48 protein-coding genes and 2 tRNA genes (1 of these 50 cut by a window edge) are annotated in these 56,524 nt (G+C 67.8%); 23 read left to right on the top strand and 27 right to left on the bottom strand.

The genetic code is table 11. The annotated features are described in order from the left end of the window. The 5 genes from ST3T6A_RS0103035 to putA all read right to left on the bottom strand — a co-directional run. A protein-coding gene (locus ST3T6A_RS0103035; RefSeq protein ID WP_026359380.1) for a LacI family DNA-binding transcriptional regulator crosses the window boundary here: on the bottom strand, window positions 1–920 show its 5' portion. It extends 148 nt beyond the left edge of the window; 920 of the gene's 1,068 nt are visible here — the first part of the coding sequence; the start codon lies at window positions 918–920; its stop codon lies beyond the left edge, outside the window. A gap of 91 nt (window positions 921–1,011) precedes the next feature. Next, window positions 1,012–1,548, bottom strand: coding sequence for a cytochrome b (locus ST3T6A_RS0103030; protein WP_019831414.1), 537 nt, complete (start codon window positions 1,546–1,548; stop codon window positions 1,012–1,014). Beyond that, window positions 1,545–2,624, bottom strand: coding sequence for a catalase family peroxidase (locus tag ST3T6A_RS0103025; protein ID WP_019831413.1), 1,080 nt, complete (start codon window positions 2,622–2,624; stop codon window positions 1,545–1,547). The genes ST3T6A_RS0103030 and ST3T6A_RS0103025 overlap by 4 nt, the downstream gene beginning before the upstream one ends. A 112-nt stretch (window positions 2,625–2,736) precedes the next feature. After that, window positions 2,737–3,210 (bottom strand): Cys-tRNA(Pro) deacylase, encoded by a 474-nt coding sequence (gene ybaK, locus ST3T6A_RS0103020; RefSeq protein WP_019831412.1) that lies wholly within the window; start codon window positions 3,208–3,210, stop codon window positions 2,737–2,739. A gap of 57 nt (window positions 3,211–3,267) precedes the next feature. Next, on the bottom strand, window positions 3,268–6,912 hold the full coding sequence (gene putA / locus ST3T6A_RS0103015) for a trifunctional transcriptional regulator/proline dehydrogenase/L-glutamate gamma-semialdehyde dehydrogenase (protein ID WP_019831411.1): 3,645 nt from the start codon (window positions 6,910–6,912) through the stop codon (window positions 3,268–3,270). Window positions 6,913–7,034: 122 nt separating this feature from the next. On the opposite strand from putA, the gene ST3T6A_RS0103010 reads away from it, so the two are divergent. Then, window positions 7,035–7,502 carry an Lrp/AsnC family transcriptional regulator gene (locus tag ST3T6A_RS0103010; RefSeq protein WP_019831410.1) on the top strand — a complete coding sequence of 156 codons (468 nt, stop codon included), beginning with the start codon at window positions 7,035–7,037 and terminating at the stop codon, window positions 7,500–7,502. Between the two features lie 9 nt (window positions 7,503–7,511). Here the strand turns inward: ST3T6A_RS0103010 and ST3T6A_RS0103005 are convergent. Continuing rightward, window positions 7,512–7,586 (bottom strand) — tRNA-Thr (locus ST3T6A_RS0103005). Window positions 7,587–7,700: 114 nt separating this feature from the next. Here ST3T6A_RS0103005 and ST3T6A_RS22120 point away from each other — a divergent pair. Next, entirely contained in the window at window positions 7,701–7,835 is a 135-nt protein-coding gene (locus ST3T6A_RS22120; protein WP_019831409.1) for a hypothetical protein, read from the top strand. Window positions 7,836–7,876: 41 nt separating this feature from the next. On the opposite strand, the gene ST3T6A_RS0102995 is transcribed toward ST3T6A_RS22120, so the two are convergent. Next, window positions 7,877–9,673 carry an aminopeptidase P family protein gene (locus tag ST3T6A_RS0102995; protein ID WP_019831408.1) on the bottom strand — a complete coding sequence of 599 codons (1,797 nt, stop codon included), beginning with the start codon at window positions 9,671–9,673 and terminating at the stop codon, window positions 7,877–7,879. 142 nt (window positions 9,674–9,815) lie between these two features. Here ST3T6A_RS0102995 and ST3T6A_RS0102990 point away from each other — a divergent pair, with 142 nt between their 5' ends. The 8 genes from ST3T6A_RS0102990 to ST3T6A_RS0102955 all read left to right on the top strand — a co-directional run bounded on the left by ST3T6A_RS0102990 (window position 9,816) and on the right by ST3T6A_RS0102955 (window position 21,294). After that, a complete protein-coding gene (locus tag ST3T6A_RS0102990; protein ID WP_157602374.1) occupies window positions 9,816–10,325 on the top strand; it encodes a hypothetical protein in 510 nt (169 codons plus the stop codon). Between the two features lie 43 nt (window positions 10,326–10,368). Next, window positions 10,369–12,432, top strand: coding sequence for a S9 family peptidase (locus ST3T6A_RS0102985; protein ID WP_019831406.1), 2,064 nt, complete (start codon window positions 10,369–10,371; stop codon window positions 12,430–12,432). Beyond that, window positions 12,429–12,830, top strand: coding sequence for an acyl-CoA thioesterase (locus ST3T6A_RS0102980; RefSeq protein WP_019831405.1), 402 nt, complete (start codon window positions 12,429–12,431; stop codon window positions 12,828–12,830). The genes ST3T6A_RS0102985 and ST3T6A_RS0102980 overlap by 4 nt, the downstream gene beginning before the upstream one ends. Window positions 12,831–12,936: 106 nt before the next feature. After that, window positions 12,937–14,613, top strand: coding sequence for a S10 family peptidase (locus ST3T6A_RS0102975; RefSeq protein ID WP_019831404.1), 1,677 nt, complete (start codon window positions 12,937–12,939; stop codon window positions 14,611–14,613). Window positions 14,614–14,743: 130 nt separating this feature from the next. Further along, on the top strand, window positions 14,744–16,888 hold the full coding sequence (locus ST3T6A_RS0102970) for a M3 family metallopeptidase (protein WP_019831403.1): 2,145 nt from the start codon (window positions 14,744–14,746) through the stop codon (window positions 16,886–16,888). 71 nt (window positions 16,889–16,959) lie between these two features. Beyond that, window positions 16,960–17,382: a GFA family protein gene (locus tag ST3T6A_RS0102965; RefSeq protein ID WP_019831402.1), complete on the top strand. Its 423-nt coding sequence runs from the start codon at window positions 16,960–16,962 to the stop codon at window positions 17,380–17,382. A gap of 346 nt (window positions 17,383–17,728) precedes the next feature. Beyond that, window positions 17,729–19,156 carry a porin gene (locus ST3T6A_RS0102960; protein WP_019831401.1) on the top strand — a complete coding sequence of 476 codons (1,428 nt, stop codon included), beginning with the start codon at window positions 17,729–17,731 and terminating at the stop codon, window positions 19,154–19,156. Window positions 19,157–19,365: 209 nt separating this feature from the next. Beyond that, on the top strand, window positions 19,366–21,294 hold the full coding sequence (locus ST3T6A_RS0102955; RefSeq protein WP_019831400.1) for a potassium transporter Kup: 1,929 nt from the start codon (window positions 19,366–19,368) through the stop codon (window positions 21,292–21,294). 4 nt (window positions 21,295–21,298) lie between these two features. Here ST3T6A_RS0102955 and ST3T6A_RS0102950 read toward each other — a convergent pair whose 3' ends face one another. The 3 genes from ST3T6A_RS0102950 to ST3T6A_RS0102940 are packed head-to-tail and all read right to left on the bottom strand — an operon-like array spanning window position 21,299 to window position 24,244. Beyond that, window positions 21,299–22,474, bottom strand: a complete 1,176-nt coding sequence (locus ST3T6A_RS0102950; RefSeq protein WP_019831399.1) for a glycosyltransferase — start codon at window positions 22,472–22,474, stop codon at window positions 21,299–21,301. 1 nt (window position 22,475) lies between these two features. Next, on the bottom strand, window positions 22,476–23,453 hold the full coding sequence (locus ST3T6A_RS0102945; RefSeq protein WP_235785715.1) for a hypothetical protein: 978 nt from the start codon (window positions 23,451–23,453) through the stop codon (window positions 22,476–22,478). A gap of 2 nt (window positions 23,454–23,455) precedes the next feature. Further along, on the bottom strand, window positions 23,456–24,244 hold the full coding sequence (locus ST3T6A_RS0102940) for a DUF2334 domain-containing protein (RefSeq protein ID WP_051103389.1): 789 nt from the start codon (window positions 24,242–24,244) through the stop codon (window positions 23,456–23,458). A gap of 230 nt (window positions 24,245–24,474) precedes the next feature. Here ST3T6A_RS0102940 and ST3T6A_RS0102935 point away from each other — a divergent pair, with 230 nt between their 5' ends. Then, entirely contained in the window at window positions 24,475–25,905 is a 1,431-nt protein-coding gene (locus ST3T6A_RS0102935; protein ID WP_019831396.1) for an efflux transporter outer membrane subunit, read from the top strand. Here ST3T6A_RS0102935 and ST3T6A_RS0102930 read toward each other — a convergent pair. Further along, window positions 25,898–26,548 (bottom strand): glutathione S-transferase N-terminal domain-containing protein, encoded by a 651-nt coding sequence (locus ST3T6A_RS0102930; RefSeq protein WP_026359376.1) that lies wholly within the window; start codon window positions 26,546–26,548, stop codon window positions 25,898–25,900. The genes ST3T6A_RS0102935 and ST3T6A_RS0102930 overlap by 8 nt on opposite strands. Window positions 26,549–26,607: 59 nt before the next feature. Then, entirely contained in the window at window positions 26,608–28,011 is a 1,404-nt protein-coding gene (locus ST3T6A_RS0102925; protein WP_019831394.1) for a sugar porter family MFS transporter, read from the bottom strand. A gap of 178 nt (window positions 28,012–28,189) precedes the next feature. On the opposite strand from ST3T6A_RS0102925, the gene ST3T6A_RS0102920 reads away from it, so the two are divergent. The 3 genes from ST3T6A_RS0102920 to ST3T6A_RS0102910 are packed head-to-tail and all read left to right on the top strand — an operon-like array spanning window position 28,190 to window position 31,627. After that, window positions 28,190–29,413 carry an alpha-galactosidase gene (locus ST3T6A_RS0102920; RefSeq protein ID WP_019831393.1) on the top strand — a complete coding sequence of 408 codons (1,224 nt, stop codon included), beginning with the start codon at window positions 28,190–28,192 and terminating at the stop codon, window positions 29,411–29,413. 49 nt (window positions 29,414–29,462) lie between these two features. Beyond that, the gene (locus ST3T6A_RS0102915) at window positions 29,463–31,181 is read left to right on the top strand and encodes a DEAD/DEAH box helicase (RefSeq protein WP_026359375.1); all 1,719 of its coding nucleotides are present in this window, start codon (window positions 29,463–29,465) and stop codon (window positions 31,179–31,181) included. After that, window positions 31,178–31,627, top strand: coding sequence for a YaiI/YqxD family protein (locus ST3T6A_RS0102910; protein WP_019831391.1), 450 nt, complete (start codon window positions 31,178–31,180; stop codon window positions 31,625–31,627). Before ST3T6A_RS0102915 ends, ST3T6A_RS0102910 begins: the two co-directional genes overlap by 4 nt. On the opposite strand, the gene ST3T6A_RS0102905 is transcribed toward ST3T6A_RS0102910, so the two are convergent. Further along, entirely contained in the window at window positions 31,624–33,000 is a 1,377-nt protein-coding gene (locus ST3T6A_RS0102905) for an MATE family efflux transporter (protein WP_019831390.1), read from the bottom strand. The two genes, ST3T6A_RS0102910 and ST3T6A_RS0102905, sit on opposite strands and share 4 nt — an antisense overlap. 38 nt (window positions 33,001–33,038) lie before the next feature. Next, window positions 33,039–33,995 (bottom strand): alpha/beta hydrolase, encoded by a 957-nt coding sequence (locus ST3T6A_RS0102900; protein ID WP_019831389.1) that lies wholly within the window; start codon window positions 33,993–33,995, stop codon window positions 33,039–33,041. Between the two features lie 240 nt (window positions 33,996–34,235). On the opposite strand from ST3T6A_RS0102900, the gene ST3T6A_RS0102895 reads away from it, so the two are divergent. Beyond that, window positions 34,236–36,374 carry a TonB-dependent receptor gene (locus ST3T6A_RS0102895; RefSeq protein ID WP_019831388.1) on the top strand — a complete coding sequence of 713 codons (2,139 nt, stop codon included), beginning with the start codon at window positions 34,236–34,238 and terminating at the stop codon, window positions 36,372–36,374. A gap of 2 nt (window positions 36,375–36,376) precedes the next feature. Here the strand turns inward: ST3T6A_RS0102895 and ST3T6A_RS0102890 are convergent, their stop codons facing one another. Further along, window positions 36,377–37,366 (bottom strand): glucokinase, encoded by a 990-nt coding sequence (locus tag ST3T6A_RS0102890; protein WP_019831387.1) that lies wholly within the window; start codon window positions 37,364–37,366, stop codon window positions 36,377–36,379. A 197-nt stretch (window positions 37,367–37,563) separates the two neighbouring features. Further along, a complete protein-coding gene (gene acnA, locus ST3T6A_RS0102885; protein WP_019831386.1) occupies window positions 37,564–40,242 on the bottom strand; it encodes an aconitate hydratase AcnA in 2,679 nt (892 codons plus the stop codon). 255 nt (window positions 40,243–40,497) lie between these two features. Between acnA and ST3T6A_RS0102880 the strand changes: the two genes are divergently transcribed. Next, the gene (locus tag ST3T6A_RS0102880) at window positions 40,498–40,773 is read left to right on the top strand and encodes a DUF3297 family protein (RefSeq protein WP_019831385.1); all 276 of its coding nucleotides are present in this window, start codon (window positions 40,498–40,500) and stop codon (window positions 40,771–40,773) included. 110 nt (window positions 40,774–40,883) lie between these two features. Here ST3T6A_RS0102880 and ST3T6A_RS21745 read toward each other — a convergent pair whose 3' ends face one another. From ST3T6A_RS21745 to ST3T6A_RS0102855, 5 genes are all read right to left on the bottom strand, one after another. Next, the gene (locus ST3T6A_RS21745; protein ID WP_193378610.1) at window positions 40,884–41,888 is read right to left on the bottom strand and encodes a hypothetical protein; all 1,005 of its coding nucleotides are present in this window, start codon (window positions 41,886–41,888) and stop codon (window positions 40,884–40,886) included. A gap of 86 nt (window positions 41,889–41,974) precedes the next feature. After that, the gene (locus tag ST3T6A_RS0102870) at window positions 41,975–42,403 is read right to left on the bottom strand and encodes an ExbD/TolR family protein (protein WP_026359372.1); all 429 of its coding nucleotides are present in this window, start codon (window positions 42,401–42,403) and stop codon (window positions 41,975–41,977) included. A 32-nt stretch (window positions 42,404–42,435) separates the two neighbouring features. Beyond that, window positions 42,436–42,921 (bottom strand): ExbD/TolR family protein, encoded by a 486-nt coding sequence (locus ST3T6A_RS0102865; RefSeq protein ID WP_026359371.1) that lies wholly within the window; start codon window positions 42,919–42,921, stop codon window positions 42,436–42,438. A 123-nt stretch (window positions 42,922–43,044) separates the two neighbouring features. After that, on the bottom strand, window positions 43,045–43,806 hold the full coding sequence (locus tag ST3T6A_RS0102860; RefSeq protein ID WP_019831381.1) for a MotA/TolQ/ExbB proton channel family protein: 762 nt from the start codon (window positions 43,804–43,806) through the stop codon (window positions 43,045–43,047). An 83-nt stretch (window positions 43,807–43,889) separates the two neighbouring features. After that, window positions 43,890–44,555, bottom strand: coding sequence for an energy transducer TonB (locus tag ST3T6A_RS0102855; protein WP_019831380.1), 666 nt, complete (start codon window positions 44,553–44,555; stop codon window positions 43,890–43,892). A gap of 428 nt (window positions 44,556–44,983) precedes the next feature. Between ST3T6A_RS0102855 and ST3T6A_RS0102850 the strand changes: the two genes are divergently transcribed. Further along, a complete protein-coding gene (locus ST3T6A_RS0102850; protein WP_235785714.1) occupies window positions 44,984–45,697 on the top strand; it encodes a hypothetical protein in 714 nt (237 codons plus the stop codon). Here the strand turns inward: ST3T6A_RS0102850 and ST3T6A_RS19155 are convergent. After that, a complete protein-coding gene (locus ST3T6A_RS19155) occupies window positions 45,694–46,485 on the bottom strand; it encodes an SDR family oxidoreductase (RefSeq protein ID WP_019831378.1) in 792 nt (263 codons plus the stop codon). The genes ST3T6A_RS0102850 and ST3T6A_RS19155 overlap by 4 nt on opposite strands. Continuing rightward, window positions 46,482–46,859: a dihydroneopterin aldolase gene (locus ST3T6A_RS0102840; protein WP_019831377.1), complete on the bottom strand. Its 378-nt coding sequence runs from the start codon at window positions 46,857–46,859 to the stop codon at window positions 46,482–46,484. The genes ST3T6A_RS19155 and ST3T6A_RS0102840 overlap by 4 nt, the downstream gene beginning before the upstream one ends. Before the next feature lie 136 nt (window positions 46,860–46,995). Between ST3T6A_RS0102840 and ST3T6A_RS0102835 the strand changes: the two genes are divergently transcribed. The 4 genes from ST3T6A_RS0102835 to ST3T6A_RS0102820 are packed head-to-tail and all read left to right on the top strand — an operon-like array spanning window position 46,996 to window position 49,957. Continuing rightward, window positions 46,996–47,544 carry a GNAT family N-acetyltransferase gene (locus tag ST3T6A_RS0102835; RefSeq protein WP_019831376.1) on the top strand — a complete coding sequence of 183 codons (549 nt, stop codon included), beginning with the start codon at window positions 46,996–46,998 and terminating at the stop codon, window positions 47,542–47,544. Window positions 47,545–47,583: 39 nt separating this feature from the next. Continuing rightward, window positions 47,584–48,168 (top strand): DUF1285 domain-containing protein, encoded by a 585-nt coding sequence (locus ST3T6A_RS0102830; RefSeq protein WP_019831375.1) that lies wholly within the window; start codon window positions 47,584–47,586, stop codon window positions 48,166–48,168. Further along, complete coding sequence (locus tag ST3T6A_RS0102825; protein WP_019831374.1) at window positions 48,165–48,752, top strand: CoA pyrophosphatase; 588 nt, start codon at window positions 48,165–48,167, stop codon at window positions 48,750–48,752. Before ST3T6A_RS0102830 ends, ST3T6A_RS0102825 begins: the two co-directional genes overlap by 4 nt. Further along, a complete protein-coding gene (locus tag ST3T6A_RS0102820; protein WP_019831373.1) occupies window positions 48,749–49,957 on the top strand; it encodes a CCA tRNA nucleotidyltransferase in 1,209 nt (402 codons plus the stop codon). The genes ST3T6A_RS0102825 and ST3T6A_RS0102820 overlap by 4 nt, the downstream gene beginning before the upstream one ends. A gap of 1 nt (window position 49,958) precedes the next feature. On the opposite strand, the gene ST3T6A_RS0102815 is transcribed toward ST3T6A_RS0102820, so the two are convergent. From ST3T6A_RS0102815 to ST3T6A_RS0102805, 3 genes are all read right to left on the bottom strand, one after another. Beyond that, window positions 49,959–51,605, bottom strand: a complete 1,647-nt coding sequence (locus ST3T6A_RS0102815; protein ID WP_235785713.1) for a putative bifunctional diguanylate cyclase/phosphodiesterase — start codon at window positions 51,603–51,605, stop codon at window positions 49,959–49,961. A gap of 160 nt (window positions 51,606–51,765) precedes the next feature. Next, complete coding sequence (parC, locus tag ST3T6A_RS0102810; protein WP_019831371.1) at window positions 51,766–54,084, bottom strand: DNA topoisomerase IV subunit A; 2,319 nt, start codon at window positions 54,082–54,084, stop codon at window positions 51,766–51,768. A 62-nt stretch (window positions 54,085–54,146) separates the two neighbouring features. After that, complete coding sequence (locus tag ST3T6A_RS0102805) at window positions 54,147–54,890, bottom strand: queuosine precursor transporter (RefSeq protein ID WP_019831370.1); 744 nt, start codon at window positions 54,888–54,890, stop codon at window positions 54,147–54,149. Window positions 54,891–54,986: 96 nt separating this feature from the next. Here ST3T6A_RS0102805 and ST3T6A_RS0102800 point away from each other — a divergent pair. Next, window positions 54,987–55,063 (top strand) — tRNA-Arg (locus ST3T6A_RS0102800). 223 nt (window positions 55,064–55,286) lie between these two features. Next, entirely contained in the window at window positions 55,287–55,583 is a 297-nt protein-coding gene (locus tag ST3T6A_RS21040) for an ArsR/SmtB family transcription factor (RefSeq protein WP_083937307.1), read from the top strand. 504 nt (window positions 55,584–56,087) lie between these two features. Here the strand turns inward: ST3T6A_RS21040 and ST3T6A_RS19150 are convergent. Then, a partial coding sequence (locus tag ST3T6A_RS19150) for a DUF2384 domain-containing protein (protein WP_019831368.1) occupies window positions 56,088–56,524 on the bottom strand: 437 nt, incomplete at its 5' end.

The raw sequence follows: 56,524 nt of genomic DNA, 5'->3' as shown, positions 1-56,524 counted from the left end.
GACATCTCGGCGATCGGCTGGCGGATCGTGGTCAGCTCCGGCCAGATGGTGGTGGCGAGCGCCGTGTCGTCGAAGCCGCAGACGGTGAGGTCGCCCGGCACGTCCAGCCCGCGCCGGTGCGCCACCGCGACGGTGGCCGCCGCCATGTCGTCATTGCTGGCGAAGATGGCGGTCGGCACGTCGGCGAGGTCGAGCAGGCGCTCCGCCGCGTCGAGGCCCGAGCGATAGGTGAACATGCCCTGCTGGACGAGCGCTTCGTCCGGCTCCAGCCCGGCGGCGTCGAGCGCGGCGCGATAGCCTTCGAGACGGCGCAGGCTGGCTGACTGGTTGGGATTGCCGATGATGAAGCCGATCCGGCGATGGCCGAGCCGCGCGACGTGGCGCGCCATGTCGAAGGCGGCCTGATAGTCGTCGATGCTGACGGCATTGACCGGATCGGCGGGCTGGCTGCTCGCCACCGCGACGACCGGCGTGTTGGTCTCGGCCAGCGCGGCGATCACGTCGGCCGCGTCGCAGAGCGGCGGCGGCAGGATCACGCCATCGACGCCCGAGGCGACGAGGCGGCGCGCCACCTCCACCTCATGCGGGCCGACATCGCATTTCTCGATGACGAGCTGCACATCGGCCCGGCTCGCCTGCTCCAGCCCGCCGACGAGGAACTCGCTCAGATAGGCGGCGCTGGGGTTGCTGTAGAGCAGGCCGATGCGGATCTGCTCCGCGCCGGCGAGGCTGCGCGCCGCCGGGTTGGGCGCATAGTTGAGCTGCTGGATCGCCGCGTTCACCGCCTCGCGCGTGGTATCGCGAACATTGGTCTCGCCGTTGATGACGCGCGACACGGTCATGGGGGAGACGCCCGCCAGCCGGGCGACGTCGGCGATGGTGGGTGCCGAGCTTTGCCTGCGCGTCGGTTTCCGGGTCAATCAGCGCTCCGTATTCATAGGCCGTGCGGGAGGCCGCACGTTGCTGTTCCTAATGAACCCAGAGCGCTCTGCAAACAATTCCCCGCAATAACTAGCGTCCACCCGCCATGCTTTCGAACACGCCGTCCCGCCGGATCAGGGCATGGACCAGCGCGGCGGCAAGATGGCCGAGGATCAGCGCGAAGAAACAATAGGCGACGACCGTGTGCGCGGTGCGCAGAAATCCATAGAGCAGGATGTCGCGCGGCACGATCGGCGGCAGCACCAGCCATGTCGTCAGCCGCACCGGATAGCCGCCCGCCGACTGCATCGACCAGCCGATCAGTGGCATCGCTATCATGGTGGCATAGAGCAGCCAGTGCGAGCCATGCGCCGCGAGCTTCTGCACCGCCGGCAGATCGGCCGGCAACGGCGGCGCCGGATGGCGGAGGCGCCAGGCCAGCCGGACGAGCGCCAGCACGAGGATCAGCGCGCCGATCGGACGGTGCCACGCAAGCAGGACCGGATAGAGCGGCTCGGCGGTCGACACCATGCCGACGCCGATGAACAACATGGCGAGGATCAGCGCCGCCATCGTCCAGTGGAGCGTGCGCGCGACGAGGCTGAAACGGTCGGGACGGGTGCTCATTTCTGGCCTCCCTTGGCGGCAAGGCTGATCGCGTCGGGGCGTGGCCCCTCCACCGCACGGCGGTGGAAGGAGGCGGCATAGGTGGCCGAGCGCGCCGCAAGCAGCGGATCGTCGGAGGCAGCGATGCCGTTCGGCAGCACCAGCGGATCATAGGTGATGTCGCGGCACCCCCCGGTCTCCTCGGGCGTGGCGCGATCGAGCACCAGCGTGCCGACGTCGACATGCCGGCGATTGGCCGGCCAGGCGATGGTGGCGTTGTCGGTGCGGTCGCCGGGGTCCGCCAGCACAATGACGAGATGCCAGCGCAGCGGGCCCTGCTTCACCCGGGCGATCAGTTCGTCGAACAGGAAATCGACGGGCTGCTGGTCCAGCGTCTTCTTGTCGAGATCGCCGCCCTTGGCCTCCGGCTCGAACTGCCAGCGCACGGCGCGCAACTGGCCATTGCCGTCGATGAAGCGGAAGGCGTTGATGCTGTAATAAGGCCCCGTGGCGAAGCTCGCCGGCAGGGGCGCCGCCGCCATATAATCGAGGAAGGCCTGCGTCTCGGGATGCTTGGCGAGATAGGCCTTCATCTTCGCCGAATCGGGCTTGTGGGTCACCGGATCGGGCTTGCTCGCGATCTGGAGCGCCACGAAGTCCGCCGCATTGGCCACGGGGAAGATCGGCGTGTGGTCCATCGCCGTCCGCCACTCCTCGCCGCGCGGCAGGCGGAAGGCGAGCGCCAGCGAGTGGAAGGTCGGCCTCCCGTCCGGGCCGAAGGGATCGCTCCCACCCGTCGAGAAGCGGCCGAGCACCGGCACCGAGCCCGCCCGGAACACGCTGGCCTTGGACAATGCGACGCCGGCGCCGTTGGAATCGAAATGGCCGGTGACGCACAGCCCCTTGGTGTGCGCGCGCCGCCAGCCGGGATGCTTGCCGGCGTTGTATTCGAGCGAATCCGCCATCTTGCCGCCACCGATGCGCGACGGCTGGAGCCAGCCCGCCACCCACAGGAAAGCCAGCACCAGAAGGCCCACCGCCACGCCGATCAGCGCGAAAGCGGGCCAGGGACTACGCGAAGGTGGAGAAGGCGGCATCGGCGGCTCCATGGCTCGAACCCGAAACGCTGAAGGTGCGCAGCGTTTCACTGTTCGAGCTGTTTCGCAACCGTCTCCATCAGGGTTACAAAAAGGAGGAGGCGAATACGCCCTAGGATGCGAGGGCCACCGCCTTCGCGCCCAGCAACGCGACGATGCGCTGCGGATCGAGCCGGATCTGGAGCCCGCGCTGGCCGCCGTTGACGTAGACCTGCGCCTCCGCCAGCGCCGCCTCCTCCAGAAAGGCCGGCACGCTGCGCATCTGGCCGAAGGGGCTGATCCCGCCGACCTTGTAGCCGGTCATCCGCTCGGCATCGGCGGGCTTCATCATCTGCGCGGACTTGCCGCCCGCCGCCGCCGCGAGGCGCTTCATCGCCACCTCCCGGTCGGACGGCAGGATCACGCAGACCGGCTTGCCGTCGACCAGCGCCATCAGCGTCTTGAGCACGCGCGACGGCGGCTCGCCCAGTGCCTCGGCCGCCTGCATCCCGATGCGGTCGGCCGCCGGGTCATAGTCGTAACGGTGGAGCGAGAAGGCGATGCCCGCCTTCTCCAGCGCCTGCGTGGCGCGCGTGGCCTTCGACATGGGCGTGGCTATCGCGGATCGCAGCGGCCCGCGTCAACCACGCCCTCTTCGCGCGGATCAGCCGATCGCCATCAGGCTGGCGTTGCCGCCGGCCGCCGTGGTGTTGATCGAGGTGGACACTTCCTCCACCAGCCAGTTGAGCGGCATTGCGCCCTCGCCCGTCACCTGCACCGGCACGACCGGCCCCGGCAGCGCGGCGATGTCGCCGAGCGCCTTGCGGACGACAGCGGCATCGCCCTCCACCAGCGCGCCCGCGAACGGACCGGCCGCCTTCCAGTCGGCCGCCCAGCTCAGCCGCTCGGCCACCGGCGACGGCACATGGGCAAGCAGCCGCTGCCACTCGGGCGTCGCCGGGATCACCGCGTCGTTGCCCGTCGCGAGCAGCGCGGCAAGCTGGTTGCACAGCCCCGCCTCGCTCGACGGCAACAGCAGCACGCGGCCGCGCGGATGGAGCGCATAGAGGTTGCGCTCGCCGACCGGCCCTTCCAGCTCGCGCTCCAGCCCGAGCGGGGAGAGACCGGCATAATCGCGCGCCCGGCGCGCCGCATCCTCCTTGCCTTGCGCCGCGAGCCAGCGAGCGAACGCGTGGACGGCGGGCTCGGCCGCCCCGCCCGTGGGCAGCGCCGGCGCCGTCTCGACCAGCCGGCCGAGATAGAGCGGCCCGCCCGCCTTCGGCCCGGTGCCCGACAGCCCGCGCCCGCCGAAGGGCTGCACGCCGACGATCGCGCCGATGATGTTGCGGTTGATGTAGAGATTGCCCGCCTGCACCCGGCCGGTGACATGCGCGATCGTCTCGTCGAGGCGGGTGTGCAGGCCGAAGGTGAGGCCGAAGCCGCTGGCATTGATCTCGTCGATCAGCGTGTCGAGCCGGTCGCGCTGGAAGCGCAGGACGTGCAGCACGGGGCCGAACACCTCGCGCTCGACATCGGCAAGGCGATCGATCTCGATGATCGTCGGCGGCACGAAGGTGCCCTGCCGGGCGCCGGGCGCGAGGCCGATCTGCTCGATCCGGTGGCCGCGCTGGCCCATCATCGTGATGTGGCGCTCGATATTCTCCTTGGCCTCCTGCGTGATGACGGGGCCGACATCGACGCTGAGGCGATCGGTGCTCCCGAGCGTCAGTTCCCGGAGAGCGCCCTTCAGCATCTTCAGCACATGATCGGCGACATCCTCCTGAAGGCAGAGGATGCGCAGCGCCGAGCAACGCTGGCCCGCGCTGTCGAAGGCGGACGCGATCACGTCACCCACCACCTGCTCGGCGAGCGCGGAGGAATCGACGATCATGGCGTTCTGCCCGCCCGTCTCGGCGATCAGTGGGATCGGCTGGCCGTGCGCGGAGAGGCGGCCGGAGAGCGTCTTCTGGATGAGGCGCGCCACGTCGGTGGAGCCCGTGAACATCACCGCCGCCGTCTGCGGCGCATCGACCAGCGCCGCGCCCACCTCGCCCGCGCCGGGCACGAGCTGGAGCACGTCGGCGGGGATGCCCGCCTCATGGAGGATGCGCACCGCCTCGGCGGCGATCAGCGGTGTCTCCTCGGCGGGCTTGGCGAGGACGCTGTTGCCTGCGACCAGCGCCGCCGCGATCTGCCCGGTGAAGATCGCCAGCGGGAAGTTCCACGGGCTGATGCAGGTGACCGCGCCGAGCGGGCGGTTGCCGTCGAGCGTGGCGCGCGCCTGCCCGGCATAATAACGCAGGAAGTCGATCGCCTCGCGCACCTCGGCGATGGCGTTGGCCACCGACTTGCCCGCCTCGCGGACGAGGATGCCGATCAGCGTCGCGATGTCGGCCTGCATCGCATCGGCGGCGCGTTCGAGACGGGCGGCGCGCTCGGCGACGGGGACGGCGGCCCAGCCGGCCGTCGCCAGCGCGGCGCGCGCGACGGCGAAGCGCGCCTCGTCCGGCGTCGCCTCGCGCACCCAGCCCACGATGTCGCGATGATCCGCCGGGTTGAGCACGTCGCGCCGCCCCGCTTCGTCATCGGCCGCGTCGGCGAGCGTCGCGGTCCAGGGACGCGACGCGCTCCGCTGGAGCGTATCGGTCAGCGCGGCCAGCTCATTCTCGTTGGCGAGGTCGAGCCCGGCCGAGTTGCGCCGGTCGCTGTAGAGGCCGGCGGGCAGCGCGATCCCGTCATGCTTCGCCCCCGGCTCCGGCATCGCGCGCACCACCTCGACCGGATCGATCACCAGTTCGTCGATCGACACCGCCGGATCGGCGATGCGATTCACGAAGGAGGAGTTGGCGCCATTCTCCAGCAGGCGGCGGACGAGATAGGCGAGCAGCGTCTCATGTGTGCCGACCGGCGCATAGATGCGGCACGGACGGCCGAGGCCTTGCGTGCCCACCACCTCGTCATAGAGCCCTTCGCCCATGCCGTGCAGGCACTGGAACTCATAATCGCCGATCGCGAAATCCGGCCCGGCAAGATGATAGATGGTCGCGAGCGTCTGGGCGTTGTGGGTGGCGAACTGCGGGAAGATCACGTCGCGCGCATCGAGCAGCTTGCGGGCACAGGCGACGTAGGAAATGTCGGTGTGGACCTTGCGGGTGAAGACCGGGAAGTCGCTGAGGCCGTCCACCTGCGCGCGCTTGATCTCAGCGTCCCAATAGGCACCCTTGACGAGGCGCACCATGATCCGGCGCCCCGCGCGACGGGCAAGGTCGATGATGAAGTCCAGCACGAAGGGGCAGCGCTTGCCATAGGCCTGCACCACGAAGCCGAGGCCGTTCCATCCGGCCAGCGCCGGATCGAGCGCCAGCGCCTCCAGCAGATCGAGCGAGAGTTCGAGGCGATCCGCCTCCTCCGCGTCGATGTTGAAGCCGATGCCGTAGGACGCCGCGAGCTTGGCCAGCGCCTGTACGCTCGGCAGCAACTCGGCCATCACGCGGTCGCTCTGCGCGCGCGCATAGCGCGGGTGGAGCGCGGAGAGCTTGATCGAGATGCCCGGCCCGCCATAGACGCCGCGCCCCGCCGACGCCTTGCCGATCGCGTGGATCGCGGCCTCATAGTCGGCATAATAGCGCCGGGCGTCGGCGCCGGTCATCGCCGCCTCGCCAAGCATGTCGTAGGAATAGCCGAAGCCCTTGGCCTCCAGCGGACGGGCCCGGCGGAGCGCCTCGTCGATCGTCTGGCCGGTGACGAACTGCTCGCCCATCATCCGCATCGCCATGTCGACGCCGCGCCGCACGACCGGCTCGCCGCAACGCGCCACGAGACGGGTCAGCGCCGCGCCGAGGCCCTGCTCGTTGACGCTGTTGACCAGCTTGCCGGTGACGACCAGCCCCCAGGTCGCCGCGTTGACGAAGATCGAGCGGCCATTGCCGAGATGCGCCTTCCAGTCGCCGCCGCCGATCTTGTCGCGGATCAGCCGGTCGCGGGTGGCGTTGTCGGGGATGCGCAGCAGCGCCTCGGCAAGGCACATCAGCGCCACGCCTTCCTGGCTCGACAGCGCATATTCCTGCACGAGGCCCTCGACGCCATCGCCCTTGTGCTTGGCGCGCAGAGCCGAGACCAGCGTCCGCGCGGTGTCGGCGACGGCGGCGCGGGTGGCTTGCGGAAGCGTCGCGCGTTCGAGCAGCGGCGCCATCGCCTCGATCTCGGGCCGGCGATACGCCGCCGTGATTGCCTGACGCAGCGGCGACTGCGGGCGGATCGGCGGCGCGAAATGCGCGAAGGGAAGTGCAAGCTGGCCGGAAGACGACATGATGGGAGCCCCAATCGGATGGATCGGCGCATCCTACTCCATTGCCGTCTGGCGATCAGACCACATATCGGCGACAATCAGTCCGAACGGACTATATTTCAGGCCATAGAAAGTCTGCTGGAATGAAAAACCGGGATTCTCAGGTCGAACTGGATAGCTTCGATCATCAGATCATCGACGCCCTCACCCGCGACGGCCGCATGACCGTCACCGAACTGGCGCGACAGGTCGGTCTGTCCAAGACGCCCTGCCAGGTGCGGCTCCGGCGGCTGATCGACGAGGGCGTGATCCGGGGCTTCCGCGCGCAGGTCGATGCGGGCAAGCTCGGCATGGACCATATCGCCTTCGCCACGGTGAAGCTCTCCGACACGCGCGAGAAGGCGCTCACCGAGTTCAATCAGGCGGTGCGGAAGATCCGCGAGGTGGAGGAGTGCCACATGATCGCGAGCAACTTCGATTATCTGCTGAAGGTGCGCACCACCGACATCCGCAAATACCGCATCGTGCTGGGCGAGAAGATCTCCAGCCTGCCGCACGTCGCGAGCACCTCCACCTTCGTGGCGATGGAGACGGTGCAGGAGGTGGGATGAAGGGGCCGGTGGTGCTGCCGGGGAGGATTGAACTCCCGACCTCAGCCTTACCAAGGATGCGCTCTACCACTGAGCTACGGCAGCACGGCCCGATTTCCGCCGCCGCTGGGCGGTGGCGAGGCCGGCCCTATGGAGAAAGCCGCGCGGCCCGTCAAGCAGGCTTGCACAACTTTCTGCAATCGGCCTAACCGCGAACCCATGGACGCCAAGACCGATCGGCAAAAGCGGCTCGCCGAAGCGCTGCGCACCAACCTCCGCCGCCGCAAGGAACAGGCGCGGGAGAAGGAAAACGACACCCCGCAGCCCGAATCGTCACAGGAAAAGGATCGCTAGGGCGGCGGCACCCCGTCAGGGCCACCGCCACCCCGGACGGATCAGACGAGCGGCGCGGTCGCCTGCTCCAGCCAGCCGCGCACGTCGGCCGGGACCAGCGGGCCGATCTCGCGCAACACGCGGGCGTGATAGGCATCGAGCCACTCCCGCTCTTCCGGCGAGAGCATCGACAGCTCGACCAGACGGCGGTCGATCGGCGCCAGCGTCAGCGACTGGAAGCCGAGCATCGCCTTCTCCGCGCCCTCGATCGCCTGCTCCTCGACCAGCACCAGATTCTCGATGCGGATGCCGTAGCCGCCGGTCTTGTAATAACCCGGCTCGTTCGAGAGGATCATGCCGGCGCGCAGCGGCTCGTCGCCACCCGCCTGCCCGCTGCCCGGCGTCGCGATGCGCTGCGGGCCTTCGTGCACCGACAGATAGCTGCCGACGCCATGGCCGGTGCCATGGGCGTAATCGAGGCCCGCCTGCCACAGATATTGCCGCGCCAGCGTATCGAGCTGGGTGCCACGCGTGCCCTTGGGGAAGATGGCGCGGGCGAGCGCAATATGGCCCTTGAGCACGCGGGTGAAGCGATCCTTCATCTCGGCGGTCGGCGTGCCGATGGGGACGGTGCGGGTGATGTCGGTGGTGCCATCCTCATATTGGCCGCCCGAATCGATGAGATAGAGCGTGCCCTGCTCGATCGGGCGCACCGTCTTCTCCGACACGCGGTAGTGGACCACCGCGCCGTTGGGGCCGGAGCCCGAGATGGTGTCGAACGACAGATCCTTGAGCGCGCCCGTCTCGTCGCGGAAGGCTTCGAGCTTGGCGGCGGCGGTCAGCTCGTCCTCGCCGCCGTTCGCGGCCACGGTGTCGACCCAGTGCAGGAAGCGCGTCACCGCCGCGCCGTCGCGAACATGCGCCGCCTTGGTGCCCGCGATCTCGACCGCGTTCTTGATCGCCTTGGGCAGCACGACCGGATCGCGCTTCTCGCTGATCTTGGCGCCCGCCTCGGCGAGGCTGTCGAAGATGGCGGCGACGGCGCGCTCGGGATCGACCATCACGCGCTGCCCGGCGAGGCTCGCCAGAGCGCCAGCGAAGGCGTCACGCGGGCGGACATGGACGGCGTTGCCGAGATGCGTCGCGACCGCATCGTCCACCTTGTCGGGATCGACGAACAGCTCGGCGGTCGCATCCGCCTTGAGCAGCGCATAGGCCAGCGCCACCGGCGTGCGGCTGACATCGGTGCCGCGCACGTTGAACGCCCAGGCGATCGAATCGAGCGCGGAGAGGACGACGGCGTCGGCGCCCTCCTTCGTGAGCCAGTCGGCCACATCCTGCCGCTTGGCCGCCGCGGACTGGCCGCTCAGCGCATCGGGCTGGACGACAAGGCGGGCGTCGGACGGAGCCGGGCGATCGGCCCACACTGCGTCGATCGGGTTGGTCTCGACCGCGACCAGCTCCGCGCCACGGCTCGCGAGCGCCTTCTTGGCGGCCTCGACCCAGCCCTTGGTGTGCAGCCACGGGTCGTAGCCGATGCGGCCGCCCTGCGGCGCATGCTCCTTGAGCCACGACGACACCGAGGTTTCCGGCACCGACTGGTAGCTCCACTGGTCAGCCGAGACCTGCTCGCGGACCTGAAGCGTGTAGCGGCCGTCGACGAAGATCGCGGCCTCCTCCGACAGCACGACGGCGCTGCCAGCCGAACCCTCGAACCCGGTCAGCCAGGCGAGGCGCTGGGCATAGGCGCCGACATATTCGGACATGTGCTCGTCGGTGAGCGGCACGACGAAGCCGTCGAGACGGCGGCGGGCAAGCTCGTCGCGCAGCGCGGCGAGGCGATCAGCATAAGTGGACATGGCGCCTAGATAGTCCTCTTCGCCGGCCGGAGAAAGATCGCGGGAGGCGGGATTTTCCGGGCCTGGGGATCGGCCCGGCTCATCGGCCGTTCATCCTTCGCGAGTCATGGTTAATGCGGAATAACGACCGGGAATGGGGTTCATGGTCGGGCTTGGAATGCAGGATCGGGTTTTGCGGGGGCGCTCCAGCGTCCCGCCGATGGGGCAAGGCCTCGCCGTGGTGGCGTCGATCGCGGTGCTGGGCCTGCTGATCCTTGCGGGCATCGGCATCTATCTTTTCTCGCTGCACGTCGCCTCCGTGCGCAACCAGGGAACGGCGCTCGATGCGCAGCTCCTCGCCAAGCGGCAGGAGGTGCAGAAGCTGCGCAACGAGCTGGACGTGCGCAGCCGCTTCGTCGAGCTGGAGCGCTGGGGGCCGGCGCTCGGCCTCGGCACCGCCACCGGGCATCAATATGCCTCCGGCCTGCACCAGCTCGATAGCGCGGCGGATGCACGGCGCATCGAACTCCAGAAAGTCGCGCTCGCCCAGACGAGCTGCGCGGGCGGCCCCGCACCGCAATCGCAGTGCCGGGCCGGCCCCGCCGCAGGCCGTGCGGGCTATTCGCCCCAGCCCCGCCAGCAGATGGACCATCTGATCGACGGCATCCTCTAGGGCCAGCTTGCGCGAGACGCACGCCGCCCCCACAAAGCGGGCCATGATCGATCCCGCCAAGCTCCCTGCCCCGCCGGTCGCCGCCCGCCATGCCCACAGCTATGAGCGCCACGGCCGCACCGTCTCCGACGATTATGCGTGGCTGAAGGACGCCGGCTATCCCGACATCTCGGACGAGACGATCCTCGCCTATCTGCGCGAGGAGAACGCCTATTTCGAGGCCGCCATGGCCCCGGTGCGGCCACTGGTCGACATGCTCTTCGCCGAGATGAAGGGGCGGATGAAGGAGGATGACGCCTCCGTCCCCCGCAAGGATGGCGACTGGGACTATTGGTGGGCGTTCGAGACGGGCGCGCAATATCGCCGCTGGCTCCGCCGCCCGACAGGCTCGGCCGAGGAAGCCCACATCATCCTCGACGAGGTGAAGGAAGCCGAGGGCCACGATTATTTCCGCCTCGGCGCGCTTGCAATCAGCCCGGACGGCAGCCTCGCCGCCTATGCGGTCGACACCAGCGGGGCCGAGCGCTTCACGCTCAAGATCCGCGACCTCGCGACCGGCGAGGACATCGAGACGATCAGCACCGTGGTCAACGGCGCAGTGGTGTGGTCGGCGGGTTCGGACGCGGTGGCCTACACCGAGGTCAACGACAATTGGCGGACTTTCCGCGCGCGGTTGCACAAGCTCGGCTCCGATCCCGAGGGCGACCCGACGCTCTACGAGGAGACGCAGGACATCGGCTTCAACGTCCACCTCGGCCGCACGCAGGATCGGCAATGGATCGTCGTCGGCACCAACGATCATGAGACGAGCGAAATCCGCCTCGTCCCCGCCGCCGATCCCTTGGCCGAGCCGCTGCTGATCTCGCCGCGCCGGGAGAAGCGCCAGTACAGCGTCGACTCCGCGCACGGCCGCCTCTGGATTCTGACGAACGACGACCACATCAACTTCCGCCTCGCCTCCGCCTCGCCGCAAACGCCGGAGCAGTGGGAGACAGTGATCGCCGGCTCGGACCATGTCTATCTGCGCGGCATCTCCAGCTTCGCCCGCCACATCGTGATCGAAGAGCGCGTCGACGGCCTCGACCAGATTCGCCTGCGCACCTACGCAGGCGACGAGCACCGCGTTCCCTTCCCCGAGGCGAGCTACACCGCCGGCCTCGGCACCAACCCCGAGTTCGACACGCCCGACTATCGCATCGGCTACGCCTCGATGGTCACGCCGGACACCATCTACGACTATGACGCCGACACTCGCCAGCTCACCGTCCGCAAGGTGCGCGAGGTGCCATCGGGCTACGACGCCGGCCTCTACGCCACCGAGCGCCTGATGGTGCCGGCCCGCGACGGGAAGAGCATCCCGGTGTCGGTCGTCTACCGCAAGGGCTTCGAGAAGAACGGCCGCGGGCCGGTCTTCCTCTATGCCTATGGCGCTTATGGCTTCGCCTATCCGCCGGGCTTCTCGGCCGATCGCCTGTCGCTCCTCGATCGCGGCTGGGCGTGTGCGATCGCGCATATCCGGGGTGGCGACGATCTCGGCTATGGCTGGTATCTCGACGGCAAGGCCGAGAAGCGCTGGAACACCTTCCACGACTTCTCCGACGCCGCGAAGGGCCTGATCGCCGCCAGCTTCGCCTCCCCCGGCCGGATCGCCATCCAGGGCGGTTCGGCGGGCGGCGAGCTGATGGGCGTCGTCGCCAACACCGATCCCGATCTGTGGGGTGCGGTGGTGGCCGACGTGCCCTTCGTCGACGTGCTCAACACGATGCAGGACGAGAGCCTGCCCCTCACCCCCGGCGAGTGGCCCGAATGGGGCAATCCGATCACCGACCCGGCAGCGTTCGATCTGATCCGCAGCTATTCGCCCTACGACAATGTCTCGGCGCAGGCCTATCCGCCGATGCTCATCACCGGCGGCTTGAACGACCCGCGCGTGACCTATTGGGAGCCCGCCAAATGGGCCGCCCGCCTGCGCGCAACCAAGATCGACGCCAACCCGCTGCTCCTCAAGATCAACATGGGTGCGGGGCATGGCGGCAAGTCCGGCCGCTATGAGGCGATCACCGAGAAGGCCGAGGCCTATGCCTTCATGATCGAGGCGCTGGGATGAGCGCCGCCCGCCCCGTCTTCGAGATGGCGTTCGAGGCGACCGACGCCGAGATCGACGAGCTGGGACATGTCAACAACGCCGCCTGGGTGCGCTGGGTGCAGGATGTCGCCACCGCGCACTGGCGCGCGGGCGCGACGCCGGAGCAGGTGGCGGCCTATGTCTGGGTCGTGGTGCGGCACGAGATCGACTATCTCCGCGCGCTCGGCCCCGGCGGCCGGGTGACGGCGCGGACATGGGTGGGCGACGCCCCCACCGGCGCCCGCTTCGATCGCTTCGTCGAGTTCGTCGGCGAAGGCGGCAAGCCGCATGTCCGCTCGCGCACCACCTGGGCGATGATCGACATCGCGAGCGGCCGCCCCGCCCGCATTCCGCAGGCGATCACCGAGCGCTTCCTCTAAAGGGGTTGCGCATCGGCCCCCAAGCGGCTGTTATACGGACGTGCGGTCCGGAGCCGGGGGGCTAGTCCGCGCACCAACGATAACGAAATCAGGGATACCCCCCAAGATGCGCACCCGTTTCCATCTGCCTCTCCTCGCGCTCGCCGCGGCCTTCAGCCTGCCCGCGCTCGCCGCCCAGCCGGCCGCCAAGGGCGACGCCAAGCCCGTCAAGTCCGGCAAGACAGACCTCGCCGCGATGCACCAGCAGGACAAGGAGGCGGACGCCGCCGCCGGCTGGGTGCAGGCGCCGGTCGAGGAGCAGACGGTCGTCACCCACCATGTCGCGACCACGCAGTCGGGCCCGATCAAGTACACCGCCACCGCCGGCACGCTCACCATCCGCGATGACGAGGCCAAGCCGATCGCCTCGGTCTTCTACGTCGCCTACACGGCCGACGGCGTGAAGGATTACAGCCGTCGCCCGGTGACCTTCTTCTACAACGGCGGCCCCGGCTCCTCGACGCTGTGGCTGCACATGGGCAGCTTCGCGCCCGAGCGCGTGCAGACCGCCAACCCCGAATATATCCGCCCCGCCCCCTATGGCTTCGGGCCGAACCGCGACACGCTGCTCGACAAGTCGGACCTGATCTTCGTCGACGCGATCGGCACCGGCTATTCGCGCCCGCTCGGCGACAAGAAGGGCAGCGATTTCTGGGGTGTCGATCAGGACGCGGACGGCTTCGCCCGCGCGATCATGCGCTACGTCACCAAGAATGCCCGCTGGCAGTCGCCGAAGTTCATCTTCGGCGAAAGCTACGGCACGACGCGGTCGGGCGCGCTCTCCTATCTGCTTCAGGATCGCGGCATGGCGCTCAATGGCGTCATCATCCTCTCGTCGATCCTGAACTACGGCATCCGCCAGCCGGGCTTCGACCAGATCTACATCAACTATCTGCCGAGCTTCGCCGCCACCGCCTGGTATCACCACAAGGTGCCGAACCCGCCGGCCGACGTCGCCACCTTCGTCGAGCAGGCGCGCGAGTTCGCGTCCGGTCCCTATGCCGCGGCGCTGGCGCAGGGCTCGGCCCTCGATCCGGCCAAGCGCAACGAGATCGCGCAGCAGCTCTCGGCGTTCACCGGCCTGTCGCCGGCCTTCATCCTCAACGCCAACCTGCGCGTCGACCTGTCGCGCTTCCAGAAGGAGCTGCTGCGCGACCAGCGGCTGACGGTCGGCCGCTATGACAGCCGCTACACCGGCATCGACGCCGATGCCGCCGGCGAGCGCCCCGAGTTCGACGCCTCCGACACCGCCATCTCGGGCGCGTTCATCGCCAGCTTCCAGGACTATGTGGTGCGCGAGCTGGGCTACAAGACCGACATGCCCTACCGCGTGTCAGCCTACGGGCTGGACGGCTTCAAGTGGGACTTCACCCACAAGGCGCCGGGCGGCGGCAACCGCCCGCAGACCTCGCCCGACGTGGCGGTGGACCTGTCGGCCGCGATGCGGACCAACCCCTATCTCCATGTCCTGTCCTTGAACGGCTATTACGACATGGCGACGCCCTTCTTCGGCACCGAATATGATCTGAAGCACATGGATCTCCAGCCGGCGCAGGCCCAGAATCTGGAGTTCCGTTATTATCCGTCGGGCCACATGGCCTATCTCAACCCGGATGCGCTCCACGCGCTGCACCGCGATCTCGCCGCCTTCTACGACAAGGTGGTGTCGAGCGCGGTGACCGGCCGCACGGAGGCGACACCCTCGCTGTCGTCGGGTCACGCGCCGGGCAACGGGCCGAACTGAGCCCGCGCGGCGGGCGCACCGGATTGACCGGGCGCCCGCCGCGCCCCATGCTGTTTCGCATGGGCAATACACTGCCCGCAAGAACGAGCGCCGCCGTTGAACGGCGACGCACAGGGGAGTTTCACACGACATGATGAAGACGCTGATGCTCGGCGTGAGTTGCGCGGGCCTGCTCGCCGGTGCCACCATGGCCGCCGCCCCGAAGAAGGCGCCCGCGATGACCGCCGCCACCTCGACCAACCCGCTGCTCGCGCCGTGGACCGGCCCCTATGGCGGCGTGCCGGCGTTCGACAAGGTGAAAGTCGCCGATTTCGAGCCCGCCTTCGCGCAGGCGATGGCGATGAACCTCAAGGAGATCGACGCGATCGCCAACAACCCGGCGGCGCCGACCTTCGACAACACCATCGTCGCCATGGAGAAGGCCGGCAAGCCGCTGACCCGCGCCTTCGCCTTCTTCAACATCTGGCAGGGCAACATGAACACGGCGGAGTTCCAGCCAGTCGAGACCAAGCTCGCGCCGCAGCTCTCTGCCTTCCAGGACAAGATCACCCAGAACGCGAAGCTCTTCGCCCGCATCGACGCGGTCTACAACTCGCCCGCCAAGGCGAAGCTGACACCGGAGCAGCAGCGGCTCGTCTGGTTCTACTGGAACAACTTCACCCAGCAGGGCGCCAAGCTGCCGCCCGCGGACAAGGCCAAGCTGTCGGACGTGAACCAGCAGCTCGCGACGCTCTATACCAAGTTCAGCCAGAACGAGCTGGCTGACGAGGAGAATTACGCCGTCGTCATCACCAAGGACCAGCTCGGCGGCCTGCCGCAGGCGCTGGTCGACGGCTTGGCGGAGGACGCCAAGGCGCACAACCTGCCCGCCGGCCAGTATCGCATCGCCAACACCCGCTCGGCGGCCGAGCCGGTGCTCACCTATTCGTCGGACCGGAGCTTGCGCGAGAAGACGTTCCGCATGTGGACGTCGCGCGGCGACAACGGCAACGCCAACGACAACAACGCCATCGCCAGCCAGATCCTGAAGCTGCGCGCTGAGAAGGCGCATCTGCTCGGCTACCAGACCTATGCCGACTGGCACCTTGCCGACACCATGGCGAAGAAGCCGCAGAACGCGCTCGATCTCGAAATGGCGATGTGGTGGCCGGCGGTGGCGCAGGTCCACAAGGACGTCGCCGAGATGCAGAAGATCGTCGACGCCGAGAAGGGCGGCTTCCAGATCCAGCCCTGGGACTATCGCTATTACGCCGAGAAGGTCCGCAAGGCGAAGTACGACCTCGATATGAACGAGGTGAAGCCGTACTTGCAGCTCGACCATGTCCGCGAGGCGATGTTCTACGCCGCCAACCGGCTCTACGGCTTCACCTTCACGCCGGTGCAGGGCCTGCCGGTCTACCAGCCCGACGTCACCGTCTATGAGGTGAAGCGCGGCAACCAGCATGTCGGCCTCTGGTATTTCGATCCCTATGCGCGCGCCGGCAAGAACTCGGGCGCATGGATGAACGCCTATCGCGAGCAGAGCCGCGTCGAGGGCGACGTGCCGACGATCGTCTCCAACAATGCCAATTTCGTGAAGGCCGCGCCGGGCGCCCCGGTGCTGCTGTCGTGGGATGACGCGGACACCATGTTCCACGAATTCGGCCATGCGCTGCACGGGCTGAACTCGAACGTCACCTACCCCTCGCTGTCGGGCACCAACACCGCGCGCGACTTCGTGGAGTTCCCGAGCCAGTTCAACGAGAACTATCTCACCACGCCCGAGGTGCTGCACTTCCTCGTCAACGAGAAGGGCGAGCAGATGCCCGCCGCCCTCGTCGCCAAGATCAAGGCGGCGGAGAAGTTCAACACCGCCTTCTCCGTGGTCGAGACCGAGGCTTCCGCGATCGTCGACATGAAGCTGCACCTCGCCGGCGACACGCCGATCGATACCAAGCAGTTCGAGAAGACCACGCTGGCCGAGCTCAAGATGCCCACCGAGATCGTGATGCGCCACCGCATCCCGCAGTTCGGCCACATCTTCTCGGGCGAAGGCTATGCGGCGGGCTATTACGGCTATCTCTGGGCCAAGACGCTCGACCATGACGCGTTCGAGGCCTTCACCGAGGCCGGCAGCCCGTGGGATCCGGCGACCGCCAAGCGCTTCCACGACACCATCCTGTCGGTGGGCAACACGGTCGATCCGGCGGTCGCCTTCCGCAACTTCCGCGGGCGCGATCCGAAGATCGACGCGACGCTCCGCTTCGAGGGCTTCCCCGTCCCGACCGCGAAGTGATGCTCCTTTAGGCTGACTTCTCCGCCCTGCGTCGACGCGTTAGCCTGTCGGCGCAGGGCAAGGAGAGGATCATGGCCTACACGGGAAGCTGCTTCTGCGGCGCGGTGGAGCTGAGGGTCGAGGGCGAGCCGGAGGCCATGGGCTATTGCCATTGCCGCTCCTGCCGGAGCTGGTCGGGCGGCCCGGTCAATGCCTTCAGCCTGTGGAAGCCCGACGCGGTGACGATCACCGCCGGCGCGGAGCATGTCGCCACCTTCGCCAGGACGCCGCTCAGCCATCGCCAATATTGCGCCAAGTGCAGGGGCCATCTGATGACCCGCCACCCGCCGATCGAGCTGATCGACGTGTTCGCCGCGACCCTGCCGGACCTGCCCTTCCGGCCCGCCGTCCATGTGAACTATGCCGAGACGGTGCTGCCGATGAAGGACGGTCTGCCCAAGCTCCGCGATTTCCCGGCCGAACTGGGCGGCTCTGGAGAGAGCGTGCCGGAATAGCGACTCGTTCCTGATCCGAATCGACTCGGGCGAATCGTCGAGGCTTCCCTTTCGCCAGACTGTGACATCACGTTCCCCATGCCGGCGAATTGTGACGGTCACCCCTCGTGGGGGGTCGAGAGGCCTGTCGAGCCCCGTCGCAGTCCTCCTCTTCGGGATCGCCCGGAATCCGTAGGGTTCGCGATCCACCGTCCCTCCGGCCCGGCAGCGACATATTTATCACACCTTGGACGGCCGCCCGGATCGTCACGAAAGTGAAACACTCCCATCACCCACTCGTCACGGAGGCTGGCTACCGGACGCCCCGAAGGCTCGCGAGCGGCGGGCTGGAAAAAAGGGGTTATTCATGAACACGAAGCTCAACCTGCTCGCCGGAGCGGGTATCGGCATCGCGCTTGTTGTTGCTGGCGCCACGCCGGCCGCTGCTGCCACCAAGAAGAAGGTCGTTCATCATGCGGCCCCGAAGGCCGACAAGCGTGACGCCGAGATCGAGGCGCTTCGCCAGCAGATTCAGGCGCTGACCCAGCGTCTCGACAGCACCGAGCAGAGCCAGGCCCAGACCACCGCCGCCATCAGCGCCGCGCAGACGCAGGCCGCTTCGGCCGCCACCGCCGCGCAGGCCGCCCAGACGCAGGCCGCCGCCGCGCAGGCCGCCGTGCCGACCGAGGTGAAGACCGCGCTCGCCAAGCAGCCGAAGCCGAAGAATGCGTGGGCCAACGACACCACCATCTCGGGCCGCATGTACTTCAACTTCTCGAACATCGATCAGAAGTCGAACGGCGTGAAGCAGGCCGGCAACGGCACCGGCTTCAACATCAAGCGCTTCTACCTCGGCGTCGACCACACGTTCGACAGCACCTTCTCGGCCAACCTGACGATGGACGCGTCCAACGTCGTCGGCCAGACCTCGAACGGCAACTTCAACTCGTCGGCGGCACCGGGCCTCGTCGGCCGCGGCTTCTACATCAAGAAGGCCTATCTCCAGGCGAAGCTGAACCCGGCCTTCATCATCCGCGTCGGCTCGGCCGATCTGCCGTGGGTGCCCTATGCTGAAAACCAGTATGGCTACCGCCACATCGAAAACACGCTGATCGATCGCATCAGCTTCGGCACCTCGGCCGACTGGGGTGTCCACGTCCTCGGCGATCTCGCCGGCGGCCTGCTGAGCTACCAGGTCTCGGTCGTCGACGGCGGCGGTTACCGCAACGTCAAGGTCACCAACTCGGTCGACGTCGAAGGCCGTATCTCGGCGCAGTACAAGGGCGCCTACGCTGCCATCGGCGGCTACACCGGCAAGCGCGGCAGCGACGTGGAGGGCAGCACCACCCACCACACCGCGCAGCGCGGCGACGCCCTGATCGGCTACAAGAACAAGCTGTTCAACATCGGCGGCGAATATTTCTACGCCAAGAACTGGAACAGCGTTGCCTCGGTGACGCAGGACAAGGCCGAGGGCTACTCGGTGTTCGGCAACGTGAACTTCGCTCCGAAGTTCAGCGTGTTCGGCCGCTACGACTGGGTCCGCCCGAACAAGCTGGGCACCGCCGCGTCGCAGAGCACCAACACCCGCGACCACTATTACAACATGGGTATCCAGTACGAGCCGACCAAGATCGTCGACCTCGCCATCGTCTACAAGCGCGACTCGGTCGACAACGGCACCATCTCCACGCAGAACGGCACGATCGGTGGCGCCAACCCGGCGGCGACCCCGCTGCTCGGCGGCCATGGCACCTACAACGAGATCGGCGTCTTCGGCCAGTTCCGCTTCTAATCCCCCGGGGACGCGCCCGCCGGACCGCACCGGTGGCGTTCTCCCTTCCTTTCGGCCCGTCGCTTCGTGCGGCGGGCCTCTTTTTTTGACCATCGGATCATCGGAGCCGACTGGTCAGATCGATATTTCCCGGTAGATTTCCCTTGCCCGAAAGCCCATAGGCCGCCGGCTTCGCGATTCCGCGATGCAGCAAAGACGCCATCGATCCTATGCAGCAAGCCTTCGCCTCTCCAAGCCCCGCCAGCGGCCATGACGACCATCCGGGCGTCCATGCCGGCCATGGCAGCGGCAAGCTCGTGCCGCTCGCCGTCGGCGCGATCGGCGTGGTGTTCGGCGATATCGGCACCTCGCCGCTCTATTCGCTGAAGGAGAGCTTCGCGGGGCCGCATCCGCTGGCGATCGACCGGCCGCACATCTTCGGTGTGCTGAGCCTGATCTTCTGGACGATGACGCTGGTCGTGACGATCAAGTACGTCCTCGTCACCATGCGCGCCGACAATGACGGCGAAGGCGGCAGCCTCGCGCTGCTCGCGCTCATCGTGCGCAACCGCGGCACCGGCAAGTGGACGCGCGGCATCGTGCTGCTCGGTGTGCTGGCGACGGCACTCTTCTACGGCGACGCGATCATCACGCCGGCGATCTCGGTGCTCTCCGCGGTCGAGGGCCTGGAGGTGGTCGGCAACGGCTTCGAGGCCTTCGTGGTGCCCGTCTCGCTGGTGATCCTGATCGGGCTGTTCCTGATCCAGTCGCGGGGCACGGCCAAGGTCGGCCGCATCTTCGGGCCGATCATGCTGTTCTATTTCCTCGTGATCGGCGCGATGGGGCTTAGCGGCATCGTCCGCGATCCCCGCATCCTCGGCGCGATCAACCCGTGGTGGGCGCTCAACTTCTTCCTGCTCGATCCGAAGCTCGCTTTCCTGGCGCTGGGCTCGGTGGTGCTCGCGGTCACGGGGGCCGAGGCGCTCTATGCCGATATGGGCCATTTCGGCCGCAAGTCGATCAGCGTGGCGTGGCTGTATGTGGCCTTCCCCTGCCTGCTGCTCAACTATCTCGGCCAGTGCGCCCTGCTGCTCGACGATCCGAGCGCGATCGACAATCCCTTCTTCCGCATGGCGCCGGATTGGGCGCGCCTGCCGCTGGTCGGCCTCGCCACCATCGCCACCGTGATCGCGTCGCAGGCCGTCATCACCGGCGCTTATTCGGTGACGCAGCAGGCGGTGCAACTCGGCTTCCTGCCGCGCCTCAAGATCAGCCACACCAGCGCCACCGCGCAGGGACAGATCTATATCCCGCTGGTCAACTGGCTGCTGCTCGCCTTCGTGATCCTGCTGGTGCTGGGCTTCCGCAATTCGGGCAGCCTCGCCTCGGCCTATGGCATCGCCGTCACCGGCACGATGGTCATCACCAGCTCCATGCTGGGCGTACTGGTGCTCACCATCTGGAAGTGGAACCGTTGGGCGGCCAGCCTTCTCATCGGCGCCTTCCTGATCGTCGACGGTGCCTATTTCGCTTCCAACCTCACCAAGATTCCGGATGGCGGCTGGTTCCCGTTGCTGGTCGGCGCCTGCGCCTTCACCGCGCTCACCACCTGGGCGACGGGACGGCGGCTGCTTCGCGAGCGGCTGTTCGAGAGCGCGATGCCGCTCGACATCTTCATCAAGTCCGCGATCAAGTCGGTGAAGCGCGTGCCGGGCACGGCGGTTTTCCTCTCCGCCTCGATGGAGGGTGCGCCGCCCGCGCTGCTCCACAATCTGAAGCACAACAAGGTGCTGCACGAGCGCATCGTGATCCTGACGGTGAAGATCGTCGGCCAGCCGATCGTCGACGACAGCCGCCGCGTCGAGGTGAAGCAGCTCGGGCCGGACTTCTTCCGCATCATCCTGCGCTACGGCTTCATGCAGGAGATCGACGTGCCGGCGGCGCTCGCCCGCGCGCCCGATTGCGGCCCGCCCTTCCGCCTGATGGAGACGAGCTTCTTCCTCGGCCGCCAGACTCTGATCGCGGCGCAGCGGCCGGCGATGGCGCTGTGGCGCGAGGGGCTGTTCTCGTGGATGCTCCGCAACGCGGAAAGCGCGATGGAGTTCTTCAAGCTGCCACCCAACCGCGTGGTGGAGCTGGGCAGTCAGGTCGAGATCTGAGGCCTCAGGCGGCCCGGCGCGCCGCCGAGACGAGGCTTTCGTAGCGGGCGAACAGGTCCGCGAAATGGGCGTCGAGCGTGCGGGTGGCGGATGCCCTCGCCCGCGCCTCGGTGCCGAGGCGTTCCACTCCGCGATCGATGAAGCGCAGGATCGCCTGTGCCGCCGAGCCTGCATCGGCCGAGCGATAGACCTCGCCGCCGCTGTCCCTCGCCTGATCGGAGGCGCCGCCGCGATCGGGCGCGATCAGCGGCAGGCCCGAGGCCCGCGCCTCCGCCGCGACGAGGCAGAAGGTCTCCGCCTCGCAGCCATGGATCAGCGCGTCAGCGCTCGCCATCAGCCCTGCCAGCGCGGGCCGGTCATAGACCGGGGCGAGCAGCAACACGTGCGGGTTCTCGCCGACATGGCGGACGACCTTGGCCCGCTCCCGCCCATCGCCGACCAGCACGAGGCCGACCGGCCGCTCATAGCCGGCGGCCATGCAGGCATCGACCACCATCGGCCAGCGCTTCTCGGGCGCGTGCCGGCCGATACCGAGCAGCAGCGTGGCGTCAGGGCCAAGCCCGCAACGCTCCAGCAGGCGCGCGCGCAACGCCGGATCGCGCCGCTCGGGCGAGAACTCGCCGGGCGTGATGCCGAGCGGGTTGGTCACGACATGGCGGAGGCCGCCCTCGGCGAGCCGCTCCGCGAGGCTGCGGCTGGGGCTCACCACGAGGTCGTAGCGCGCGTCGAGACGGCGGAGGTGCCGCCAGAACCAGTCGAAGCCGCGATCGATCGCCTCGCGGCTCGCGACCTGCCCGAACCAGCGATAGGCATAGGCCGCCAGCGGATCGGCGTGCATCATCAGCGCGCGCGGCGCCGAGCCCCGCCAGCTCGCCACCGCCTCCGCCGTCCGCCAGGGGGAGGAGGCCTCCACCATGTCGGGGCGCAGCCGGTCGAGCGCGGCGTGGATCATCTCCTGGTCGGGGAAATAGCGATAGGCGCGGTCGAACGGGAAACGCGGCGCCGCCAGATATTCGATGCGGGCATGAGGGCCGCGTATCTCGGTGCGGTCCTCCTTGCCGGGGGCCACGACGATGATCTCATGGCCATGCGCGGGGCCGGCGGCGAGCTTGCGGTCGATGTAGGTCTTCACGCCGCCGCCGCGCGGGGCGTAGAAGGCGCAGACGTCGACGATCCGCATGTCAGGCGAAGCTCGCGCGGCGGCGGGCGGTCTCCGCCAGCTCGGTCGCGCCCAGCGTCACGCCGACGACAAGGTGCGTGACGAGGAACAAGCTCGCCATCAGCGCCATCGCGTCCGCCGCCGCCGCGTCGCGGCCGATCAGGAAGAGCGCGAGGCCGGCGAACACCAGTTCCTTGTTGGGGATGAGCGGCAGGCGGCTCACCAGCAGGCGCAACGTCGCCAGCATCACCCACGACGACAGCGGCACCGCCGGCAGCAGCATGTGCCACATCGCGCCGAGCAGCAGCGTGCCGCCGACGATGCGCGCCAGATGCAGCGCGGAGATGAACCACAGCTCCGTGCGGGGCAGGCTGAACAGCCGCCGCCGGAACAGCATCACGGCCAGCGAGGTGACGATCACGACGCCGATCGATCCGGACAGCGCCTGCACGTGCAGCCCCGCCGGAAGCTGGGCGAGCAACGGCCAGCCGATCGCCAGCGCCACCACCGTCGTCAGGTTGCCGAGCATGGCGGAGAGGATGGTGACATCCTTGATCGCGCCGAAGGGGGCCGCCACGAACTCCGAATGGCGGCGCGCCCAGCCGTAGAAATAGACCTCGCCGATATAGCCGAGCAGGATCTCGTTGCCCACCTGCTTGCGCATCAGCGGCAGGATCGCGCTGCCGGGCAGCCTCCACAGCCGATGGAAGATGACCCACTCGCTCAGCGGCTGCGCCATATAGGCGGTCGCGAACAGCAGCCAGAAGAGCGGGTTGGCCGGCAGCATGGCCCATATCCTACCAAAATCGACGCCGCCGATCTTGAAAAGAACGCCGCCCACGATGGTGAGCGACAACAGCGGGCCGAGCCATTGGCGCCAGCGCGGCGCACCGGCGGCCAGCGCCTCCAGCTCCGGCGTCGGGGTCTGCCCGTCCTCGCCGATCCAGCCGTCGAGGAGCTGGTGTTCGGCCTCCAGCACGAGGCCTTCGGGAGCACTCATCTTCAAGCGTCGGCCCTCGTCAACAGATCGGCATAGCGCCCGACCCGACGATGCCGCACAGCCGCGGACAGGCTGGCATCGATGCTATCGAGCAATGATGTGACGGTTGTGTCACCGGGATGGACGGCGATGCGCAGCGTTTTCAGCGGCCGCAGCGCCGTGCGCGCGAGAGCGGCAAAGGCCAGCGAGCTGCGGATGCGCGCGCGGCTGCGGCTCGCCCAGGTGACCACCGGCCCCTTCGCCAGCACCGCCCCGTCGGACGGGCGCCAGACGCGCATATGGTCCTCCGCCATGGCGAAGCCCGCATCGCCCAGCGCCTCACGCGCGCCGGGGCCGTAGAGCCAGGCCGGCGCGATGAAGCCCGCCGTCGGGCGGCCGATGATATCCTCGATCAGCGCGCGGCCGTCCTGCATCCGGCGCAGCGCCTCAGGCTTCGAGAGGCCGAGGAACTCGCCCTCCCCCGCCGTCATATGCTTCGCCTTGAAGCCCGCGGCCCCGCTGTGGCTGCCGCCGTCCTTGTGAAACCAACCGTGCACGAACATCTCGACGCCGTGGCTCGCCCATTCCCGCAGCTTGGCCTGGAAGGCGCGCGCCTCGCCGAGCGGCGCTTCGCCCCAATGGTTGGGCACCACCAGCATCGCGAAGCGCGGGCCGCCGAGATGGCGCGACAGCCGATCCGCCAGCGCGTCCACCTGCGCCTCGAAACGCGGACCGACATCGTGGATCGACGCCAGCAACGTCCGCTCCCCGGAGCGGACGGTTGCGGAATCGGCATAGGATCGGCTGTTCAGATCGGACACTCTCGACACCCAGGTTGCGCGTCTCACACGACTGCGCCCCTCGACGCGCCACACCATTCGGCGCCTGTTCATGGCGGAATTACCATCCCCGCCAGATCGCGCCAAATGAAGCTACCGTAATGCGCTGGAAGGGCATTTCGATGACAGGGACGCTTGCCAAGCGCGCGCCGCTGGTGTTGAGCATGACGCCAAGGGGAAGCGCAGCTCACGGGAAGACCATCTTGTACCGTCGCCTAGTCGCTTGCCTTCTGGCTACCACCCTGCTCGCCGGCTGCGATCTCGCGCCGCATTACAAGCGGCCGACGCCGGCCGTGCCGTCCGCCTTTCCGCAGGGGCCGGCCTATCCCGCCACCAGCGCCACGGCGGCCGACGCCGCCGCGATCGGCTGGCGCAGCTTCTTCACGGACGAGCGGCTGCGGCAGGTGATCGCGCAGGGCCTCGCCAACAATCAGGATCTCCAGCTCGCGGCCGCCCATGTGCTCCAGGCGCGCGCCCAGTATCGCGTCCAGCGCGCCGACCTGCTGCCCACGGTCGACGCGATGGGCACGGCCAGCATCCGCCACAGCGGATCGAACGGGGCCAGCGTCGGCTCCAGCTCCAGCGGCCCGCACGACACCGGCGGCACGACCAAGAGCTATGCCGCCGACCTCGGCATCTCGTCGTTCGAACTCGACCTGTTCGGGCGCGTGCGCAACCTCACCAAGGCGGCACGCGAGCAATATTTCGCCACGCAGGCGGCGCAGGACGCGACGCGCATCAGCCTGATCGCCGAGATCGCGTCCGCATGGCTGACGCTCGGCTCCGATCAGGACCAGCTCGCCCTGTCGCGGCAGACGCTGGCGAGCTTCCAGCAGTCGGTGGACCTCACCCGCGCGCAGTTCGAGAAGGGCGTCGCCTCCGAACTCGACCTCCAGCAGGCCGAGACGAACCTTCAGGACGCCCGCTACGACGTCGCCCAGCTCACCACCCAGATCGCGCAGGATCAGAATGCGCTCAACCTGCTGGTCGGCGCCACCGTGCCCCCCGAGCAGCTTCCGAGCGGCCTCGGCACCGCCGACTTCACGCTGGCCGACCTGCCGGCGGGCGTCAGCTCGGACGTGCTGCTGAAACGTCCCGACGTGATCGAAGCGGAGGATCAGCTCAAGGCCCAGAACGCCAATATCGGCGCGGCGCGGGCGGCCTTCTTCCCGACCATCTCGCTCACCGCCGCCGCCGGCTCGGCATCGAGCGCGCTGTCCGATCTGTTCACGGGCGGCACCTGGTCGTGGAATGCGAGCGGATCGAGCGCGCTCACCCTGTTCGACTTCGGACGCAACAAGGCGAACCTCCGCTACGCCGAGGCGAGCCGGGACGCGGCGGTCGCGACTTATCGCAAGTCGGTGCAGACCGCCTTCCGCGAGGTTTCCGATGCGCTGGCCCAGCGCGGCACGATCGAGGAGCAGGTCTCGGCCCGCGCCGCCCGTGCCACGGCCGCCGATACGGCGGCGAAACTCTCGGAGGCGCGCTATCGTAACGGCATCGACAGCTTCCTGACCACGCTCGACGCGCAGCGGACGCTTTATTCGGCCCAGCAGGCGCTGGTGACGACGCGACTGGCGCGGCAGACCAACCTCGTGACGCTCTACGGCGCGCTGGGCGGCGGGATCAGCTGATCCCCTTGGGGGGCGGCTTGATCGCCATGCCCCGCTGCACGGCGGGGCGGGCGCCGAGTTCGTCCATCCAGCGGGCGATGGCCGGCTTGTTCCGGAACGCGTCGGCCAGCACCTCCTTCTGGACGGTGGCGGCCCCCACCATCCACGGATAGGCGGCGATGTCGGCGATCGTATAGTCGTCGCCGGCGAGATAGCGCGCCTCGCCCAACCGCCGCTCCAGCACGCCGAGCAGCCGCTCGGCCTCCTCCGTGAAGCGATGGATGGCGAGCGGCGCCTTCTCCTTGGAGCGCACCGCGAAGAAGCCGAGCTGGCCCAGCATCGGGCCGAGGCCGCCGACCTGCCAATACAGCCACTCCATCGCCTTCCAGCGGGCATGGCCGTGGGGAGCCAGGAAGCGGCCATGCTTGTCGGCGAGATAGGTCAGGATCGCGCCGCTCTCGAAGATGGAGAGCGGGCCGTCTTCCGCGCCATAATCGACCAGCGCGGGAATCTTGTTGTTGGGCGCGATCGCCAGGAAATCCGGCTCGAACTGCTCGTTCTTCGAAATGTCGACGAAATGGATCTCGTAAGCGAGGCCCAGCTCTTCGAGCAGGATCGGCACCTTGCGGCCGTTGGGCGTGGTCCAGCTGTGCAGAACGAGCATCGAGACCTCCCATGACGATCGCCGGGCGACCATGCCGCCCGGCGATCCCGTAACGGCTGTCAGCCTTCCATGGCCTCCAGCTCCAGGCCCTTCGTCTCATGGACCATCTTCACCACGAAGACGATCGAGAGCAGCGCGAAGAACGCATAGAGGGCATAGGCGCTGGTCAGGCCCGCCTTCTGGAGCAGGATCGGGAAGGTCAGCGTGATGATGAAGTTGGCCGTCCACTGGAACAGGCCGCTCACCGCCAGACCGGCGCCGCGGATCTGGTTGGGGAACATCTCGCCTAGCATCACCCACATCACCGGGCCCCAGCTCAGGTTGAACAGCGCCGCGTAGGCCAGCGCGCTCACCAGCGCGAAGATGCCCATGCCGTGCGACAGGACCAGCTTGCCCGCCGGATCAAGGCCGCCGGTCGAGAAGGCATAGGCGACGGCGGCCAGCGTGATGGTCATGCCGATCGAGCCGATCAGCAGCAGCGGCTTGCGGCCGATCTTGTCGATCACGCCGGTCGCGAGCAGGCAGGCGAGGATCGAGAGCGAGCCGTTGACGACGTTGATCTTGAGCGAATCCGCCTCCGAGAAGCCGACCGCCTGCCACAGCACCGCGCCATAATAGAACACGACGTTGATGCCGACGAACTGCTGGAAGGTGGCGAGGCCGATGCCCGTCCACACGATCTTGCGGATCTTGCCCGTGTTCTTGTCGATCAGGTCGGCGAAGCGCGGACGGTGATCGTGGTTCAGCGAGGCGTCGATCTCGGTAAGCTTGGCTTCGGCGGCCTCGGCGCCCATCAGGCGGGTCAGCACGCCGAGCGCAACGTCACGGCGGCCCTTGGCGACGAGGAAGCGCGGGCTTTCCGGGATCGAGAGCAGCGCGAAGAAGAAGATCGTCGACGGGATGGTCTGCATCCAGAACATCCAGCGCCACGCCTCATAGCCGCCCCAGAAGGGAGCGGTCGACGAACCCGCGACCTGCGCCAGGATATAGTTGGAGAAGAAGGCGCCAGTCAGGCCGATGATGATCATGATCTGCTGGATCGAGGCGAGGCGTCCGCGCGTCGCGGCCGGCGTCACTTCGGAGATGTAGGCCGGCGACAGCACCGAGGCCGCGCCCACCGCGAAGCCGCCGATGATGCGGGCGACCACGAACATCGCCGAACCCGAAGCCGCGCCGGCGCCAAGCGCGCTCACCACGAACATCAGCGCCGCGAGCAGCAGGATGGCGCGGCGGCCGAACACGTCGGCCAGGCGGCCCGCCGCGAAGGCACCCAATGCCGAGCCGAGGAGAACGGAGGCGACGTTGAAGCCCGTGCCCGCGCTGTCGGTATGGAACGCCTGCTGAAGGCCCTCGACGGTGCCGTTGATAACACCGCTGTCAAAACCGAACAGAAAGCCGCCGATCGTCGCCACCCCGCTGATGAGGACGATGAAACCCATATTGTTGCTTGCGCCTGCGCGCATTCCGCCTCTCCCGTTCTCGCGTCCACGCCCGTCGTGCCGCATGATCGCGGGCGGACGCTTCCGCTAGCGCGACGAGGCGTTGCGTAACAGATGCCCAGCGCGGTGCAAATCCGCATTGCGGGACGGCCTGTCTCTGACCATAAATTATAAGATCATTTTAGATAACGGGGAGAGACGGATGCGGAAGCTGGCCCGCCTGATGCTTGGCCTGATCGCCGGGACGAGCCTCGCCGGGGCGGCCTGCGCGGACGATGCGCCGGACCCCAATCGCCTCCCGCCGAGCCAGGAACCGGGCCGCACCGCCAACGGCCTCGCCCGGACGCCGCCGATGGGCTGGAACAGCTGGAACAAGTTTGCCTGCAAGGTGAACGAGCAGGTGATCCGCGACACCGCCGATTCGCTCGTCTCCAGCGGGATGAGGGACGCCGGCTACCAATATGTCGTGATCGACGATTGCTGGCAGGGCGCGCGCGATGCCCAAGGCTTCATCACCGCCGACGCCGGCCGCTTCCCCTCCGGGATCAAGGCGCTGGCGGATTATGTCCACTCGAAGGGGCTGAAGTTCGGCATCTATTCGGATGCGGGGCGGCTCACCTGCGGCGGGCGGCCGGGCAGCCAGGGCCACGAATATCAGGATGCCGCCACCTATGCGCGCTGGGGCGTCGACTATCTGAAGTACGACTGGTGCTCGACCGGCACGCGCAACGCTGAGGAGGCCTATGCGCTGATGGCCGACGCGCTACGCGCCACCGGGCGGCCGATCGTCTTCTCGATGTGCGAATGGGGGCAGAACAAGGCGTGGTTGTGGGCCGAGAAGATCGGCAATCTCTGGCGCACCACCGGCGACATCACCGACAAGTGGGACGGCACCGTCACCTATTCCAACGGCATGATGCGCATCGTCGACCAGAATGAGCCGCTGTGGCCCTATGCCGGCCCCGGCCACTGGAACGACCCGGACATGCTGGAGGTCGGCAATGGCGGCATGACCACCGAGGAATATCGCACCCATTTCTCGCTCTGGTCGATGATGGCCGCGCCGCTGATCGCGGGCAACGACGTGGCGCACATGACGCCCGAGATCCGCGCCATCCTCACCAACCGCGAGGTGATCGCGGTGGATCAGGATACGCTCGGCCGTCAGGGCCATCGCGTCGCGAAGGATGGTGACGGCGAGGTGTGGGCGAAGCCGCTGGCCGACGGCGGCCGCGCGCTGCTGTTGCTCAACCGCGGCGACAGCCCCCGGACGATTCGCGCCGACTGGTCGATGCTGGATCTGCCGCCTGCTCTCAAGCTCGCTGCGCGCGATGTGTGGGGGCATCGCGATCTGGGCCAGAAGGCGGGCTCTTACGCCGCTTCCGTGGCGCCTCACGCTGTCTCGATGGTCGTACTCCGCCCCTGAATCGACGAAAAGGCCTTGCGCTTGGCGCGAAAATCGCCATTTGCGGCCGATGCCCTTCTCCAGATTGCCTGCCACGCTTGCCGAGGCCCTGTCCGCGCGCGGCTATGCCGCCCCCACCGCCGTCCAGGCCGCCGTCATCGAGCCGGAGGCCGATGGCCGCGATCTGATCGTCTCGGCGCAGACGGGTTCGGGCAAGACCGTTGCCTTCGGCCTCGCCATGGCGGCGCAGATTCTGAACGAGAACGGCACGGCCGGCCCGTCGGGCGCGCCCAAGGTGCTGGTGATCGCGCCGACGCGCGAGCTGGCGCTTCAGGTCAGCCGCGAGCTGATGTGGCTCTATGGCAAGGCGGGCGCGTGGATCGCCACCTGCGTCGGCGGCATGGATGCCTCGCGTGAGCGGCGGAACCTCGCCAACGGCTCGCACATCGTCGTCGGCACGCCCGGCCGCCTGCGCGACCATCTCGAACGCGGCGCGCTCGACCTGTCGCAGCTCAAGGTCGCCGTGCTCGACGAGGCGGACGAGATGCTCGACATGGGCTTCCGCGAGGATCTCGAGGAGCTGCTCGACGCGACGCCCGAGGGCCGCCGCACGCTGCTCTTCTCGGCGACCATGCCCAAGCCGATCGTCGCGCTCGCCAAGCGCTACCAGAAGGATGCGCTGCGCATCTCGACCGTGAGCGAGGATCGCGGCCATGGCGACATCAGCTATCAGGCCGTGACGGTCGCCCCCGCCGACATCGAGAATGCGGTGGTCAACCTGCTGCGCCTCCACGAGCCGGACACCGCCATCCTGTTCTGCGCGACCCGCGACGCGGTGCGCCATCTCCACGCCAGCCTCGTCGATCGCGGCTTCTCGGCGGTGGCGCTGTCGGGCGAGCACAGCCAGTCCGAGCGCAACCAGGCGCTCCAGGCGCTGCGCGACAAGCGCGCCCGCGTCTGCGTCGCCACCGACGTGGCGGCGCGCGGCATCGATCTCCCGTCGCTCACCCTCGTCGTCCATGTCGAGCTGCCGCGCGACGCGGAAACGCTCCAGCACCGCTCGGGCCGCACCGGCCGCGCCGGCAAGAAGGGCATCGCCGCCCTCATCGTGCCCTATCCGCGCCGCAGGCGGGTCGACATGATGCTGAAGGGCGCGCGCATCCCGGCCGAGTGGATCTCCGCCCCGACGCCCGAGCAGGTCCACGCCGCCGACCGCGAGCGCCTGCTCGAAACGCTGCTCCAGCCGATCGAGACCGACGAGGAGGATCGCGCGATCGCCGAGCGCCTGATCGCCGAGCGCAGCGTCGAGGACATCGCCGCCGCCCTCGTCCGCGCCTATCGCGGGCGGATGCCGGCGCCCGAGTCGCTGATCGAGCAGTCCGACTCGCCGCCGCAGCGCCGCGAGCGCGCCGATCGCGTCGAAGGCGTGTGGTTCCAGATGAACATCGGCCGTCAGCAGAACGCCGATCCGCGCTGGCTGCTGCCGCTGCTCTGCCGCCGGGGCCACATCACCAAGCAGGAGGTGGGCGCGATCCGCATCGCTGCCGACCACACGATGTTCGAGATCGACCCCGCCGCCGCCCAGCGTTTCTCGGCCGCGCTCAAGCGCACCGCCGGGAATGACGAGGAAGGCGACGTGCTGATCGAGCCGGCCGCCGGTGGCCCGCCACCGCGCGGGCCTCGCGGTCCGGGTGGCCCGCATCGCCGTGGTCCGGGTGGTCCGGGCGCTCCCCGTCGCCCCGGCGGCAACGCCCGCCCGCCGCGCGCGCCCTACCGCCCGCGGGGATGATCCCGCGCATCCTCGTGGATGCCGACGCCTGCCCGGTGAAGGAGGAGATCTACAAGGTCGCCTTCCGCCGGGAAGTGCCGGTGACGCTCGTGGCCAACAGCTTCCTGCGCGTGCCGCCGCACCCGCTCCTCACACGCGAGACGGTGAGCGACGGCTTCGATGCGGCCGATGACCGGATCGCGGAACTGGCGGCGGCGGACGCGGTGGTGGTGACCGCCGACATCCTGCTCGCCGATCGCTGCCTGAAAGCGGGCGCCACCGTGATCGCACCCACCGGCAAGCCCTTCACGACCAGCTCGATCGGCGCGGCCATCGCGACCCGCGCGATCATGGCGGACCTGCGCGCCGGCGGAGACCAGCTCGGCGGGGCCGCGCCCTTCTCGAAGCAGGATCGCTCGCGCTTCCTCCAGTCGCTCGACGAGGCGCTGGTCCGGCTCTCGCGCTAGATCAGGCCGAGCCGCTCCCGCCGCGCCCAGCGCGCCATCATCAGCACAGCCACCGAGGCGAGGCCCGTCGCAAGGCCGATCCACACGCCAACGCCGCCCCAGCCGAAATGGAAGGCGAACAGGATCGCGGTGCCCAACCCCACGCCCCAATAGCCGAATGCGGCGAAGAGCATCGGCACGGCGGTATCGTGGATGCCGCGCAACATGCCTGCACCGACGGCCTGCGCCCCGTCGACGATCTGGAACAGCGCCGCCACCGTCAGGAACGCCACCGCCAGCCCCACGACATGCGCGTTGGCGGGGTTGTGCACGTCGAGGAACAGCCCGACGAGGAAACGCGGCGCCAGCAGCATCATCGAGGCCAGACAGATCATGAAGAGCATCGTCAGGCCGAACGCCGCCCAGCCGGCGCGTGCCACGCCCAGCCGGTCCTGCCGGCCATAGGCGATGCCGACACGCACCGTCGTCGCCTGTCCGATGCCGAGCGGCACCATGAAGCAGAGCGAGGCGATCTGGATGGCCACCGCGTGCGCCGCCAGCTCCGCCTCGCCGATCAGGCCCATCAGGAAGACGGCGGCGTTGAAGATCGTCACCTCCATGCCGAGCGTCACCGCGATCGGCAGGCCCAGCCGCCACACCTCGATGAAACGCGGCCAGTCGGCGTGCCAGAAATGGCCGAACAGGTGATAGCGGCGGAACAGGCGATGGCGCATCACCACGATCGCCAGCCCGCCGAACATGATCGTGTTGGAGATGGTGCTTCCCAGCCCCGCGCCGAACAGGCCCCATTGGGGAAGCCCGAAGCGGCCGAAGATCAGCCCGTAATTGATGATCGCATTGGAGATCACCGCGAATGCGCCGACTGCAAAGGCCCAGCCCGGCCGCTCCAGCGCCGAGACGAAGGACTTGAGCACCTGATAGCCGAACAGCGGCAGCATCCCGAACATCATCGGCCGGACGAGCTGCTGCGCCATGTGCGACAGCTCCGGGTCCTGCCGGAACAGATGCAGGATCGCCTCGGCGTGCCAGAGCAGCAGCCAGATCGGGATCACCACCGCCACCGCCGTCCACAAGGCCTGCCGCACCGTGCGGCGGACATCGCGGACATTGTGCGCGCGCTGCCCGAGCGCGCGGGCGACCATCGGCGAGGCGGCGATCATCAGCCCGACGCCGAAGATCATGCAGGCGTTGAACAGATTGACGCCGAGCGCGCCCGCGGCGAGCGCCTTCGGCCCGACCCAGCCGAGCAGCACCACGTCGGTCGCCGGGATCAGCGCCTGTGCGAGGTTGGTCAGCACGAGGGGATAAGCGAGCGCCACCGTCGCCTTCGCTTCCCTGCGCCACCAATGCTCTTTGGCCTGCATCCCCGTCATGCCCCCCGCCTGTCCGAGCGGGGCGGCTTTGGCAAGGCCTATCGGCCGCTCACGAACCCCGCGATCGCGTCCACCACGCCCGGCGCGAGCGGCAGCGAGGGATCGGCGTAGGTCGCGACATTGGCGTCGCGCGCATCGCTGGCGACCGTCTTCAGCACATGGTTCGTATCGGACAGCAGCACCAGCTTCGCGGCGGGATGCGCCTGTTTGAGCGCCTGCGCATCCGCCACCGGGACCTGAATGTCCCGCTCGCCCTGCACAATCAGCACCGGCCCCTTATAGGCGGCGGCGAGCTTGGCCGGATCGATCGCCATCGCGTCGATGAGGTAGCCCTGCACGCGCGGATCGAAGAGCGACCGGATGACCGGAGGCATCCCCGACACATCCACCTTCCGCCCCGCCTCCAGCGTATCGATCGCGCTGTCGGCCTGCCGGAGGAGCGAGGCGTCCGGCAGGCCGGCATGGAGCTGCGCGCGCAATGCTTCGCCGAGGCGCCGCCCCGGAGCGGAAACCAGCAACAGGCCGCAAATGCCGGTGGCGGATTGCGCGGCCTCCAGGGCGACCGTGCCGCCCTCGCTATGGCCGAGCAGCCACAGGCACGGCGCGCCCATCTTCGCCCGGATCGTTTGGACCCACGCCTTCGTATCGGTCGCATAATCCTGCATCGTGACGGCATTGCCGTCCGCGACCGCCCCCGCGCTGCCGCCAAGGCCGCGCTTGTCGATCCGCACCGAGGCGATGCCGCGCGCCGCCAGCCCCTCGGCCAGCAGGCGATAGGTCGAGGCCTTGATGCCGAGCGGGCTATTCCCGTCCCGATCGGTCGGCCCCGAGCCGGGGAGGATCAGCACCACCGGCGCGCCCTTCCCTTCCGGCGCCAGCATCGTGCCTTTGAGCGGCCCCTGCGGACCCGGCGCCTCGATGAAACTCTCGATCGGCACGGCCTGCGCCATGGCGGGGGACATCAACAGCAGCGACGCAACGACAAAGCGCTTCATCCGGCAACTCCATGACGGCGAGCCATCGCCAACAGACGCCTACCCGCACGGAATCGCAACCCCACCGAAACGATTATTCGCGTGTGCGGCGAGGGCGCACAGAGCGGAAGAGCTTATCTCGAAACATCAAACCGTTGCACGGATTCCGCACCGCCATGAATTTCCCCCCATTACCCATTTGTCACTTCCCATTGAATGTCATGTTACACTATCTCACAGTCGATCCCCTCGGAGACCGACATGCCGCCGAAGTCGCTTCTGTTGCTGAGTGCCACCTCGCTTGCCCTCGTCACTTCCCCCGTCTTCGCGCAGGTCTCCACCGTCGCCCCCGCCGCCGACACCGGCAGCGATGCGGATTCGACGCCCGCCATCGTCGTTACCGGCCAGCGGCTCGATGCCGCGCGCGCGGCGATCCAGCCCTCGCTCGGCGCGACCGCTTACGGCGTGGACAATGCCACCATCCAGGCCCTGCCCGGCGGCGACAACCAGCAGCTCAACCAGCTCATCCTTCAGGTGCCCGGCGTGGTGCAGGACGGCTTCGGCCAGCTCCATGTCCGCGACGACCACAACGGCCTGCAATATCGCATCAACGGCACCATCCTGCCCGAAGGCCTCGCCGTCTTCGGCCAGACGCTGTCGCCGCGGCTCATCAACAGCTTCAACCTGCTGACCGGCGCGCTGCCCGCGCAATACGGCCTGCGCACCGCCGGCATCATCGACATCACCACCAAGACCGGCTTCCAGAACAAGGGCGACATCTCGCTCTACGGCGGCAGCCATGACTGGATCGAGCCGAGCGCCGAATATGGCGGCTCGGACGGGGCGACCAACTATTTCGTCTCGGGCAGCTATCGCCACAACGGCCTCGGCATCGAGAGCGTCGACGGCTCCTCCACCCCGCTCCACGACAAGACCGATCAGGTGAACGCCTTCACCTATGTGGATCATATCCTCGGCGACGGGGACCGGATCTCGTTTATCGGCGGCTTCTCGAACGACTATTTCCAGATCCCCAACCCGCGCGGGCTGCATCCCGATGCCGGCTGGGATGTCGGCGGCAAGACCGACTATCTCTCCGATGACCTGAACGAGCGGCAGCTCGAACGCACCGGCTTCGGCGCACTGTCCTGGCTGCACGATGCCGGGCCGCTGACGTGGCAGACCTCGCTCTACGCCCGCTATTCCGAGCTGGTCTATCGCCCGGACATCACCGGCGAGCTGCTCTTCAACGGGCAGGCGCAGCAGGCGAAGAAGCAGGACTTCACCGTCGGCCTGCAATCGGAGGCTGCCTACAAGCTCTCCGACCGTCACACGCTGCGCGCGGGCGTCATCATCAGCCGCGATCGCGGGACCAGCGACACCGACACCTTCGTCTTCCCCGTGGACGATACCGGCGCGCAGACCGGCCAGCCGATCGGCATCGTCGACAACAGCGGCAAGACCGAGTGGACCGAGAGCGTCTATCTCCAGGACGAGTGGAAGGTTCTGCCCGCCGTCACGCTCAACTTCGGCGGCCGCTACGACCATTATTGCGGCTTCCGCTGCGAGCAGCAGTTCAGCCCGCGCGTCAACGCGGTGTGGGAAGCGGGCCATGGCACAACGCTCCACGCCGGCTATGCCCGCTATTTCTCGCCGCCGCCGTTCGAGAATGTCGCCACCACCAGCATCGCCAGGTTCGCCGGCACCAGCGCCGCCGCGCCCGACGGCGCGCTCAACACCACGCCCTTCGCCGAGCGGCAGAATTATTTCGATGTCGGCGCCCAGCAGAAGCTCGGCCCCGTGACGATCAGCATCGACGGCTATTACCGCACGTCGAAGAATCTCGTCGACGAGGGGCAGTTCGGCGCGCCGATCATCCTGACGCCCTTCAACTATCGCCGCGGCCGCATCCACGGCGTCGAGGGCAACATCACCTATCAGCACGGGCCGTGGCTCGTGTACGGCAACTTCGCTTATGCCAAGGCGCAGGGGAAGGACATCGTCTCCAGCCAGTTCAGCTTCTCGCCGGACGATCTCGCCTACATCCGGAACCACTATATCTATCTGGATCACGACCAGACCTACACGGCTTCGGCGGGCATCTCCTACAGCTTCCGCGACGGCTTTCTGGCGGGCACCAAGATCGGCGGCGACATGCTCTACGGATCAGGCCTGCGCACCGACGGCGCAGTGCCGAACGGCGATGCGCTGCCCGGCTACGCCCAGTTCAACCTGACCGCGAGCCACAAGTTCGAGACGCCGGGGATCGAGGTCCGCGTCGACGTCACCAACATCGGCGACCATAAGTACGAGATCCGCGACGGGTCCGGCATCGGCGTCGGCGCGCCGCAGTTCGGCCCGCGCCGGGGCGTGTTCGTCGGCATCACCAAGGATATCTGATCCTAGTGGGCGAGCAGCGCCTGCGTGGCGCCCTCCAGCTCGCCATGATCCAGCTCCACCGTCGCGCGCGGCACCGTCGCCAGCGCGCGGCGGTGCGGCCCGTGGAGCATGAAATGCTGCGTCAGCGCAGGCTGGCGCAGCAGATCGTGCAGCGCCGCCGTGACGCTGCCGGTCAGCACCACGCCGTTCCACGCGCCATAGGCCAGCACCATGTTACCCGCGAAATACCAGAGCGCCGCCGCGAAGCTCTCGACCGCGAGCCGCGCCGCGCGGTCGCCATGGCTCGCGGCGGAGCGCGCGATCTCCGCCGGCAGCGTGCCGCGCACCGCGCACCGCTCCTGCGTGGCATACCAGCGATAGAGCGCTGCCAGCCCGTCCGCCGACAGCAGCCGCTCGGCCGTCAGCGGCCGACGCCCGTCGTTGAGGCCGGCGAGCACCGGCGCGAGTTCGGCGCAACCGCCCATGAAATGGCAATGCCCAGCCTCGGTCGGCAGCACATGCGGCCGCCCGGCTCCGTCGCGCATGATGACGGCGACGCCGAGGCCGCTGCCGATGCCGATCAGGCAGGTCGTGCCCGTCTCGTCGAGCGCCGGCGCCGCTCCTTCGAGCGGGCGCAGCCGCGCCGCGCCGTTGGGCCTGGTAAGCGCCCAGGCGTTGGCGGCGAAATCGTTGAGGATCAGCGGCTCGGCCTGGAGCATGGCGCGCAGGCCCGAGCGGGAGATGAACCAGCGGCTGTTGGTGATCGCGATCGTCTCGCCCACCGGAGCGCCGGACACGGCGATGGCGCAGCGGCGCGGCAGGCGCGGCAGGCGATGCGCCTGCCCGAAAGCGGCAAGCGCGCCAGCGATCGTGCTCTGCTCGCCGGGACTGTAGGAGCAGATGGTGTCGCGGCGCAGCCGTCCCTCGCCGTCGGTCAGCCCCAGCCGCACCGCCCGGCGCCCGACATCGCCGACGATGGCGAGCCGGCTCTCGTCATCGACAAACCCGTACATGGCAATCCTCTCGTCACTCTATGTTCTTGCGGCGCACCCTAGGCCAGCGGGCCTTGCCGGGGCGTAAAGAACGCGAGAGGAAGCAGAATGGGCCCTTCCAGGCGGCGGAAGGGAGCGCTGGGACGCCGAAACGCAAAGGGCGGGGCGCAGCCTGATGCCGCGCCCCGCCCCTTTCGAGCCTAAGAGGCTCCCGCCGATTACGCCGCGAGCTTGCGCAGCACGTAGGGCAGGATGCCGCCGTTGAGGAAGTACTCAAGCTCGTTGACGGTATCGATCCGGCAACGGGTCTCGAAGGTCTCCTTCGAGCCGTCAGCGCGGGTCAGCTCCACCGTCACGGTCTGGCGCGGGCGCAGGCTCGCGACGTTGCGGATGGTGAAGGTCTCGGTGCCGTCGAGCTTCAGCGTCTTGCGGTCGACGCCCTCGGCGAACTGGAGCGGCAGCACGCCCATGCCGACGAGGTTCGAGCGGTGGATGCGCTCGAAGCTCTCGGTGATGACCGCGCGGACGCCGAGCAGGTTGGTGCCCTTGGCCGCCCAGTCACGCGACGAGCCCGTGCCATATTCCTTGCCAGCCACCACGACGAGCGCCGTGCCGTCCGCCTTGTAGCGCATCGCGGCGTCGTAGATCGCCTCGACCTCGCCGGTGGGCACATACTTGGTCATGCCGCCTTCGATGCCGGGGACCATCTCGTTCTTGATGCGGATGTTGGCGAAGGTGCCCCGCATCATGACTTCATGGTTGCCGCGGCGCGAGCCGTAGCTGTTGAAGTCGGCGCGCGAGACCTGATGCTCGGTCAGGTAACGGCCCGCCGGGCTGTCCGCCTTGATCGAGCCGGCTGGCGAGATGTGGTCGGTGGTGATCGAGTCGGCGAAGATCGCGAGCGGGCGGGCATCAACGATGTCGACGACCGGCTTCGGCGCCATGCCCATGCCCTCGAAGTAAGGCGGGTTGGCGACGTAGGTCGACGAGGCGCTCCACGCATAGGTGTCCGAGCCGGTGACGTTGATCGCCTGCCACTTCGCGTCGCCCGAGAAGACATGGGCGTAGCGCGACGAGAACATCTCACGGTCGATGTTGGCGTCCATCAGCGCGCGGACTTCGGCGTTGGTCGGCCAGATGTCCTTGAGGAACACCGGCTGGCCGTCCTTCGACGTGCCGATCGGCGTGGTCGTGAAGTCCTCGGTGACGGTGCCCTTCAGCGCGTAGGCGACGACGAGCGGCGGCGACGCGAGGAAGTTGGCGCGCACGTCCGGCGAGACGCGGCCCTCGAAGTTGCGGTTGCCCGAGAGGACCGAGGCGGCGACGATGTCGTTGCCGTTGATCGCCTTCGAGATCGGCTCGGCGAGCGGACCCGAATTGCCGATGCAGGTGGTGCAGCCATAGCCGACGAGGTTGAAGCCGATCGCGTCCAGATCGGTCTGGAGACCCGACTTCTGGAGATAGTCGGTCACGACCTGCGAGCCGGGCGCGAGCGAGGTCTTCACCCACGGCTTCGGCTTCAGGCCGAGCGCGTTGGCCTTCTGCGCGACGAGGCCGGCGGCGACCAGCACCGACGGGTTCGACGTGTTGGTGCAGCTCGTGATCGCGGCGATGACGACGTCGCCGTCGCCGATGTCATGATCCTTGCCCTCGACGGCGACGCGCTTGGGCGCGTCATGCTTATAGACCTTGGCGAGATCGGCGTTGAAGGTGTCGTCCACCTCGGTCAGCACGACCTTGTCCTGCGGGCGCTTCGGGCCGGCGAGCGACGGCACGACGGTCGACATGTCGAGCTCGAGCGTGTCGGTGAACACCGGGTCCGCCATGTCGGCCGAGAGCCACAGGCCCTGCTTCTTGGCATAGGCTTCGGTCAGCGCGATCTGGTCCTCGTCGCGGCCGGTCAGGCGCATATAGTCGAGGGTCTTCTCGTCGATGCCGAAGAAGCCGCAGGTCGCGCCATATTCCGGCGCCATGTTGGCGAGCGTCGCGCGGTCGGCGAGGCTCAGCGAGGCGAGGCCCGGGCCGAAATATTCGACGAAGCGGCCGACCACGCCGCGGGCGCGCAGCATCTGGGTGCAGGTCAGCACGAGGTCGGTGGCGGTGATGCCTTCCTTCAGCTCGCCGGTCAGCTTGAAGCCGACGACTTCCGGGATCAGCATCGACACCGGCTGGCCGAGCATCGCGGCTTCCGCCTCGATGCCGCCCACGCCCCAGCCGAGCACGCCGAGGCCGTTCACCATCGTGGTGTGGCTGTCGGTGCCGACGCAGGTGTCGGGGTAGGCCACGGTCGTGCCGTCAGCGGCTTCGCTGGTCCACACCGCCTGCGCGATATGCTCGAGGTTCACCTGGTGGCAGATGCCCGTCCCCGGCGGCACCACCTTGAAATTGTCGAGCGCCTTGCTGCCCCACTTCAGGAACTCATAGCGCTCCGAGTTGCGCTGATATTCCAGCTCGACATTGTCCTCGAACGCCTTGGGCGTGCCGAACTCGTCGACCATCACCGAGTGATCGATGACGAGGTGCACGGGCACCTGCGGATTGATCTTCTGCGCGTCGCCGCCGAGGTGGTTCATCGCGTCGCGCATCGCGGCGAGGTCGACCACGCAGGGCACGCCGGTGAAGTCCTGCATCAGCACGCGCGCCGGGCGATACTGGATCTCGCGCTCGCTGGTCTTGTCGGCAAGCCACTGGACCATCGCCTTGATGTCGTCGACGGTGACGGTGGTGCCGTCCTCGAAGCGGAGCAGGTTTTCCAGCAGCACCTTCATCGAGAAGGGCAGACGGGACACGTCGCCGATCTGCGCGGCCGCCTTCTCCAGCGAGTAGAAGTGGACGGTCTTGCCCCCGACTTCCAGCGTGTCTCGGGTGGAGAGAGTGTCCTGTCCGATCGCGGTCATGGCGCGGTTCCTGTGTTGGGGAAGGGAAAGTCTGGCGAGGCCCTTAGCAAGGGGCTTATCCCGGGGAAAGGGCGCGATGGACCGTTACACCCCTCTCACCATGCAAAAATTGCAATCCCCGAACCATCCATCGAACCTGCGTTCAATGCAGCCCGCACCCGAACCGCCGACGAGAATTGGAAAGCGGGCGCGAACCGGCTATCAGCCGCGCGATCGGGGCGCGGCAGCCCCTCTCCTCAACAGCGGATGAATTCGATGAGCGACACTCCCCCCGACCGGCTTTCCGTCAACCCGCGCAGCCCGCTTTATGACGCGGAAGTCCTCCAGCGCGGCGTCGGCATCCGCTTCAACGGCGTCGAGAAGACCAATGTGGAGGAGTATTGCGTCTCCGAAGGCTGGATCAAGGTCGCGGCCGGCCGCTCGCTCGACCGCAAGGGCATGCCGATGACGCTGAAGCTCAAGGGCCAGGTCGAGCCTTATTACCAGACGCCGGCCGCCGGCGCCGAGGCCGAGGACAGCGCGGAGGGCTGAGGCCCGGTTCGCCAGCCTCCGCTTCCCATTGGCCAAGGGCGGGGAAGCGGAGGATGCGCCCTCTCTCCATGGGGCGATGACGCCCGCCCCGCCCGCCATTGCGGTGGGTCTTACTTTGCGCCTTTAGCGATCGGGGCCTGAGCCGGAGGCCGATGCGCATCATAGGCCGCCCGGCGTTTCTCCTGCTCGGCCAACGAGGGGACGCCAGCCACCGCCCGCAAGCCGTCCGTGACGAGCGCACGATCATAAGGCTCCTGCGTCGCGGGCGCATCCGGGGGAATGCGATACTGGGTGCCGAAAATCTGCGGCTCCTTCTTGCTCTGGAGATATCGGTCCAGACTGGCTGCCGCGATCCAGCTCGCCGAGCGATAACCCCGCGCCGCCGCTGCGACGGCCAGCACATGGGCCTTGAGGAAATCCGACGCATCTTCGCCATGCTGGAAGATAAAGGCGGCATGGTAGAAATCCGCCCCGCTATGCAGCGCGCCGGCGGCGATCAGCGCCTCCGCCCTCTTCCGCCGCGCTTCGTCGGCGGGCCTCACCACCGTCCAGTCGATCGACTGGCCCAGGGGAATGTTCCGGGCCGCCTGATCCTGATCGAACATCGCCGTCATCTCGGGATTGTCCGGCCAGTGCTCGACCAGCGCAATCTCTTCGCCGTTCGGCCAGCCGGACGACACGGTTTCGCTTGGCCGCGCCCGATCCAGCAACATCTCCGCGCCGGTGCCCTCAATCGCCAGAAGCAGTTGCCCGTCCGCCTGCTTCGTGAGGCGGTAGCGCGTTCCGTTTCCGCCCTCCGCCTGCCTCGCGATCTCCAACTGATCGGGAGCCTCCGACAACACGCGATAAGGGGCGCTCTCGATCTCCCCGCCCAGCTTGCCGACCATGCCGCCCGCATAGAGCCAGCTTCCCTTCGGCCGCCGGATCGTCACGCTCCAACCGCCGGCCTCCTTCGCGGAACCGCCCGTCTCCTTCACAGGACTGATGGAAACGATCTCATAGGTGCGATCGACGGTGCGCGCCGCCCATGTGCCCGACCAGTCCGCCGCCTCTACCGGCATGGCGAGGCCGAGCCCGGCCACCCACGGCAATACTCCCCAAACCCGTCGCCCCATCACTCCCTCCCCTCAAGCAACAAACACAGAAAAAGGGCGGCCCCATCGCTGGGACCGCCCTTGTTTTCTCGTCCGATCAGACCGGATCAGAAGGCGTCGGCGTAACGCTCATTGCCTTCGAAGCCGAACTTGCCGACCTGCGACTTCTTCACCACCGCCAGGATATTGTCGATGGTGTCGTAGCGGGTGTTCGGGTCCGGCAGCAGATGCAGCTCGGGCTCGTCCGGCAGGTTCTTCGTCAGGTCGATATACTGACGCAGCGTCACCAGATCCGGCACCGGCTGACCGTTCCAGAACATCGCCCCGGCCGCGTCGGTCGAGATGGTGTTCTTGGTCGGGTTGATGGGCGGCGGATTGCTGTTGGTGTTCACCGGCAGGTCCAGCTTCACGGCGTGAGTCTGGATCGGGATGGTGATGATGAACATGATGAGGAGCACCAGCATGACGTCGATCAGCGGCGTCGTGTTGATGTCCATCATGGGCTCGCCTTCGGCGGTGCCTGCGGCCATTGCCATTGGTGGTTACTCCAGAATTGCTCGAGCCGGCATTACATGCGCGGGTTGCCACCCGGCGGCGGCTCGGAAATGAAGCCAACCTTCAGGAAGCCGGCCCGCTGCAACATCGTCACCGTCCCGCCAATGCACTTGTAGGGGGTGTTCACGTCGCCACGGATATGCGCCTCGGGCAGGTTGTCCGGGGTCACGTTGGCTGGCCCGCCAAGCTTGTCGACCTGGGCCTTGAGCTTCGCCACCGAGCGATCAAGCAGCTCCTGCGAAGTGACCTTCTGGCGGCCCCAGTAGACCTCGCAGGTGCCCGCGCTGTCGGCCTTGACGGAGAGGTTCACGTTCTCCGGCTTGGTCTGCGTCGGCTCGTTGCGCACGTTGGGCAGCTTGAGCGGCACGGTCTGCACCACGACCGGCACGGTAATCAGGAAGATGATCAGAAGCACCAGCATGACGTCGACGAGCGGCGTCGTGTTGATGTCCGACATTGGCACGTCGTCGCCGCTCTCGGCTCCCACACTCATTGCCATCGGATAAGATTCCTATCGTTCTCGCGAGCGCCCTGGGGCGCCTTGTAACCGCGGCGGGCGGGCCGGAGCCCGCCTGCCACGGCCGCCGCCCCGCCCGAAGGAAAGGCGGCGGCCGTCACCGGATTACGCCTTGGTCTGCACGCCCGAAGCGGTGGTGGCGACCTTCGGCTGGCCAACCTTGGTCAGGCCGTAGGACGGACGCACCGCGCCGTTCGAGATCATGTAGCCGTGGACATCGTTGGCGAAGGCGGTCAGGCCCTCGACGATCGTCTTGTTGCGGCGGACGAGCCAGTTGTAGCCGAGCACGGCCGGAACGGCGACGGCGAGACCGAGAGCGGTCATGATGAGCGCTTCACCGACCGGGCCGGCGACGGCGTCGATCGAAGCCTGACCGGCCATGCCGATCTTGATGAGCGCGCGGTAGATACCGATAACCGTACCGAACAGACCCACGAACGGCGCCGTCGAACCGACGGTGGCGAGGAAGGCGAGGCCGGTGCCGAGCTTCGACGCGATCGAGTTCTGGCTGCGGACGATCGAGCTGTGGATCCACTCGTGCTGGTCGATCGGATCGGTCAGCTTCGAGTGCTGCTCCTCGGCGATGATGCCGTCGTCGACGATCTGGCGATAAGCCGAGTTCTTCTCGAGCTTCGCGGCAGCGTCGCGCATGTTCGGCGCGCTCCAGAAGGACGCACGGACCTTCTTCGCCTGGTTGATGATCTTCTGCTGCTCGAACAGCTTCGAGAAGATGATGAACAGCGAGAAAGCGAGCGAAACCACCAGCAGGCCGAACACGGTCTGCGTGATGAGGCCGCCCTGCTGAAGAGCGGGGACCAGACCGTACGGGTTGGCACCGGCGGCGGCGGCGGTAGCGGGGGTCGTCATTGTCGTCGGTTCCTTGAGGTAAATATGGAGTGCAAAGAGAAAAAGGGACGGGCCGGTCACGTCACCGTGGACCGGCCGTCACATCAGTCCTTGGGCAGCTGCCACACGACGGTGCTGCTGTAGGTCGAGGCAATGCCGCTACCCGCGACGTCCTTCGCCGGGGTGAAGCGCGCACGACGCAGGAGCACGCGGCAGGCCGTCTGGTCGAGATCGGCGAAGCCGCTCGACGAGGTCACCGTACAGTTGGTCGGCTTACCATCGGCGCCGACGTCCAGCCTGAAGCCGGTGCGACCCTGCTCCTGATTACGCTGGGCGGACGGCGGATAATCGTCCGAATTAGCCCAATCGCCCGGATTGCCGCGGGGTTTGGGGCCACTTGCCTGGCTCGGCTTCGGCGGCGCCGGAGGGGGCGACGGCGCGACCGGAGCCTGGATCACCGGAGCAGGCGGGGGGTTCGGCGTCGTCACGATCGGCGGCGCCGAGACGACCGGCGGCTGCACGATCGGCGGCGGAGTGACAATCGGCGGCGACTCGACCTTCGGCTGCTCCTTCGGCGGAGGCGGCGGCTGCTTCGGAGGCGGGGGCGGCGGTTCCTTGATGTCGAGTACGGTCATCTGCTTGGCCACCTTCTTAACGATGTTGAAGGCGAGGCCAGTGTAGAATGCGTAGCCGACAGCGGCGATGAGGATCGCGGTGATAACCGCCGCGATCGTCTTCTCCTTACTCTGATTTTGGTCGACGTAGGCCATTAAAGAGAGCCACTCCGTGCTGTCGAAAGGCTGCGGCATGGCAATGGGGGTCAGATGGCCGCGAAACATCGCGGGCCGTCAGACCCCCCTTGCCGTCACTTCATGCTATGCAGCGATCGATTTGATGTCCATCCCTTACATATACGATCGGGCAATGTCTTGGCATCCCAGGAGTCATAATTCCGCTCCGTCCCTTGAATCCCGCGAGCCAAAACGGCAGGGAAAAAGGGTGCATTACGAACCATGACAGATTGAAGAGTGGAGGTTGGTCGCCCATGAAATGTCAGCCGAAATTGGCAGGCCTGCTCCTATTCGGCGCCTTGACCTTCGCTAGCGCAGCATCATCGCAGACACCGATTGGCGCGCAGAACTCCGCCACGGAAAGCTATGCGGACCTGATCGATCTCGCACTTGCAGCACGCGCAACCGTGATCGTCACCGTGCGCAACACGATCCGCCTCAAGGGGCCGGATGCGGTGGGGGTCGCGCCGGGGTATGTGCGATTCTATGTGGAAGGGGATGTCGATGCGCTGATCGCGGGTCGCAGCGGCCTCCCGGGGACCGTCTCCTGGCTGGTGGACATGCCTCTGGATGCCGCGAATCACCCTCCGAAGCTCAAGAAGCAGAAACTGATTCTGCTCTCGCGCCCGATTCCGGGCAAGCCCGGGACGCTCCAGCTCGTCTCTCGCAAGGCGCAGCTCGCATGGACGCCCGAGCGCGAGCAGCGGCTGCGCGCGATCCTGTCCGAGGCCAACTCCCCCTCGGCGCCGCCGGTGGTCACCGGGGTCGGCCACGCCTTCCATGTCGCGGGCAGCATTCCCGGTGAGGGCGAGACCCAGATATTCCTGAAAACCGCGGATAATCGCCCGGTATCGCTCAACGTCCAGCGCCACCCCGGCGAGGACCCGCGCTGGTCCGTCTCGCTCGGCGAGATCGTCGACGATCAGGCGGCAGCTCCCAAGCATGAGACGCTGCTCTGGTATCGCCTCGCCTGCGGGCTTCCGTCGACCCTGCCCGATGACGCGGTGGCCGACCAGGCGGTCGACGACGCGGCGCAGGCGCGCGACGATTATCGCCTCGTGCTGAAGGGCCTCGGCCCCTGCGGCCGCACCACGAGCGGGGCCGACGCCGTGGCCAATTAAGGCCGCGGCTCGCTTTCCTCCGCGGCTTCCAGGAACAGGAAGTCGCGGGAAAAGTGGCAGAGATGCGCCCCGCCGTCGACGAAGAGCGTCTGCCCCGTCACCGCCCCCGCGCGCGCAAGATAAAGCACCGCTTCGGCGATCTCCGCCGGGGAGGGCAGCGCTGCGAGCGGCATCCGCTTCGCCGCCTCGGCCAGCCGCGCGGCATCATAGTCGGCGGTCGGCAGCGTCAGCCCCGGCGCCACGGCCGAAACCCGGACATAAGGTGCGAATCGCCGGGCGAGGATGGTCGTCGCCTCCGCCAGCGCCAGTTTGGACAGCGTGTAGCTGAACTGGTCCGCATTGGGCGCGGCGATGCGCTGGTCGAGGATATTGACGATCGCCACCCGGTGCTCCGGCCCCGCCCTGGTGGCGAGCGCGGTCGCGAGCAGCACCGGCGCGGCGCTGTTCACCGCATAATGGCTGAGCATCCCCGCCTGCGTGGCGGTTTCCGGCGAGTCGTAGTCGAATCGCGCGGCGTTGTTGACGAGCAGCGCCGGCGCACGGCCGAAGGAGGCCTCCACCGTCGGCAGCAGGCCCGCCACCGCCGCCTCGTCCGCGAGGTCGGCGGTGAAGTGGCGCCACACCGCGCCCGCGCCGGCCAGCCGCTCGGCCAGCCCGGCTTCGGGCGCCGACGTCGCGCCGCTGTGGATGGCGAGGTCGTAGCCCGCCTCGGCCAGCGCCGCGCAGAGCGCCGCCCCCAGCCGCCGGCAACCGCCGGTCACCAGCGCCAGCGGGCGGGCCGCCGTCACGCGCGATGCCTCACCAGACGGATGCCGATCTCCTCGCCGCCCTGCGAGATGGCGAGCTTCACGATCTTCACCTCGACGCGGCGCACCCGCTCGTCGCCGGCGAACATCGTCGCGATGATGTGCTCCGCCACCGCCTCGACCAGGGTGAAGTGCAGACCTTCGGGCAGCGAATCGGTCACCGCCTTCTTGAGATCCATATAGTTCTTGGACTGGTTGAGCGGCGTATCGGGCGCGAACTTCGCCTCCGGCAGCGCGAGGTCCACCGTCACCGAGACACGCAGCGGCTGCGGCAGATGCGTCTCCTCCGAATAGATGCCGGTCAGCACCATCGTCTCGATTCCCGAGACCTCAAGCTGAAGAAGATCGTCCGCCATAATCGCTTTCATCCATCTGCAATGGCGTTCGCCTAGCCAGCCCACGCGCGGGCGGCAAGGCGCGCGGATTTCACAGCGTGCCCAAGAACCGCTAGAGCGCGGCGCCTTTCGAATCGGACAAGGAGGATCGGAACGGGTGGAAACGGTGACGGCTACAGGCGCAATCAAGGCTGCGGAGGCGCATGGCGCGCATCTCGCGCCACTGGGGCTGGCGGATAATATGGCGGTCGAGGCTCTGCTCGATCTCTCCTTCGGCCACGAGCGACGCCAACGCACCGCCTACCGCCTGCGAGACGGCGTCGCCGCCGAACCCGTCGCCAGCTGCGCCGCCTTTGACGAGCATGGCCGGCTGGTCGGCTCGCTCCAGAGCTGGCCCCTCGCGCTCGTGGGCGAGGACGACAGCGTGACGCCGCTCTGGCTGGTCGGGCCGATCGCGGTCCATCCCGATCGCCGCAGCGAAGGCATCGGCCGCACCATGCTTCGCCGCGGGCTCGCCGCGATCGACGGGACGGGTATCCCCGCCGTGCTGATCGGGGACCCGGAATATTACGGGCCGTTCGGCTTCACGGCAGAGGCCACTGGGGAATGGGAACTCCCCGGCCCGTTCGAGCGGCGGCGTCTCCTCGCCCGGCTCGACGAGGGGCAGAGGCTCCCGGCACGAGGGCGGCTGGCGCCGCGCGGCTGAACATTTCCCCTGAAGGAAAATCGCTTTAGGGGGAGGAAGATGCCGCTCACCACCCCTCCCCCCGATGCGATCGCCGGCCTGTCGCTGAGCGAGATCGCCAGGCTCGCCGCCGAAGGACAGCTTCCCCCCGTGGAGCGCTGGAGCCCGGAGCATTGCGGCGACAGCGCCATGCGGATTCTTGCGGACGGCACGTGGCTGCATGAAGGCTCGCCGATCGGGCGGCCGGCGATGGTGCGGCTCTTCTCCACCCTGCTGCGGCGCGAGGCGGATGGCGGCCATGTCCTGGTGACGCCGGTGGAGAAGCTCTCCATCACGGTGGACGACGCGCCCTTCGTCGCGGTCGAGATGGAGAGCGAGGGCACGGCCGAGGCCAGCCGCATCGCGCTGCGCACCAATGTCGGCGATATCGTCTTCCTTGGGCCCGACCATCCGCTGACGATCGAGGATCGCGGCCATGGCGCGCACCCTTATCTGCGCGTGCGCGACGGGCTCGACGCGCTGGTAGCGCGGCCTGTCTATTATGCGCTGGCGGACCTCGCCATCACCGGGCCGGCCGGCCCCGGCGGCGCGATCGGGCTGTGGAGCGACGGCGCCTTCTTCCCCCTGGAGCAGTCGGAATCGTGAGGGCGGTCGATGCCATCCGTGCCCGCTTCCACGCCAGCGCCCACATTCCGGCGCCGCTGGCGGGCGATGCGGATCATGCGCTGGCGGGCGACGTGCCCGTTCCGGCCGCCGTGCTGGTCGCGATCACCGACCGGCCGGAGCCGGGCCTGCTGCTGACGAGGCGCAACGAGGCGCTGCGCAAGCATCCGGGGCAGATCGCCTTCGCCGGCGGCCGCGCCGACCCGACCGACACCGGCCCGGTCGACACCGCGCTCCGCGAGGCCTGCGAAGAGATCGGGATGCCGCGCGATCTCGTCTCGGTGATCGGCTGCGACGCGCCCTATCGCACCATCACGAATTTCTCGATCGTGCCGGTCGTCGCGGTGGTGCCGCCCGACCTGCCGCTCGTGCCGCTCGAGTTCGAGGTGGCGGACATCTTCGAGGTGCCGCTCGCTCATGTGCTCGACCCCGCCAACCAGATACAGGCCGAAGCCGAATTCCGGGGATCGATGCGCCGCTTCTACGAAATCATGTGGCAGGACCGCCGGATATGGGGCGCGACGGCGGCGATGATCGTCAATCTCAGCCGGCGGATCGGCGCATGACCGCACGCACCGTCCCTGTCCCTCCCCCCGTTGCCGATCCGCATGCGCTCGAGCGCCTGATCGAAGCACTCGACGGCGTCGGCGGCACCACGCGCTATATCGGCGGCTGGGTGCGCGACACGCTGCTGGGGCAGACGCCGCAGGACATCGATGTCGCCACCCGCCTCGCGCCGCAGGAGGTGGAGCGCCGGGCGCAGGCCGCAGGCCTCAATACCTGGAGTTCGGCCTCCGGCATCGCGCACGGCACGATCGGTGTGGTGGTGGGCGGCAAGTCCTTCGAGGTGACGACGCTCCGCCGTGATGTCGCGACCGACGGGCGCCACGCCACCGTCGCCTTCACCGAGGACTGGCAGGAGGACGCTGCCCGGCGCGACTTCACGATCAACGCGCTCTCCGCCGATCCGCTGACCGGCGAGGTGCATGATTATTTCGGCGGGCTCGACGATCTCGCCGAAGGCCGCGTGCGCTTCATCGGCGAACCGGCGCAGCGCATCGCCGAGGATCACCTGCGCATCCTCCGCTTCTTCCGCTTCCACGCCCGCTACGGCAAGGGCGCGCCGGACGGCCCATCCTACGCCGCCTGCGTGGCGCGCGCGAAGGATCTGATGGCGCTCTCCCGCGAACGGATCGCCGCGGAACTCATCAAGCTGCTGGCGGTCGCCGATCCTCTGGCGACCGTGGAGGCGATGCTGGAAGGCAGCCTGTTCGCGCCCGTCGTCCCCGAGATCACCGACACCGCCCGGCTCGCGGCCCTGCTCGCGGCCGAGCGCGCCGCCGGCATCGCGCCCGACGGCCTGCGCCGCCTCGCCGCGCTGCTGCCCGCCGACCCCGACGTCGCCGAGCAGGTGGCAGCGCGGCTGCGCCTCTCCAAGCTGGAGCGCAAGCGGCTCGTGCTGGCGGCCGAGCCCGACGGAACGACGGCGGCCGAGCGCCAGGCCTATGCGATCGGCGCGGAGTCCGCCGTCGATCGGCTGCTGCTTGCCGGCCAGCCGGAGGCTGCGCGCAGGATCGAGCATTGGCAACGCCCACCCTTCCCGCTGTCCGGCGGCGATCTCATCGCCATGGGGCTGACGGCCGGCCCTGCAGTCGCGACGACGCTCCGCGCGATTGAGCAGCGCTGGGTTCAGGAAGGCTTCCCCGACAAGCCCACCGTCGACGGTTATGCGCGCGAGGCGGTGGCGGCGGTGGCGGGAAAAGCCGGCTAGATCAGCCGAGCCGGCTGCGCCAATAAGCGGCGGCCTCTTCGGCCGGCAGCGGCATCGAGTAGAAATAGCCCTGCCCGTGGCTGCACCCGAGTGCGGCGAGCGTCTGCGACAGCTCGATCGTCTCGATGCCCTCGGCGGTCGTCGTCATGCCGAGCGCGTCGGCCAGGCTGAGCACGGCGCGCACGATCGCTACCTTGTCGCGATCGGCCAGCATGCCCGAGACGAAGCTGCGGTCGATCTTCAGATTGTCGATCGGCAAACGGCGCAGATAGCTCAGGCTCGAATAGCCGGTGCCGAAATCGTCCATCGCGACGCGGACGTTGAGGCCCCGCAACGCCTGAAGCGCGCGGGTGGCGCGATCCGGGTCCTGCACGATGGCGCTTTCGGTCAGCTCGATGGTCAGCCGCTCGCCCGCAATGCCATGGGTGGCGAGCGCGGCGGCGATCATGCCCGGCACGTCGTCCCGCGCGAGCTGGATGGCCGAGACGTTGACGCTCATCGACAAAGGCACCGGGCCGCCGGCATCCTTGTCCCACGCCGCCAGCGTCGAGAGCGCACTGTCGAGCGCCCAGCGGCCGAGCGGCACGATCAGCCCCGCTTCCTCGGCCACGGGGATGAACTCGCCCGGATCGATCGGCCCGCGCGTCGGATGCTTCCAGCGCGACAGCGCCTCGAAGCCGGTGATCCTGTTGGCCCCCAGATCGATGATCGGCTGATAGGCCAGCCGCAAGTCGCCCTGATCGATGGCCCGGCGCAGCTCCGTCTCCAGATCGAGCTTGTAGCGCGCGCAGGCCGCCTCGCCGGGATGATGGACCTCGACGCGCCCGGTCGACTTGGCGCGCTTCAGCGCGAACTGGGCGTTGCGCACCAGCTCCTCGCCGCTGGTCTGCTCCTCGCCCACCAGCGCGCAGCCAATCGCGCATTCGAGGCCCACCTCGAAGCGGGCCAGCCGGAAGGGCGTGGAGAGCACCGCCTGAATCCGCCGCGCCGCCGCCGGCGCGTCGTCCGGCCCGTGGCTGAGCCGCAGCAGGATGCCGAACTCGTCCCCGCCGATACGCGCGAGCAGATCGCCGGCGCGCAGCGTCGAGATCAGCCGCCGCGCGACCGTGATGATGACCTCGTCGCCCGCGACGCCGCCCAGGCTCTCGTTGATGCGGCTGAAGCGCGACAGATCGACCAGCAGCACGGCGTAGCTGGCGCCCGCGCCCTCGGTCATCACGTCGTCCACGGCTTCCGCGAAGGCGCTGCGGTTGGGAAGGCCCGTCAGGCTGTCGTGCAGCAGTTCGGCACGCAGCGAGCGGGCGTTCTCGATCTCGGTGGTGCGGTCGACCAGCGTCAGCAGGCAGCGGGGCGGGCTGCCCGTGATCCGGATCAGCGGCGCGATGTTGACGTGGAAATGGCGGCCCGAGACGGCATCGCCGTCGCGCCATTCGAATCGAGTCGGCTCCACGCCGCCGCCCTGGAAAAAGGTCTTCAGGCCGCGCAGGATATCCTGACAGGCGATCACCGGCAGCGGCTGGCTCGACGGGCGCGACGAATCGAGCTGCTGATACCGCTCGTTGCAGATGCCCAGCTCGAACTGTCCGGAGGGCAGCGCCGAAACCATGGCCGCCGCGATCGGCAGCGCCTCCAGATAGGACTCGCGCACGCGTATCGCGTGGGCCCAGGCCTCGGGCGATATGTCGGCGGGCTGGGCAGTCTCCGGCACAGGCCGCAAGGCGCCTCGCGCCGCCCTCTCCACAGGCGGCGTTTCGCTTTCCCGACTAGCCTCGGCCATACGCATGGCCAAGAGGCGTACATCGATCGGGTTAATCTTTGCTTTCGCTGATTTCTTCTTCGGTTACGGCCGGCGGAGGCGGTGGGGTCACCTGCCCGAAGCGATTGTCGCGCGGGAAGCCCAGCGGCGCCATGCGCCCGCCCGCCCCGCGCGCGGTGCGCCATGGGGTCAGGTCCGACTCCGTGCGGACACGGCCGGTCTCGCCGCCCATCGCCCAGCTGATGCCGCCCGCGAAGACGATCGCCATCGCGTCCGACAATCCACCGTCGCGATAGCGCTGGAGCTGCACGCCCGAACCGCGCGCCATCTCCGGCAGCTCGCGGATCGGGAAGACCACCATCTTGCGGTTGTCGCCCACCACCGCGACATAATCCGCGCCCGCCACGACGGGCCGGAACAGCCGCATCTCCGCGCCGGGGCGCAGGTTCAGCACCTGCTTGCCCTTGCGCGTCTCGGCGACGATGTCGGCCACCTTGGCGAGGAAACCGCGTCCGTCGGACGAGGCGACCAGCACCTGCGCGTCGCTCCCGCGCGCCACCGGCATCAGCGCCACCGGCGCGCCCTCGCCCTCCAGATCGACCATCAGGCGCACCGGCTCGCCGAAGCCGCGCCCGCCCGGCAGCTTGTCCGCCGCCAGCGTGAAGACGCGCCCGTTCGCCGCCGCCAGCAGCAGCCGGTCGGTGGTGTAGGCGTGGAAGGCGAAGAGCGGGCCGTCGCCTTCCTTGAACTTGAGCGTATCGGCGGCCGCAAGGTCGCGGTGCCCCGCCATCGCGCGAATCCAGCCGCGCTGCGAGAGAATGACGGTGATCGGCTCGCGATCGATCATCGCCTCCAGCGGGATTTCGCGCGCGGGGCCAGCCTCGGCCACTGTCGTGCGGCGCACGCCGAGCGGCGTTTCCGGCGCATAGCGCTCGCGCAGCTTGGCGAGATCCTTCTTGAGCCGCGTGCGCTGACGAGCCGGGCTTTCGAGCAGCGCCGCCAGCGTCTCGCGCTCCCTGGCGAGGGCGTCGCGCTCCTTCTTGATCTCCATCTCTTCGAGGCGACGCAGCGAGCGCAGGCGCATGTTGAGGATGGCTTCCGCCTGTCGGTCGGTGAGGCCGAACTCGGCCATCATCACGGGCTTGGGCTCGTCCTCGGTGCGGATGATCTCGATCACGCGGTCGAGATTGAGATAGGCGATCAGGAAGCCGTCGAGCAGCTCGATGCGATCGTCGATCTTGGCAAGACGATGCTTCGAGCGATTGACCAGCACCTCTATCTGGTGCGCGACATAGGCCGACAGCGCCTCGGCCAACGACATCACGCGCGGGGTGCGCGTCGCGTCCAGCACGTTGAGGTTGAGCGGCACGCGCACTTCGAGATCGGTCAGCCGGTAGAGGCTGTCCTTGAGCGTCTCGACATCCACCGTGCGACTGCGCGGTTCGAGCACGATGCGGATCTGCTCGTCCGATTCGTCGCGGACGTCGGCGAGGATCGGGAGCTTCTTCTCGGTGATGAGGCTGGCGATCTGCTCGATCAGCTTGGCCTTCTGCACCTGATAGGGAATCTCGGTGATGACGAGCTGCCAGGTGCCGCCCGAGAGCTTCTCCGGCTCGGCGAAGCGCGCGCGGGTGCGGAAGGCGCCGCGGCCCGTCTCATAGGCCTCGCGGATCGCCGCCGGGCCGTCTGCCACGATGCCGCCCGTCGGGAAGTCCGGCCCCTGCACATATTGGAGGAGATCGGCGGTCGGCGCGTTGGGGTTCTCGATCAGATGGACGGCGGCGTCGATCAGCTCGGCCGCGTTGTGCGGCGGGATCGAGGTCGCCATGCCGACCGCGATGCCGGCCGCGCCATTGGCCAGCAGGTTCGGGAAGAGGCCGGGGAAGACCTCCGGCTCCTCTTCCTCGCCATTGTAAGTGGGCTTGAAGCCGACCGTGCCCTCGTCGAGCCCCGACATCAGGTCCACGGCGGTCGCGGTCAGGCGGGCCTCGGTGTATCGGTAGGCGGCGGCGTTATCGCCGTCGACATTGCCGAAATTGCCCTGCCCGTCGACCAGCGGGTAGCGCAGCGAGAAGGTCTGCGCGAGGCGGACCATCGCATCATAGACCGACTGGTCGCCATGCGGGTGGTACTTGCCGATCGTGTCGCCGACGACGCGCGCGCACTTCTTGTAGGCCGCCGCCGGATCGAGCCTGAGCAACCGCATCGCCCAGAGCAGCCGGCGATGCACCGGCTTCAGCCCGTCGCGCACATCCGGCAGCGATCGCGCCGTGATCGTGGAGAGCGCATAGACAAGGTAGCGCTGCGACAGCGCCTCGTCGAAGGGCGCATCGGTGAAGGGTTCGGGTTCGAGGGTGTCGGTCGAGGCCATGGCCTCTGGTTAGCAGGCGCCCCCCGCGCTTGGGAAGCGCCTGCGTCCCGTTATGTTCTCGCTCAGAGCGCGGTGCGGAAGGGCGTGAAGTTGGTGTGCTCGTCGAACACGTCGACGCCTTCCTTCCGCTTGAGGAAGCCGATCACCGCATAGGTGGCGGGCGTCAGGATCACCTCCCACGACACCTTGAGCGCCCAGTTGGTGACAAGCACCTTCAGCACCAGCGCCGGCGTCCAGTTCGGCGCGCCGAGGAAGGCCAGCGGATAGAAGACGAGGCTGTCCACGGCCTGCCCGCACACCGTCGAGCCGATGGTGCGCGTCCACAGATGCCTGCCGCGGGTGAGGATCTTCATCTTGGCCATGACGTAGGAATTGACGAACTCCCCCGCCCAGAAGGCCGCGACCGAGGCGAAAACGATGCGCGGCACCTGCCCGAACACCTGCTCGTAGGCCGCCTGCCCCGTCCAGTCGTGCGCGGGCGGCAGCGACACCACCACCCACGACATGAACGCCATGAACAGCACCGCGCCGAACCCCGCCCACACGCAGCGCCGGGCGCGGGCATAGCCGTAAACCTCGGTCAGCACATCGCCGAGGATGTAGCCGACCGGGAAGAAGAGGATGCCGCCGCCGAAGGGCCACTCTCCGATCACCGGCAGGTCCACTTTCGCGACCTTCCCCGCGCCGATCACGTTGGAGAGCAGCAGGATGGTGACGAACGCCGCCATGGTGAAGTCGTAATAGCGCATCGGGCGCCCGTGGAGCGCACCGGCCTCGACCGGCTGGATGTTGGCGGGACCGTTCATCGCGTGGCCGGGTGAAGCTGTTGTTGCGCATACGTCATGGCCGGGCACAGTATCGCGGTTTCCAGCCCGCGCAATCCGGGCTAAGGCGACGGACGGGCGCCCGTAGCTCAGCTGGATAGAGCACTAGCCTTCTAAGCTTGTGGTCGCAGGTTCGAACCCTGCCGGGCGCGCCATATAATCGGTATTATGTGATCGCGGTCAGCAAGAATGAGCCGGATGATCGCTAACGTTGAACTTTTGGTCGTGTACGGTGAACCAAGGCCCACCCAATCGCCATTGTCCGGCGGGCGCCTCGCTAGCTTGGGTGAGGTCAGCCCAGTTGTCCGCAGACCAAGGAATGTGGACAGTGAACAGTGGACACGGAACATCAATCTCGATTCGGCCGAGGCTTGAGCAATGGACAATAAGGCGGCTGTCGCAGCGCTAGAAGCGCTCGCGCAGAGCACAAGGTTTGCAGCAGTCAAGCTCTTAGCGGAGCATGAGCCAGAAGGGTTGGCAGCCGGCGAGATCGCGGAGCGTCTCGGAGTCCCGCGCAACACGATGTCAACCCATCTATCCGTCTTGAGTCACAACGGCGTCGTATCTTCTGAGCGGCGCAGCCGAACGATAATTTATCGTGCCAGCACACCCTACCTTTCCGATCTGATTTCCTTTCTGCATGCCCTCATCCATCCCATAGATGGAGCCAACTGACCCACTGTTGCAAGTCACCTCAGCAAGGTGGCTTACATCATGATCCAGCTTTCCAGATATGCCGTAAGAGGCCTTAGCGCTCGACGCCCTTCCTCTTTCACGACGTCTAGAGGAATACGTTCTCCGATAGGCTCCTGGAATTGTGTCGCACACCGCCACCACTCGGCAAAGGGTGCCGGGCCGCCCTTCAGCCATAGCCAGTAATGCAGCGCCCTCATCTCGCGAACCGTCCCGATAAGGTTCCCGCTCACGGCCCTATGATGATGCCGCATTTCTCGGAGCGCCTCTGCCGAATAGCCCGAGACCTTTTCGGTCAGCGCAACTGGCCACTGCCAAGCTGCCACTAGAAGATCGAGGTCATAGAGTGTAGCGATCCCCAGTTGCTGGCGATCGAACGCAGCTCGATCGAATGGCCCGGGCCGCACCATCACTCACTCCGCAGCCATTTTCGAGGTCACGGAACCAACGCTCGACACCCTTCCGGCGCCGTCGTCAGCGAGCTGGTCAGAGCTGAGCTTCGACATATTGCCGCACCAGGCGCAGATCAGACAGCCGGCCGCTTGCCATAAGTCTGACCGGCGCAGCTCCTCCAAACATCGGCACCGAAAGGGGCGTCCATATCCAAGCGTCGGCACACTCCGGGTCTGGATAGAGATCGCTCAACGCCTGGTAGATACACATGACGCAGCTGATCCGCAGCAGAAGATCGATGCTCAGCGGCATCGCGTCCTCTCGGAAATGCGCCAGCTCCTCCATCGCCGCGAGCCCCAGCACAGCCGCGACTTGCTGGTCGCTGAGGCTCCAGCGTTCGGCCACGCGAAGGAACATTCGTCGGCCGGCTCCCATCTCTTCCGCTTGCGCCCAACCTAACGCGTCATCGCGTCGGGCGGCCTCCACCGGCGCAGTCGCTACCTCCCCCGGAAGCAGCACTTTCAGACTAC

This window comes from Sphingomonas sp. PR090111-T3T-6A (assembly GCF_000383095.1).
In the GTDB taxonomy this organism is placed as follows: Bacteria; Pseudomonadota; Alphaproteobacteria; order Sphingomonadales; family Sphingomonadaceae; genus Solisphingomonas.
Note: the sequence above shows the minus strand (reverse complement) of the source record. Positions and strands in the feature narration are given on the sequence as shown.

Bases quoted from the DNA above. Each gene is read 5' to 3' on its own strand.
- ST3T6A_RS0103030 (WP_019831414.1), bottom strand. From the start codon at position 1,548: ATGAGCACCCGTCCCGACCGTTTCAGCCTCGTCGCGCGCACGCTCCAC.
- ST3T6A_RS0102955 (WP_019831400.1), top strand. From the start codon at position 19,366: ATGCAGCAAGCCTTCGCCTCTCCAAGCCCCGCCAGCGGCCATGACGAC.
- ST3T6A_RS0102870 (WP_026359372.1), bottom strand. From the start codon at position 42,403: ATGGCAATGGCCGCAGGCACCGCCGAAGGCGAGCCCATGATGGACATC.
- ST3T6A_RS0102960 (WP_019831401.1), top strand. From the start codon at position 17,729: ATGAACACGAAGCTCAACCTGCTCGCCGGAGCGGGTATCGGCATCGCG.
- ST3T6A_RS0102860 (WP_019831381.1), bottom strand. From the start codon at position 43,806: ATGACGACCCCCGCTACCGCCGCCGCCGCCGGTGCCAACCCGTACGGT.
- ST3T6A_RS0102995 (WP_019831408.1), bottom strand. From the start codon at position 9,673: ATGTCCACTTATGCTGATCGCCTCGCCGCGCTGCGCGACGAGCTTGCC.
- ST3T6A_RS0102985 (WP_019831406.1), top strand. From the start codon at position 10,369: ATGATCGATCCCGCCAAGCTCCCTGCCCCGCCGGTCGCCGCCCGCCAT.
- ST3T6A_RS0102905 (WP_019831390.1), bottom strand. From the start codon at position 33,000: ATGACGGGGATGCAGGCCAAAGAGCATTGGTGGCGCAGGGAAGCGAAG.
- ST3T6A_RS0102830 (WP_019831375.1), top strand. From the start codon at position 47,584: ATGCCGCTCACCACCCCTCCCCCCGATGCGATCGCCGGCCTGTCGCTG.
- ST3T6A_RS0102820 (WP_019831373.1), top strand. From the start codon at position 48,749: ATGACCGCACGCACCGTCCCTGTCCCTCCCCCCGTTGCCGATCCGCAT.
- ST3T6A_RS21745 (WP_193378610.1), bottom strand. From the start codon at position 41,888: ATGGGGCGACGGGTTTGGGGAGTATTGCCGTGGGTGGCCGGGCTCGGC.
- ST3T6A_RS0102990 (WP_157602374.1), top strand. From the start codon at position 9,816: ATGGTCGGGCTTGGAATGCAGGATCGGGTTTTGCGGGGGCGCTCCAGC.
- ST3T6A_RS0102970 (WP_019831403.1), top strand. From the start codon at position 14,744: ATGATGAAGACGCTGATGCTCGGCGTGAGTTGCGCGGGCCTGCTCGCC.
- ST3T6A_RS0102925 (WP_019831394.1), bottom strand. From the start codon at position 28,011: ATGCGCGCAGGCGCAAGCAACAATATGGGTTTCATCGTCCTCATCAGC.
- ST3T6A_RS0102920 (WP_019831393.1), top strand. From the start codon at position 28,190: ATGCGGAAGCTGGCCCGCCTGATGCTTGGCCTGATCGCCGGGACGAGC.
- ybaK (WP_019831412.1), bottom strand. From the start codon at position 3,210: ATGTCGAAGGCCACGCGCGCCACGCAGGCGCTGGAGAAGGCGGGCATC.
- ST3T6A_RS0102980 (WP_019831405.1), top strand. From the start codon at position 12,429: ATGAGCGCCGCCCGCCCCGTCTTCGAGATGGCGTTCGAGGCGACCGAC.
- ST3T6A_RS0102855 (WP_019831380.1), bottom strand. From the start codon at position 44,555: ATGGCCTACGTCGACCAAAATCAGAGTAAGGAGAAGACGATCGCGGCG.
- ST3T6A_RS0102930 (WP_026359376.1), bottom strand. From the start codon at position 26,548: ATGCTCGTTCTGCACAGCTGGACCACGCCCAACGGCCGCAAGGTGCCG.
- parC (WP_019831371.1), bottom strand. From the start codon at position 54,084: ATGGCCTCGACCGACACCCTCGAACCCGAACCCTTCACCGATGCGCCC.
- ST3T6A_RS0102950 (WP_019831399.1), bottom strand. From the start codon at position 22,474: ATGCGGATCGTCGACGTCTGCGCCTTCTACGCCCCGCGCGGCGGCGGC.
- ST3T6A_RS0102895 (WP_019831388.1), top strand. From the start codon at position 34,236: ATGCCGCCGAAGTCGCTTCTGTTGCTGAGTGCCACCTCGCTTGCCCTC.
- ST3T6A_RS0103010 (WP_019831410.1), top strand. From the start codon at position 7,035: ATGAAAAACCGGGATTCTCAGGTCGAACTGGATAGCTTCGATCATCAG.
- acnA (WP_019831386.1), bottom strand. From the start codon at position 40,242: ATGACCGCGATCGGACAGGACACTCTCTCCACCCGAGACACGCTGGAA.
- ST3T6A_RS0102890 (WP_019831387.1), bottom strand. From the start codon at position 37,366: ATGTACGGGTTTGTCGATGACGAGAGCCGGCTCGCCATCGTCGGCGAT.
- ST3T6A_RS22120 (WP_019831409.1), top strand. From the start codon at position 7,701: ATGGACGCCAAGACCGATCGGCAAAAGCGGCTCGCCGAAGCGCTGCGC.
- ST3T6A_RS0102865 (WP_026359371.1), bottom strand. From the start codon at position 42,921: ATGGCAATGAGTGTGGGAGCCGAGAGCGGCGACGACGTGCCAATGTCG.
- ST3T6A_RS0102840 (WP_019831377.1), bottom strand. From the start codon at position 46,859: ATGGCGGACGATCTTCTTCAGCTTGAGGTCTCGGGAATCGAGACGATG.
- putA (WP_019831411.1), bottom strand. From the start codon at position 6,912: ATGTCGTCTTCCGGCCAGCTTGCACTTCCCTTCGCGCATTTCGCGCCG.
- ST3T6A_RS0103025 (WP_019831413.1), bottom strand. From the start codon at position 2,624: ATGCCGCCTTCTCCACCTTCGCGTAGTCCCTGGCCCGCTTTCGCGCTG.
- ST3T6A_RS0102880 (WP_019831385.1), top strand. From the start codon at position 40,498: ATGAGCGACACTCCCCCCGACCGGCTTTCCGTCAACCCGCGCAGCCCG.
- ST3T6A_RS0102915 (WP_026359375.1), top strand. From the start codon at position 29,463: ATGCCCTTCTCCAGATTGCCTGCCACGCTTGCCGAGGCCCTGTCCGCG.
- ST3T6A_RS0102900 (WP_019831389.1), bottom strand. From the start codon at position 33,995: ATGAAGCGCTTTGTCGTTGCGTCGCTGCTGTTGATGTCCCCCGCCATG.
- ST3T6A_RS0102910 (WP_019831391.1), top strand. From the start codon at position 31,178: ATGATCCCGCGCATCCTCGTGGATGCCGACGCCTGCCCGGTGAAGGAG.
- ST3T6A_RS0102975 (WP_019831404.1), top strand. From the start codon at position 12,937: ATGCGCACCCGTTTCCATCTGCCTCTCCTCGCGCTCGCCGCGGCCTTC.
- ST3T6A_RS0102965 (WP_019831402.1), top strand. From the start codon at position 16,960: ATGGCCTACACGGGAAGCTGCTTCTGCGGCGCGGTGGAGCTGAGGGTC.
- ST3T6A_RS0102805 (WP_019831370.1), bottom strand. From the start codon at position 54,890: ATGAACGGTCCCGCCAACATCCAGCCGGTCGAGGCCGGTGCGCTCCAC.
- ST3T6A_RS0102945 (WP_235785715.1), bottom strand. From the start codon at position 23,453: ATGAGTGCTCCCGAAGGCCTCGTGCTGGAGGCCGAACACCAGCTCCTC.
- ST3T6A_RS21040 (WP_083937307.1), top strand. From the start codon at position 55,287: ATGGACAATAAGGCGGCTGTCGCAGCGCTAGAAGCGCTCGCGCAGAGC.